Annotated in this window: 48 protein-coding genes (1 of these 48 cut by a window edge); 29 read left to right on the top strand and 19 right to left on the bottom strand. The window is 68.7% G+C overall.

Annotated features, from left to right (window positions below; translation table 11 throughout):
• Positions 1-277 (bottom strand): sodium:solute symporter family transporter (locus HAV22_RS12550; protein ID WP_443098489.1); only part of this gene is annotated, 277 nt, incomplete at its 3' end.
• A gap of 369 nt (positions 278-646) precedes the next feature.
• Between HAV22_RS12550 and HAV22_RS12545 the strand changes: the two genes are divergently transcribed.
• From HAV22_RS12545 to HAV22_RS12535, 3 genes are all read left to right on the top strand, one after another.
• Positions 647-1,201, top strand: coding sequence for a hypothetical protein (locus HAV22_RS12545; protein ID WP_166859409.1), 555 nt, complete (start codon positions 647-649; stop codon positions 1,199-1,201).
• A gap of 79 nt (positions 1,202-1,280) precedes the next feature.
• Entirely contained in the window at positions 1,281-2,102 is an 822-nt protein-coding gene (locus HAV22_RS12540) for a ferritin-like domain-containing protein (protein ID WP_166859408.1), read from the top strand.
• A gap of 3 nt (positions 2,103-2,105) precedes the next feature.
• Positions 2,106-4,493 (top strand): DNA polymerase II, encoded by a 2,388-nt coding sequence (locus HAV22_RS12535; RefSeq protein ID WP_166859407.1) that lies wholly within the window; start codon positions 2,106-2,108, stop codon positions 4,491-4,493.
• Positions 4,494-4,503: 10 nt separating this feature from the next.
• Here HAV22_RS12535 and HAV22_RS12530 read toward each other — a convergent pair whose 3' ends face one another.
• The gene (locus HAV22_RS12530) at positions 4,504-4,857 is read right to left on the bottom strand and encodes a translation initiation factor Sui1 (RefSeq protein WP_166859406.1); all 354 of its coding nucleotides are present in this window, start codon (positions 4,855-4,857) and stop codon (positions 4,504-4,506) included.
• Between the two features lie 94 nt (positions 4,858-4,951).
• Positions 4,952-5,539, bottom strand: coding sequence for a cytochrome C (locus HAV22_RS12525; protein ID WP_166859405.1), 588 nt, complete (start codon positions 5,537-5,539; stop codon positions 4,952-4,954).
• A 249-nt stretch (positions 5,540-5,788) separates the two neighbouring features.
• Between HAV22_RS12525 and HAV22_RS12520 the strand changes: the two genes are divergently transcribed.
• The 5 genes from HAV22_RS12520 (at position 5,789) to HAV22_RS12500 (ending at position 11,150) form a co-directional block, all read left to right on the top strand.
• Complete coding sequence (locus HAV22_RS12520) at positions 5,789-6,244, top strand: hypothetical protein (RefSeq protein WP_166859404.1); 456 nt, start codon at positions 5,789-5,791, stop codon at positions 6,242-6,244.
• 31 nt (positions 6,245-6,275) lie between these two features.
• Entirely contained in the window at positions 6,276-7,040 is a 765-nt protein-coding gene (locus tag HAV22_RS12515; protein ID WP_166859403.1) for a helix-turn-helix transcriptional regulator, read from the top strand.
• Complete coding sequence (locus HAV22_RS12510) at positions 7,037-7,870, top strand: arginase family protein (RefSeq protein WP_166859402.1); 834 nt, start codon at positions 7,037-7,039, stop codon at positions 7,868-7,870. The genes HAV22_RS12515 and HAV22_RS12510 overlap by 4 nt, the downstream gene beginning before the upstream one ends.
• 368 nt (positions 7,871-8,238) lie before the next feature.
• Positions 8,239-10,656 carry a dockerin gene (locus HAV22_RS12505; RefSeq protein WP_208296162.1) on the top strand — a complete coding sequence of 806 codons (2,418 nt, stop codon included), beginning with the start codon at positions 8,239-8,241 and terminating at the stop codon, positions 10,654-10,656.
• A 128-nt stretch (positions 10,657-10,784) separates the two neighbouring features.
• Positions 10,785-11,150 carry a VOC family protein gene (locus tag HAV22_RS12500; RefSeq protein WP_166859401.1) on the top strand — a complete coding sequence of 122 codons (366 nt, stop codon included), beginning with the start codon at positions 10,785-10,787 and terminating at the stop codon, positions 11,148-11,150.
• Here the strand turns inward: HAV22_RS12500 and HAV22_RS12495 are convergent, their stop codons facing one another.
• The 3 genes from HAV22_RS12495 to HAV22_RS12485 form a co-directional block, all read right to left on the bottom strand.
• Positions 11,151-11,615, bottom strand: a complete 465-nt coding sequence (locus HAV22_RS12495; RefSeq protein WP_166859400.1) for a carboxymuconolactone decarboxylase family protein — start codon at positions 11,613-11,615, stop codon at positions 11,151-11,153.
• 90 nt (positions 11,616-11,705) lie between these two features.
• A complete protein-coding gene (locus tag HAV22_RS12490) occupies positions 11,706-12,326 on the bottom strand; it encodes a DUF6058 family natural product biosynthesis protein (protein WP_166859399.1) in 621 nt (206 codons plus the stop codon).
• A 9-nt stretch (positions 12,327-12,335) separates the two neighbouring features.
• A complete protein-coding gene (locus tag HAV22_RS12485) occupies positions 12,336-12,947 on the bottom strand; it encodes a YdcF family protein (RefSeq protein WP_166859398.1) in 612 nt (203 codons plus the stop codon).
• Between the two features lie 68 nt (positions 12,948-13,015).
• Here HAV22_RS12485 and HAV22_RS12480 point away from each other — a divergent pair, with 68 nt between their 5' ends.
• The gene (locus HAV22_RS12480) at positions 13,016-13,480 is read left to right on the top strand and encodes a hypothetical protein (protein WP_166859397.1); all 465 of its coding nucleotides are present in this window, start codon (positions 13,016-13,018) and stop codon (positions 13,478-13,480) included.
• A gap of 1 nt (position 13,481) precedes the next feature.
• On the opposite strand, the gene HAV22_RS12475 is transcribed toward HAV22_RS12480, so the two are convergent.
• Complete coding sequence (locus HAV22_RS12475; protein WP_166859396.1) at positions 13,482-13,868, bottom strand: hypothetical protein; 387 nt, start codon at positions 13,866-13,868, stop codon at positions 13,482-13,484.
• 113 nt (positions 13,869-13,981) lie between these two features.
• On the opposite strand from HAV22_RS12475, the gene HAV22_RS12470 reads away from it, so the two are divergent.
• Positions 13,982-14,431, top strand: a complete 450-nt coding sequence (locus tag HAV22_RS12470; RefSeq protein WP_166859395.1) for a YybH family protein — start codon at positions 13,982-13,984, stop codon at positions 14,429-14,431.
• Here the strand turns inward: HAV22_RS12470 and alr are convergent.
• Positions 14,371-15,504, bottom strand: a complete 1,134-nt coding sequence (gene alr, locus HAV22_RS12465; RefSeq protein WP_166859394.1) for an alanine racemase — start codon at positions 15,502-15,504, stop codon at positions 14,371-14,373. The genes HAV22_RS12470 and alr overlap by 61 nt on opposite strands.
• A complete protein-coding gene (locus tag HAV22_RS12460; RefSeq protein WP_166859393.1) occupies positions 15,501-16,793 on the bottom strand; it encodes a D-amino acid dehydrogenase in 1,293 nt (430 codons plus the stop codon). The genes alr and HAV22_RS12460 overlap by 4 nt, the downstream gene beginning before the upstream one ends.
• 109 nt (positions 16,794-16,902) lie before the next feature.
• Here HAV22_RS12460 and HAV22_RS12455 point away from each other — a divergent pair, with 109 nt between their 5' ends.
• Both HAV22_RS12455 and HAV22_RS12450 read left to right on the top strand, forming a co-directional pair.
• Positions 16,903-17,388, top strand: a complete 486-nt coding sequence (locus tag HAV22_RS12455) for an Lrp/AsnC ligand binding domain-containing protein (RefSeq protein WP_166859392.1) — start codon at positions 16,903-16,905, stop codon at positions 17,386-17,388.
• Positions 17,389-17,537: 149 nt separating this feature from the next.
• Positions 17,538-19,355 carry a hypothetical protein gene (locus HAV22_RS12450; protein WP_166859391.1) on the top strand — a complete coding sequence of 606 codons (1,818 nt, stop codon included), beginning with the start codon at positions 17,538-17,540 and terminating at the stop codon, positions 19,353-19,355.
• Between the two features lie 49 nt (positions 19,356-19,404).
• Here the strand turns inward: HAV22_RS12450 and HAV22_RS12445 are convergent, their stop codons facing one another.
• The gene (locus HAV22_RS12445; protein WP_166859390.1) at positions 19,405-20,637 is read right to left on the bottom strand and encodes a cyanophycinase; all 1,233 of its coding nucleotides are present in this window, start codon (positions 20,635-20,637) and stop codon (positions 19,405-19,407) included.
• A gap of 153 nt (positions 20,638-20,790) precedes the next feature.
• On the opposite strand from HAV22_RS12445, the gene HAV22_RS12440 reads away from it, so the two are divergent.
• From HAV22_RS12440 to HAV22_RS12425, 4 genes are all read left to right on the top strand, one after another.
• Positions 20,791-21,747 (top strand): MYG1 family protein, encoded by a 957-nt coding sequence (locus tag HAV22_RS12440; protein ID WP_166859389.1) that lies wholly within the window; start codon positions 20,791-20,793, stop codon positions 21,745-21,747.
• Positions 21,748-21,900: 153 nt separating this feature from the next.
• Positions 21,901-22,860, top strand: coding sequence for a chemotaxis protein (locus HAV22_RS12435; RefSeq protein WP_166859388.1), 960 nt, complete (start codon positions 21,901-21,903; stop codon positions 22,858-22,860).
• A gap of 174 nt (positions 22,861-23,034) precedes the next feature.
• Positions 23,035-25,017 (top strand): putative bifunctional diguanylate cyclase/phosphodiesterase, encoded by a 1,983-nt coding sequence (locus HAV22_RS12430; RefSeq protein WP_166859387.1) that lies wholly within the window; start codon positions 23,035-23,037, stop codon positions 25,015-25,017.
• Positions 25,018-25,188: 171 nt separating this feature from the next.
• A complete protein-coding gene (locus HAV22_RS12425; RefSeq protein ID WP_166859386.1) occupies positions 25,189-25,824 on the top strand; it encodes a hypothetical protein in 636 nt (211 codons plus the stop codon).
• Here the strand turns inward: HAV22_RS12425 and HAV22_RS12420 are convergent.
• The gene (locus HAV22_RS12420; protein WP_208296161.1) at positions 25,818-27,188 is read right to left on the bottom strand and encodes an MFS transporter; all 1,371 of its coding nucleotides are present in this window, start codon (positions 27,186-27,188) and stop codon (positions 25,818-25,820) included. The two genes, HAV22_RS12425 and HAV22_RS12420, sit on opposite strands and share 7 nt — an antisense overlap.
• 135 nt (positions 27,189-27,323) lie before the next feature.
• Between HAV22_RS12420 and HAV22_RS12415 the strand changes: the two genes are divergently transcribed.
• A complete protein-coding gene (locus HAV22_RS12415) occupies positions 27,324-28,226 on the top strand; it encodes a LysR family transcriptional regulator (RefSeq protein ID WP_208296160.1) in 903 nt (300 codons plus the stop codon).
• A 3-nt stretch (positions 28,227-28,229) separates the two neighbouring features.
• Here the strand turns inward: HAV22_RS12415 and HAV22_RS12410 are convergent, their stop codons facing one another.
• Positions 28,230-29,597, bottom strand: coding sequence for an enolase C-terminal domain-like protein (locus tag HAV22_RS12410; protein WP_166859384.1), 1,368 nt, complete (start codon positions 29,595-29,597; stop codon positions 28,230-28,232).
• A gap of 111 nt (positions 29,598-29,708) precedes the next feature.
• Between HAV22_RS12410 and HAV22_RS12405 the strand changes: the two genes are divergently transcribed.
• Complete coding sequence (locus HAV22_RS12405; protein WP_166859383.1) at positions 29,709-30,986, top strand: SGNH/GDSL hydrolase family protein; 1,278 nt, start codon at positions 29,709-29,711, stop codon at positions 30,984-30,986.
• A complete protein-coding gene (locus HAV22_RS12400) occupies positions 30,983-33,847 on the top strand; it encodes a glycosyl hydrolase 115 family protein (protein WP_166859382.1) in 2,865 nt (954 codons plus the stop codon). The genes HAV22_RS12405 and HAV22_RS12400 overlap by 4 nt, the downstream gene beginning before the upstream one ends.
• Before the next feature lie 9 nt (positions 33,848-33,856).
• Here the strand turns inward: HAV22_RS12400 and HAV22_RS12395 are convergent, their stop codons facing one another.
• Positions 33,857-34,264, bottom strand: coding sequence for a hypothetical protein (locus tag HAV22_RS12395; RefSeq protein ID WP_166859381.1), 408 nt, complete (start codon positions 34,262-34,264; stop codon positions 33,857-33,859).
• A 186-nt stretch (positions 34,265-34,450) separates the two neighbouring features.
• Here HAV22_RS12395 and HAV22_RS12390 point away from each other — a divergent pair, with 186 nt between their 5' ends.
• The 3 genes from HAV22_RS12390 to HAV22_RS12380 all read left to right on the top strand — a co-directional run bounded on the left by HAV22_RS12390 (position 34,451) and on the right by HAV22_RS12380 (position 37,072).
• Positions 34,451-35,713 carry a cyanophycinase gene (locus tag HAV22_RS12390; protein ID WP_166859380.1) on the top strand — a complete coding sequence of 421 codons (1,263 nt, stop codon included), beginning with the start codon at positions 34,451-34,453 and terminating at the stop codon, positions 35,711-35,713.
• Between the two features lie 11 nt (positions 35,714-35,724).
• The gene (gene arfB, locus HAV22_RS12385) at positions 35,725-36,123 is read left to right on the top strand and encodes an alternative ribosome rescue aminoacyl-tRNA hydrolase ArfB (RefSeq protein WP_166859379.1); all 399 of its coding nucleotides are present in this window, start codon (positions 35,725-35,727) and stop codon (positions 36,121-36,123) included.
• 217 nt (positions 36,124-36,340) lie between these two features.
• Positions 36,341-37,072: a GH12 family glycosyl hydrolase domain-containing protein gene (locus HAV22_RS12380; protein ID WP_166859378.1), complete on the top strand. Its 732-nt coding sequence runs from the start codon at positions 36,341-36,343 to the stop codon at positions 37,070-37,072.
• Here the strand turns inward: HAV22_RS12380 and HAV22_RS12375 are convergent.
• From HAV22_RS12375 to HAV22_RS12360, 4 genes are all read right to left on the bottom strand, one after another.
• The gene (locus HAV22_RS12375; protein WP_166859377.1) at positions 37,059-38,243 is read right to left on the bottom strand and encodes a GGDEF domain-containing protein; all 1,185 of its coding nucleotides are present in this window, start codon (positions 38,241-38,243) and stop codon (positions 37,059-37,061) included. The genes HAV22_RS12380 and HAV22_RS12375 overlap by 14 nt on opposite strands.
• A 119-nt stretch (positions 38,244-38,362) precedes the next feature.
• Entirely contained in the window at positions 38,363-39,748 is a 1,386-nt protein-coding gene (locus HAV22_RS12370; protein WP_166859376.1) for a glycoside hydrolase family 27 protein, read from the bottom strand.
• A gap of 103 nt (positions 39,749-39,851) precedes the next feature.
• Positions 39,852-40,985, bottom strand: a complete 1,134-nt coding sequence (locus HAV22_RS12365; RefSeq protein ID WP_166859375.1) for an endo-1,4-beta-xylanase — start codon at positions 40,983-40,985, stop codon at positions 39,852-39,854.
• 39 nt (positions 40,986-41,024) lie between these two features.
• Positions 41,025-43,241 carry an alpha-glucuronidase family glycosyl hydrolase gene (locus HAV22_RS12360; protein ID WP_166859374.1) on the bottom strand — a complete coding sequence of 739 codons (2,217 nt, stop codon included), beginning with the start codon at positions 43,239-43,241 and terminating at the stop codon, positions 41,025-41,027.
• Positions 43,242-43,422: 181 nt separating this feature from the next.
• Here HAV22_RS12360 and HAV22_RS12355 point away from each other — a divergent pair, with 181 nt between their 5' ends.
• The 7 genes from HAV22_RS12355 (at position 43,423) to HAV22_RS12325 (ending at position 54,028) form a co-directional block, all read left to right on the top strand.
• Entirely contained in the window at positions 43,423-44,535 is a 1,113-nt protein-coding gene (locus tag HAV22_RS12355; RefSeq protein ID WP_166859373.1) for a LacI family DNA-binding transcriptional regulator, read from the top strand.
• A gap of 304 nt (positions 44,536-44,839) precedes the next feature.
• Positions 44,840-47,221, top strand: a complete 2,382-nt coding sequence (locus tag HAV22_RS12350) for a glycoside hydrolase family 3 N-terminal domain-containing protein (protein ID WP_166859372.1) — start codon at positions 44,840-44,842, stop codon at positions 47,219-47,221.
• Positions 47,222-47,237: 16 nt separating this feature from the next.
• On the top strand, positions 47,238-48,422 hold the full coding sequence (locus HAV22_RS12345; protein WP_166859371.1) for a fumarylacetoacetate hydrolase family protein: 1,185 nt from the start codon (positions 47,238-47,240) through the stop codon (positions 48,420-48,422).
• Between the two features lie 29 nt (positions 48,423-48,451).
• Positions 48,452-49,240 (top strand): D-xylose 1-dehydrogenase, encoded by a 789-nt coding sequence (gene xylB, locus HAV22_RS12340; RefSeq protein WP_166859370.1) that lies wholly within the window; start codon positions 48,452-48,454, stop codon positions 49,238-49,240.
• A gap of 1 nt (position 49,241) precedes the next feature.
• Positions 49,242-50,132, top strand: coding sequence for an SMP-30/gluconolactonase/LRE family protein (locus tag HAV22_RS12335; RefSeq protein ID WP_166859369.1), 891 nt, complete (start codon positions 49,242-49,244; stop codon positions 50,130-50,132).
• Between the two features lie 6 nt (positions 50,133-50,138).
• A complete protein-coding gene (locus HAV22_RS12330; RefSeq protein ID WP_166859368.1) occupies positions 50,139-51,923 on the top strand; it encodes an IlvD/Edd family dehydratase in 1,785 nt (594 codons plus the stop codon).
• Between the two features lie 59 nt (positions 51,924-51,982).
• Complete coding sequence (locus HAV22_RS12325; protein ID WP_166859367.1) at positions 51,983-54,028, top strand: glycoside hydrolase family 2 protein; 2,046 nt, start codon at positions 51,983-51,985, stop codon at positions 54,026-54,028.
• Between the two features lie 90 nt (positions 54,029-54,118).
• Here the strand turns inward: HAV22_RS12325 and HAV22_RS12320 are convergent, their stop codons facing one another.
• Complete coding sequence (locus HAV22_RS12320; protein WP_166859366.1) at positions 54,119-55,696, bottom strand: aldehyde dehydrogenase (NADP(+)); 1,578 nt, start codon at positions 55,694-55,696, stop codon at positions 54,119-54,121.
• A 142-nt stretch (positions 55,697-55,838) separates the two neighbouring features.
• Positions 55,839-57,334, bottom strand: partial view of a TonB-dependent receptor gene (locus HAV22_RS12315; protein ID WP_166859365.1) — the end only. It continues 1,561 nt past the right edge of the window; 1,496 of the gene's 3,057 nt are visible here — the last part of the coding sequence; its start codon lies beyond the right edge, outside the window; the stop codon is at positions 55,839-55,841.

The following is a 57,334-nucleotide window of genomic DNA, read 5'->3' as shown; positions in this document are numbered from 1 at the left end:
CGGCCATCAGTTCGTACACGGCAATCGCCATGCCGATGCGGAAGCCCGAACCGCTCATGCCGATGAACTGCTCGGCGGAGATGTTGGAGGCGATCAGCGATGCGCCGATGGCCCACCACGTGAGCGAACCTTCGGCCAGGAAGTAGTCGTGCGAGGCCGAGGTGTTCGCGCCGCTTTTGTGGAAATTTTTGCGGCGGTAGACCCACAGGCCATAGCCGGCGACGACGACGAAGTAGATCAGGAAGACGATGGAGTCGAGGCGGGAAATCAGATTCATGAGGTTTGTCTCGTCAAGCGGAAACGTAGGCGGCGTGCCGGCAACGGCGCGCAAGGGACGGCAGAGCGAAAGAAAGGTGCGTCATCGGTCTCCGGTATCGTTATTGTCAAGGCGTTATCGGCCAGTACGCCCGGATTCTAGGCAGGAAACGCCAGGGCGACCCCATCCATTTTTCGCGTCATCTATGAAATATTCGTATGGCGGCGTCCCCGATGTTGAAATCCTTGCTAATTATTTTGACAAGAGGAAAGGAACGCAGGTCATCCGCGTGCTCGCACTATACTGACAGCATACCCGTCGATTCCGGGCCGACGGGATCCCGGTTGACGCCGTCCGGCGTCGCCTTTTCTACGCTATCAGGAGGTCGAGATGAGTCAAGCATCAAGTATCCTGCGCGGCGCATGGATCGCGTGCGCGCTGTGCGCGGTCAGCGTGCCTGCGCTGGCCGGCAACCATCCGAAGGCCGCGAAAGACCCGGCCCGCTGGACCACGGGCGACACGACGAAGGCCCAGCGCATGGCCACCTTGAAGAAGGAGATCAATGCCGCCTACGCCGAGCAGCAAACGGCGTGCAAGCACAAGTCGTCCGGCAGCCGCGCCGCCTGCCTGAAACAGGCGCGCCAGATCTACCAGCACGACATGGCCCACGCGCCGCAACTGCTGGCCCACGCACCGAAAGGCGAGGTGTCGGAACGCGTCGTGTCGACGACGACCGCCGCGCCGGCCGCACCCACGCAGCCGGGCGCCACCGCCTACGGAAACTCGACGATGGGGACCACCGGCGCGGGTGCCGGCAAGGACGACGCCGTCCCGCCGAGCACGGGCCAGACGAGCGGCCTGCCGCCGCAGAACATGCACCAGCCGGACATGCAGGAGCCGAACGTCCCGCCGCAAAGCAGCCCGCCGCCCGTCCAGCAGCAATAAAGAGCCCGCCCCAGGGTTCTCGCCTCGCGCCGAGGGGCGCCGGATGGTAAACTGCCGCCTTTTGTCGCAGAGGACCACGATGGCGCTTCCCTTGGCGCTGCGCGTACGCGCGCTGGAGTGTTTGATCGAGACCGATCCCGGCGCGAAGACGCAAGGCGTGGCCGCGCTGGCCGCTGCCGCCGCTGCCGGTGCGTGCAGCTTGGACACGGCCGCCGTCCTGCACGCGGACGACGCCCTCGTGCCGGGCCGGCCCGCGCGGCCGGAACTCGTGCCGCCGCGGCTCGTCGGCCGGCGCTCGATGGCGACACCGGAAGGCCGCGCGATGCTCGTCCACGCGCTGGCCCACATCGAATTCAATGCCGTCAACCTCGCGCTGGATGCCGTCTGGCGCTTCGCCGGCATGCCCGACGCCTATTACACCGACTGGCTGCGCGTGGCGGCCGAGGAAGCCCGACATTTCGACCTGCTGGCTGCGCATCTGCGCGCGCTCGGCTGGGCGTACGGCGACTTCCCTGGCCACGACAGCTTGTGGGAGATGGTCGCGAAGACGGCCGGCGACGTCCTCGCGCGCATGGCGCTCGTGCCGCGCACGATGGAAGCGCGCGGCCTCGACGCGATTCCGCCGCTGCGCGCCAAGCTCGCGCAGGCCGGCGACGAGGCGGCCGCCCGCATCCTCGACGTGCTGCTGCGCGACGAGGTCGGCCACGTGGAGATCGGCAACCGCTGGTACTTCCACCTGTGCGCGCTGCGGGGCCTGGAGCCCGTGGCGACGTACGACGCGCTGACGGCGCAATACAAGGCGCCCGTGTTGAAAGGCCCGTTCAACGTGGCCGCCCGGCGCGCGGCCGGCTTCACCGACGCGGAGCTCGCGCGCTTCGACGCCGACCCGCTGGACGCCTGAACCATGGACACGCAGGGCTTCCTGGCGCAGGGCTTCCTGCTCACGCGCCACTGGCGCGACACGGACGCCGGCGTCGAAGTCGAGTTCTGGCTCGCCACGCCGGACGGCCCGCGCCGCGTGCGCCTCGGGCCGCAGCCGGCCGTCGCGTTCATCCCGGCGGAGCAGGGCGACACCACGAAGCTGTTGCTGGCGCGCGAGCGGGGCGTCGAGCTGCGTGAACTGTCGCTGCGCGACTTCCACCACCGCCCCGTGCTGGGCCTGTACTGTACGCAGTACCGGCACCTGCTGCGGCTGGAAAAGCGGTTGCGCGAGCACGGCATCGACGTGTACGAGGCCGACGTGCGCCCGCCCGAACGCTACCTGATGGAGCGCTTCATCACGGCACCCGTGACCTATGCCGGCACGCCCGACGGGGCCGATCCGCGCCTGCTCGTCGACGCACAGCTGAAGCCCGTGCAGGACTATCGGCCCGCGCTGTCGACCGTTTCACTCGACATCGAGACGACGATGCAGGGCGAACTGCGCTCGATCGCGCTGGAAGGCTGCGGCCAGCGCCAGGTGTACATGCTGGGGCCCGGGAACGGCGATGCGTCCGGCCTCGATTTCGACTACGAGGTGTGCGCGACGCGGCGCGACCTGCTCGACCGCCTGGAAGAGTGGTTCCGCCGCCACGACCCGGACGCCATCATCGGCTGGAACCTGGTGCAGTTCGACCTGCGCATCCTGCAGCAGCACGCGCAGCAGATGCAGCGCCCGCTGCGCCTGGGCCGCGACGGCAGCGCGATCGAATGGCGCGAGCACGGCGGCCGGCAGGAGCACTGGTTCGCGGGCGTGGCGGGCCGCCTCGTCATCGATGGCATCGAGGCGCTGCGGTCGGCCACGTGGAGCTTCCCGTCGTTCTCGCTGGAGCACGTGGCGCAAAGCCTGCTGGGCGAAGGGAAGGCGATCGACAACCCGTACGACCGCATGGCGGAAATCGACCGCATGTTCGACGAGGACAAGCCGGCGCTGGCGACCTACAACCTGCAGGACTGCGTGCTCGTCACGCGCATCTTCGAGAAGTCCGGACTGATGACCTTCCTGCTGGAGCGCGCCAGCGTGACGGGGCTCTCCGCCGACCGCAGCGGCGGGTCCGTCGCCGCGTTCGAGCATTCCTACATCCCGCTGATGCACCGGCTCGGCCGCGTGGCGCCGAACATCGGCGACGTGCCCGGTGCGGACAGCCCGGGCGGCTTCGTGATGGATTCCCGGTCCGGCCTGTACGACTCGGTGCTCGTGCTGGACTATAAAAGCCTGTACCCGTCCATCATCCGTACGTTCCTGATCGACCCCGTGGGCCTCGTCGCGGGACTCGACGAGCCGGAGCAGGACACGGTGCCAGGCTTTCGCGGCGCGCGCTTCTCGCGCACGCAGCACTGCCTGCCGGGCATCGTCACGCGCGTGTGGCAGGGCCGCGATGCCGCCAAGCGCGCGCGCAACGCGCCGCTGTCGCAGGCGCTGAAGATCATCATGAACTCGATGTACGGCGTGCTGGGCACGACGGGGTGCCGTTTCTTCGATCCGCGCCTCGCGTCGTCGATCACGATGCGCGGCCACGAGATCATGCACCGCACGCGCGAACTGATCGAGGCGCAGGGCTACCAGGTGATCTACGGCGACACGGATTCCACGTTCGTGTGGCTCGGCGGCGCGCACGCCGAGGAAGAGGCGGCGCGCATCGGCCGCGCGCTCGTCGACCGCGTGAACGGCTGGTGGCGCGCGCACCTGGCCGACACCTTGCAGCTGGAGAGCGCGCTGGAACTCGAGTACGAGACGCACTTCCGGCGCTTCCTGATGCCGACCGTGCGCGGGTCGGAAGAGGGCAGCAAGAAGCGCTACGCGGGGCTCGTGCGCGGCGCGGACGGCGGCGACGAGATCATCTTCAAGGGCCTGGAGACCGTGCGCACGGACTGGACGCCGCTGGCGCAGACGTTCCAGCAGGAGCTGTACGGCCGCATATTCCGCGGCGAACCGTACGAGGGCTATGTGCGCGACTACGTGGCGCGCACGCTGTGCGGCGAATTCGACGGGCAGCTCGTGTACCGCAAGCGCTTGCGCCGGCCGCTCGTCGAGTACGAGCGCAACGTGCCTCCGCACGTGCGCGCGGCGCGCGCGGCCGACGAATTCCACGTGCGCCAGGGCCGGCCCGCACCCTACCGCAACGGCGGGTGGATCCGCTACGTAATGACCACGTCGGGCCCGGAACCGCTGGACACGCTGGACCCGCGGCGTACGCCCATCGACTACGAGCACTACCTGACGAAGCAGCTGGAGCCCGTCGCGGACGGCATCCTGCCATTTTTGGACGACAGCTTTGCACGGCTCACGAGCCCGCAGGGCGCCCTGTTCTGACCCGTCCGGGTCACCCGCCGGCGCGCTTCGCCCGGAGGCCCTGCTTGCCGAGGACGTCCAGCACGAGGTCGCAATGGTCGCCCTGGACCTCGATCACGCCATCCTTCACGGTCCCGCCGGAGCCGCACGCGGTGCGCAGCCGCTTGCCCAGTGCGGCCAGCGCGGCCGCATCGAGCGCGAGGCCCTTGACGATGGTGACGGTCTTGCCGCCGCGGCCCTTCGATAGTCGCGATACGCGCGCGACGCCGTCGCCCGCGGGCACGGCGGCGGCCTTGCACGCACACGCCGCGACGGGCAGCCGGCAGCCGGGGCACATGCGTCCGCCGTCGGTGGAGTAAACGAGGCCGCTGCTTGCACTCTTCATGTCTGGTTCGCGTGTCGTTGATTTGTCGATCGCGCGAGTTTACCAGGCGGCCCGTCATCCAGGGCGACCACTTCGTGCACCGGCGCCGTTACCGTCACGGCCCCGGATTCGGATTGTCGGGCAGCGACGGGATCGCGCGCAGGTATTCGTAGATGGCGTACAAATCTTTCGTCGTCATCTTGCCGACGGCCGGCCACGGCATCACTTGCAGGATGTCGCCGGCCGGATCGCGCGGATCGTGGCCGGTGCGCAGCGTCTGCACGAACTGCTCGCGCGTGAGACCCGCGGGGCGGCCGGCGTGGTCCGGCGTGAGGTTCGGCGCCGTGAAGGGGCCGAACTGGCGCCCGCCGGACATGTATTGCTCGGCGTTGACCCGCTCCGGCTGGCCCTTGAACGGGTCGCCGCCGGGCGAATAGCTCGGGTGCGTATGGCAGTCGATGCAACCTGTCGTGTTGACGATGTAGCTGCCCTGCCACACGAGGTTCCTCTGCTTGCCTTTCAGGTTCAGGATCACGCCGGGCGGCACGAGCTCGCGGCCCCGCATGGTACGACTGTTCGTATCGCTCAACGCGGTGGCGAGGTCGGCGTCGGTCTCCGGGGCGGCTGCGTAGGGCGCGGCGCTGGCGGCGGCAAGGGCGAGTGCCAGCCAGGCGCGGCGGCGGGTCAGGTGGGCTGCATGCATGAGTGGTCTCCTGGTCGGGGCGTGTGACGTCGCTTCCTGCGACGCGAACGCGAGGGAAGAACGTGCGCCGAGGCAAAGCCGGCGCGTTCGCTGAGACGAATCTTCCCAGTATAGGCACCCGTCGCGCGGAAGCCAGCACGGCAGCCCTGTCCGTTCTGATAGGTTGTTCGTGACAATGCGCGCACTTTGCCCGTGGCCGCGATGGCATGATGTCACCGATTCCCTATTTACCGGCGACAAGGAGCCAGCTTGCACGATTCGACCCGGCCATGGATCGCCCTGGCCGCCGCCATCGCCGTCGTGGGGGCGCTCGTCCACGTGGCCGCCATTCCGGCCGGCCCGGCCTGGTATGCCTATTTCGGCGCGCCGCCGTCCGTCGTCGCGTCGGCCCGCGCAGGCACCTGGCTCGCGCCCGTCGGTGCCGTCGCGATCGGGCTGCTGATGGCCACGTGCGGCTGGTATGCCGGCGCGGCGCTGGGCATCGTGCGCCGTCCGCCGCTGCTGCGCACTGGCCTGGCCGCGATGGCCGCGGTCTGCCTGCCGCGCGCCCTGATGCTCGTGCCGCTGGCCGTCACGCATCCGGAGTTGCGCACCACGTTCCAGGTCGTCGCCGCCGTCCTGTGGGGACTGGCCGGCGCCGGCTTCGCGCTCGGCTGCGCGCGCGTGCACCGCCAGCGACGTGTCCCGCGCCGCGCGGCGGCCTGACGTCCGCCGGGCGGGCTATACTGGCGCCACCATGCACCTGTACCGCGAATTCCCGCCGCATCCCGCGCTGGCCGGCCACGTCGCCTGCCTGTGGACGAGCCGCGCGTTGCCGGACGGCGCGCCCGTGCGCACGCGCGTCCTGCCCGACAATTGCATCGACATCCTGTGGCAGGACGCGGCGCCGCTGGGCAAGGTGGCGGGCATGATGTCGCGCCCCCATCATGTGGCGCTGACGACTCCCGTGCTGACCGTCGCCGTGCGCTTCCTGCCCGGCGCCGCACGGGCATTCTTCGACGTGCCGCTGGGCGAACTGCAGGACGGCCATCCGGCGCTCGCCGACCTGTGGCCGCGCGCGGACGCCGAAGCGCTGGCCGCCGCGTTGTGGGAGCGCGAGCAGGCCCCGGAAGCGCAGCTTGCGATCGTCGAGCGGGCGCTCGTCGCGCGCCTGCGCGCGCATGGGTCGGTGCGGAGCGACGGACTCGCGCGGGCGGCCGTCGCGCGGATCGAGGCGAGTGGCGGCGACGTGCGCATCGACGATCTCGCGTCGGCGCTCGGCGTCACGCGCCAGCACCTGGCGCTGCTGTTTCGCGAGCGCGTGGGCCTGTCCGCGAAGACGTTCGCCATGGTGTGCCGCTTCCGCCGCGCGCACGCGGCGCTGCGCGCGCAGCCGGGTGCCGTCGACTGGGCGCGGCTTGCCGGCGAGTGCGGCTATTACGACCAGTCGCACCTGATCCACGCGTTCCGCCAGTTCGCCGACGCGACGCCCGAGTCGTTCGTGCGCCGGGTGGCCGCATGAGCGGGCGGACCGTCCAGGTCATCGCTGCGCCATCGAATCTCGGCTTGCGTCCCCTGCGGCCCGGGCATGAACCGGGCACCTGGCGCGCGCCCGACGCCCTGTTCGACGCGGGCCTGCTGGAGGCCGTCGGTGCCGGCGCGCCCATCGCGATGGCGCGGCCGGCATGGAAACCCGGCCCCGACCCGGGCACGCGGCTGCGCAACGGGATCGCGATGCGCGCGTTCAACCTGGCGCTGGCGGATCACGTGGACGCCACATGCGCGCGCGGCGCGTTCGCGCTCGTCGTCGGCGGGGATTGCTCGATCCTGCTGGGCGCGCTGGCGGGCGCGCGCCGCCATGGTCCGCTGGCGCTCGTCCACGTCGACGGCCACAGCGACTTCCGCCATCCCGGCAACCACGATCCGGCGAGCACGCTGGACGCCGTGGCCGGGATGGATCTCGCGCTGGCGACGGGGCGCGGCGAGGCATTGATGACGGACTGGCCGGACGTGAACGACACGGACATCGAACGCATCGACGTGTTCACGGCGGACGGGATCGGGCCGCACGCCGTGCTGGCCCGCGCGCGGAGCACGCTCGGCGCCGTGCCGGACCAGCATTTCCGGGTGCACCTGGACGTCGACGTGCTCGACGCCGCCGTCATGCCGGCCGTCGACAGCCCCGGTTCGCCCGGCATCGCACCGGACGACCTCGCGCTCATCCTGTCCGGCCTCCTGCCCGACCCACGGTGTGCCGGCATGACGGTCACCGTCTTCGATCCCGACCTCGATCCCGACGGGCGCTACGCGCGCCTGCTCGTCGACTTGCTGGGCCACTTGCCGTTCCACTAATCGCGCTTCCGCTGAGAAATTTCATTCAGCGGTTTAGCAGTCTTAATAATTGCCAACCCGGCGCGGGTCTCGCAGAATTGGCCTGAAGGTACGAGGTATGCATGAGACGCAACGGATTCATCCTGGCCACGTCGAGGCGGCTGCGCCTCCCGCCGGGCGCGTGAAGACGACCGCGAGGCGTGACGCCGCCGCGGGTGCGTGAAGGCCGCCCACGACGTTCCGAATGTCGACATCGGGCCGCAGCTGGACTCATCCAACAGCCGGACATCGTCACCGTCACCTCGCAAGGGCGGCGTGCGGATCGGCGCAGCCATGCCCGCCATACCGGCACATTTCAACACAACTATCCCTTTTTGGCGGAGACTTTCATGAACACGACTTACAGGAAGCGCACCATCGTCCTGGCGATCCTCGCGATGAGCCTTGCCGCAGGTTGCGGCGGCGGCGGGGGCGGCGGTTCGGGCGATGCGGGCAGCACGGCCGGCACGGGTACGCCCGCCGGCACGGGCGGCACCGGCAGCACGGGCGCCACGGGCAGCACCGGCAGCACCGGCTCGACGGGCGGCACCACCGACACGGGCACCGCGAACCCCGGCACGGACGCGAGCGGCGCATCCGCCACGTGGACGAGCGTGAAATGGGGCGGCGGCGGCTACGTCACGGGCCTGATCTATCACCCGACGTCCGCGCACGTGCTGTATGCGCGCACCGACATCGGTGGCGCCTATCGCTGGGACGACACGGCGAAGTCGTGGACGCCGATCACGGACGGCGTCGGTTTCAGCGGGCCGGAGAGCCGCTTCCACGGCATCGAAAGTATCGCGCTCGATCCGAACAACGACCAGCTGGTGTACATGATGACGGGCATGTACACGTTCGAAGGCAATGGCCGCATCTACGTCTCGGGCGACCGCGGCGCCACGTGGACGCACTACGACGTGCCGTTCGCCATGGGCGGCAACAACGGCGGCCGTCCGCTCGGCGAACGCCTGATGGTCGACCCGAACAAGCCGTCGACGCTGTTCTTCGGCTCGCGCATGGCAGGCCTGTGGAAGAGCACGGACTCGGGCAAGTCGTGGGCCCAGGTCACGTCGCTGTCGTCCGTCACGATGACGTCGGACCAGGCGCATGACGGCGGCATCGAGACGGTCCTGTTCGACACGAGCACCAAGGGCAGCGGCACGGCCACGCAGACGATCTACGTGGCCATCGCGCCCGATTACGTCAGCGCGGCCGGGCTGAGCTCGAACCTGTACAAATCGACCGACGGCGGCACGTCGTGGGCACCGGTCACGACGCCGACCTCCGGCTTCATCCCGCACATGGTGCGCGCGTCCGACGGCATGATCTACGTGCCGTTCAGCCAGGGCGGCGGCCCCTCGATCGCCGGCCCGGGCAAACTGTACAAGTTCGACGGCACGAACTGGAACCTGCTCGCCAGCTACGACAACGGCGGCTACGGCGGCTTGTCCGTCTATGGTTCCGGTTCGACGGCCCGCATCGCGCTGGGCGTTTCCAACACCTGGGCGGGCAACGGCCAGGTTGTCCAGCTGTCGGTCGACGGCGGCGCCACGTGGAAGGAAATCGAACAGGGCATGACGCATACGCCGGCCGGCGGCGCAGCCAGCGGCTGGGTGGACGACATCGAGATCGATCCGAGCAACCCCGACCACATCTCGCACGTCCATGGCGGCGGCATCGTGGAGACGCTGAACGCGTCGTCGTCCGCGCCGACCTGGAGCGGTAACGTGACGAACCTCGAGGAGACGGCCACCAACGCCATCGTCACCCCGCCGGCGGGCACGTCGTACAAGTTCCTCAACAGCGCGGGCGACATCGGCACGTGGGTCCAGACGGACCTCGCGGCGACGCCGACCAAGGCGCCGACGTCGAACTGGAGCAGCGGCAACGCGGCCGACCTGGCATGGTCCGATCCGCAGTACATCGCCGGGGCTGGTGTCGCGAACTGGGACAATGCGAGGGCCTTCGGCTTCTGGTCCGGCGACGGCGGCGCGACGTGGAAGGAATTCGCCACGCTGCCCGCGGGTGCCGCGACGAACAAGGGCGGCGCGGCGAGCCTCGTTGTCCCGTCGCGCAACAACGTGATCTGGGCACCCGCCAATTCCGTGCCGTCCTACTCGACGAACAGTGGCTCGAACTGGACCGCGACCAATCTGCCGGCCCTGCCGGCCGTCGGAACGGGCTGGGATCGGGGCTATCGTCTCGTGGCGGACCGCAAGAATGCAAGCAAGGTCTACGCCTACGACTCGGGCGGCGCGTCGTGGTCCAACTCGGCGGGCAAGGTCTACGTCTCGACCGACGGCGGCCATACGTTTACGCTGAGCGCCGGCTCGACGGCGGCGAAGTTCGCGCCGAACGCATGGGGGACCACGTCGCTGGTGGTCAACCCGAATGCCGAGGGTGACCTCTGGCTGGCCGACGGCGAAGCGCTCTTCCACTCGACCGATTCGGGCGCGACCTGGACGAAGGTGAGCGGCTTCGCGACCGTGGCCGGCGCGGGCACGACCGCGCAATCGCAGGGCACGAGCGCCATCGCCCTCGGCAAGGCCAAGTCCGGCGCGTCGTACTCGGCCGCCATCTATGTGGTGGGCACGCGGAACGGCGTGTGGGGCATCTACCGCTCCGACGACGCGGGCGCCACCTGGGCGCGCTTCAACGACGACGCCCACCAGTACGGCGGCATCGGCGCGATCGCGGGCGACTGGAATTCGTACGGCCGCATCTACTTCAGCGGTACCGGCCGGGGCATCATCTACACGAACTAAGGTCGGCCGTGAGCAAAAAGGGGCAGCTTCGGCTGCCCTTTTTTTCGTCCGCGTGGCCGCGTGTTCCATTTTTCCAATCCACGGGGGCGCCGAACGGGCATCATGTGGTTTTTCGACAGGAGACTTCCATGATCAAGGGACTGCGCACCGTGACCTATCCCGTGGCCGACCTGGGCCGCGCCAAGGCGTGGTTCGCCGACGTGTTCGGCGTCCGGCCTTACTTCGACCAGCCGTTCTACGTCGGTTTCGCCGTCGGCGGCTTCGAGCTGGGCCTCGTCCCGGACGGCACGCCCGGCACGACCGGGTCCACCGCGTTCTGGGGCGTGGACGACATCGCCGCCGACGTCGAGCGCATCGTCGGCCTGGGCGCCACCGTCCGCACGGCGATCCAGGACGTGGGCGAGGGCATCAAGGTGGCGGAATTGAACGACCCGTTCGGCAACGTCCTCGGGCTCATCGAGAACCCGCTGTTCGATCCCGCCGCCATGCGCTGATCACATGCCGGCCGGCGGCTCGACGGGAATCGGGTTGCGCAGCGACAGGTTGATCGCGTTCCAGCCACGGATGACGGCGATCGTATAGCCCAGCTCCGCGATCTCGGCGTCGCTGAAATGCTCGCGCAGCTGCGGCCAGGCGGCGTCCGTGTCGTCGCGGTGGGGCAGGCCGTTGACGGCATCGGCCCAGGCCAGCGCGGCCCGTTCGCGGTCGCTGAAGAACGGCGATTCGCGCCAGGCGGCGACGCTGTTCAGGTGGCGCGGATCGGCGCCTTGCTTGACGAGGTCGCGCCAGTGCATGTCGACGCACACGCCGCAGCCGTTCTGCTGCGACACGCGCAGGTTGACGAGTTCGACGAGGCGCGGGCCGAGGACGCCCTGCTTGACGGTCTGCGACAGGTTGACCATGGCTTTCAGCGCGGACGGGGCATTGGCGAACAGGTTGATGCGGGGAGCGTGCGACATGACGGTTCCTTTCGTATGGACGAGGGTGCGAAATGCATCCTCCTGTGCATTAGACGAAACGGCGCGCCCGTTCGTGACAGGTTCCGCGAACTATTTGAGGTCGTATTGCCGGCGCAGCGCGTCGACGTAGCGGCTGCGCGAGCTGCGCGCCCGTTCGTGCGGGGCGAACGGGCTGCCGGCACGGTCGAGCAGGTCGATCGCGGCGGCCAACCGGGCGCGCTCCGTACCGTCCAGCGGCCGGCCGTCGTCCGAAAGCAGCCGGATGACGCGGATCGCCAGCTCCTTCGCCGCGATGTCTTCCGGCCGGCCCGTGCGCGTGCACAGACCGTACGTGCCGGCGATGAAGTGGCCCCACTCCTCGCGCACGTGCGCGTCCGCCATCAGCGAGGTGATGGGCGCGGCGCGGTACAGGTCCAGCGTTTCCAGCGCCGCCCGGTAGCGCGCGGCAAAGCGCGCATACGGATCGTGTGCGCCTTCCAACAGCATCCGCAGCCACGCGACGTTGCCGCGCGCATGCCAGTCGATGGCGTGGTCTTCTTCATGCGCGCCGAAATAGGATGTGCAGTCGATCCGGACGCGCAGCCGGTACGACGGCGCAGGCATCGTGCCGGCCGCGGTGAAGGCGTCGAGGCAGGCGTCGTCGGTGGCGGAGGCCGCGAGCAGTTGCGCGCGGGTGAGGAAATGCGTGTGCAGGTAGTCGATGAGTTCCATGCGCCCATGCTAGCGCGGCGCGTGCTCCGACGATTCGGCCGCGGTCGAAGCGTCGTCGATCTCCGCCAGGAAGCCCTCGGCCAGGTAGCGCGGGATCTTGGCGAATTCGCCCAGCACGCGCGCGCGGAACTCGTCGTGCTCGTGCCAGCGTTCAAGCGGTACGCCGAAATAATTGACGGGGCAGACCGAGACGGAGAGGCCCGGCCAGTGCCGCTGCAGCGTCATCAGGTAGCGCCGCGTCGAGCACACCTTGCCGATGACGACGACGCTGCCGATCGCCGCGACGTCCATCACCTCGGCAACCCTGGCCCGGCCGAAGCGCACGTTTTCGCCCGTGTTCGTCGCGGCCGTTTCGAGGATCAGCGCGGATTCCGGTACGCCCAGGCCGACGAGACGGTCGGCGATGACGTCCGCTTCCGCGAACGGCAGGCCGCCCGTCCGGCCGCCGGAGACGAGGAGCCTGCGGAACATGCCGTCCTGCCACAGGCGGTACGCGGCGTCGCAGAATTCCGGCACGCCGTGGCGGGTGCCGAACAGGAAGCCGAGGTCCGACGGGCAGGGCGGAAACGGCGGCATGACGTAGCGGCCGATGGCGTCGATGGTGTTGGCTTGCGTGTTCATGGGCTGCCGTTCCTGCGCGAAGACGTTATCATGGTGGCCCGTCGCGCCGCGCCACTGCCACCACTGACATGACATTCGTATCCAGCCCGTGCTGCCGGGCCCCGTTGCTTGCCTTCGTCGCCGCGCTGGCCTGCGGTCCGGCCCTGGGCGCCGAGCCGCCGCTGTTCAACGGGCGCTGGCTGGCGGACGACCCGCAGCAGGCGCAAGGTCCGTACGCCGTCCTCGCGATCGACGACGCGACCTTGTCGTGGCGCCCGCCCAAACGATCGGCGCCGACGTGCACGCGGCGTTTCGAACTGCACAAGGAGCGCCCGGGCACCGTGTATGTCGACGGCCGCGGCAAGAAATTCGTCGCCGGCGTCCCCGGCAGCATCCCCACCTATCTGCTGAAGCTGGGCGACGGCACGTGCGGCAACCCGGCCGACGCGGTGCGCATCAATTTTCCGTTGATTTACGATCGGCGCCATATCGAGTTCATCGAATACGTGGGCGGGAAGCCCGTCAGCGTGCAGCGGCTGCACCGCAAGAAGTGAATCAGGACCGCGCCGCCGGCTGCGGCGCACGTGCGGACGGTGCGGCCGTGGGCTCCAGCATGCAGTTGTCCAGCGACGCGTCGACCGCATCGACGGGACCATACCATTCGTACACGCCGGCGAACCCGCCCGTGCGCAGGATCCAGACTTTCTTCGTGCTCGTATCCATCACCGCCGTGTGGCGGAAACCGTCGGCCACGTAGGCCACGTCCGGGAGCACGACGCGCACGTAGGTGCCGCCGTGCGCCGTGTCCGGCGCCGCCGCGGCCGGGGTCGCGAAACCGGAGAACGTGATGCCGTAGCGGTCCGCCAGCGATTTGGAGAGCGGGCAGGCGGATGCGTGTGAGCACAAGATGGCAACGGAAACGGCGGCGACGAGGTTCTTCATGGCGCTAGGCGTGTGGTGCGGTGGGATCGCTCGCAACGATAGCATGGCGCGGCCGCGCAAAATGCGCGGATTCTCACGCGGGCGGCCCGCCCGGCCCGGCCGAGGAGACTTACATGGCATCCCATCCCCTCGAACACGTCATCCGCGCCGCGGATGCCGCCATCACGGCGGAGGACTTCGACGCGCTGATGGATTTTTACGCGGACGACACGACGCTCGTCGTCAAACCCGGCCTGGCCGTCACCGGCAAGGACCGCGTCCGCGCGGCCTTCGTCCGCATCGCCGAGCACGTGCGGCACAGCCTCGCCGTGGAGCAGGGCCGGATGGAAGTGATCGAAGGCGGCGACACCGCGCTCGTCATCATGGAATCGACGCTCGCCTACGACGAGGCGGGCGGGCACGTGAACGTGACCCGGCGCGCAACCTATGTGTTCCGGCGCGAGGCCGGCGGGCACCGGGTGTGCACCGTCGACAAGTCGTACGGCACCGACCTGCTCGCGGATCAGCCTTCGCCGACGTGGATCCGCTCGAACCGGCCGCCCAGCCGCGTGAGTACTTCGTAGCCGATCGTGCCCGCCCCGGCCGCCACGGCATCGACGTGCTGGTTCGGTCCCAGCAGCTCGACCGTCATGCCGGGGGCGAGACGCGCGTCGGGGATCCCCGTGACGTCCAGGGTGATACTGTCCATCGACACGGTGCCGGCGATGGGGACGCGCACGCCGTCGACGTAGGCGTAGCCGCGGCCCGAGAGCGCGCGCAGCCAGCCATCCGCGTAGCCGACGCCGATCGTAGCGATGCGGCGCGGGCCGTCCGCGACGTAGCGGGCGCCATAACCGACGGCGTCCCCGGCGGCGATCGTCCGCACCTGCACGATGCGCGCGTCCAGCGATACCGCCTGGCGCAGCGGATTCGACTGGCCCGGCTGTGGATTGATGCCGTACAGCGCGGCGCCCGGCCGCACGAGGTCGTAGCGGAAGTCGGCGCCGAGGAACACCGCGGACGAATTGGCGAGGCTCGCGCGGATCGCGGGGAACGTTGCGCGGATCGCGTCGAAGCGCTCGCGCTGGCGGGCGTTGATCGGATGGTCCGGCACGTCCGCGCACGCGAGGTGGCTCATCAACAACACGGGCTCGAACGGCGCCAGCCAATCGCGCGGATCGCCCAGCGAGGCCAGGTCGGCGGGCGAAAGACCCATGCGCGACATGCCGCTGTCGACCTGCACGGCGGCGGCGAGCCGGCGGCCGAGCCGTGTGCACAAGGCACTCCATTCGCGCATCTGGCCGGGGTCGTTCAGCACCGGGATCAAGCGGTGCGCGACGAAGTCGGCGGCGGTGCCCGGCGGCGGGCCGTGCAGCACGTGGATCGTGCAGTCGGCCGGGACGATGCCGCGCAGCCGGACGCCTTCGTCGAGGTGCGCCGTGAAGAACACGCGGCAGCCCGCGCGCACGAGCGCGGGCGCGACCCGGTCCATGCCGAGACCGTACGCATCGGCTTTCATGACGCCGGCGACGACGGCACCGGCCGCGCGCGCCACGAGCAGGCGGTAGTTGGCCGCAACGGCATCCAGGTCGACCGTCAGCATGGCCCCGGCGCGCGCGGCCTGCGCCAGGTGGGTGGGATGGGCGACCGCGTTCATGCCTTGGCCAGCGCCGGACGGATCGCGGCGTGTTGCGAACCGGCGTAGCGGAACACGGCCAGGTCGTCGGCGTGGATCGCAGGGACCTTGCCGCTCACGAGGTCGGCGATGACGCTGGCCGAGCCGCACGCCATCGTCCAGCCCAGCGTGCCATGCCCCGTGTTGAGGAACAGGTTAGCCAGCGGCGTGGCGCCGACGATCGGCGTGCTGTCCGGCGTCATGGGGCGCAGGCCCGTCCAGAACGTGGCGCGCGACACGTCGCCGCCGCCGGGGAACAGGTCGTTCGCGACGAGTTCCAGGGTCTCGCGCCGGCGCGGGTTCAGCGCCTTGCTGTAGCCCGCGACCTCCGCCATGCCGCCCACGCGGATGCGGTCGTCGAAGCGGGTGACGGCGATTTTATAGGTCTCGTCGAGAATCGTGGACACGGGCGCCTTGGTGCCGTCGACGATGGGCACCGTGATCGAATAGCCCTTCAGCGGATACACCGGCACGCGGAACTGGTCCTGCAGCAGCAGGCGCGAATAGCTGCCCAGCGCCAGCACGTAGCGGTCCGCCGTGACGCGGCCTTTGTCCGTCTGGACGCCGACGACCTGGCCATGCGCGATGTCCAGGCGCTCGATCGCCGTATCGAACTGGAAGCGCACGCCCAGCTCGCGTGCCATCTGCGCGAGCCGTGTCGTGAACAGCTGGCAGTCGCCCGTCTCGTCGTTCGGCAGGCGCAGGCCGCCGACCAGCTTGTCGCGCACGTGGGCCAGCGCCGGCTCGGCGTAGGCGAGCTGCTCGCGCGTGAGCAGTTCGAACGGCACGCCGGCCTGCTTCAGCACTTCGATGTCCTTCGCGGCGCCGTCGAACTGCGCCTGCGTGCGGAACAGTTGCAACGTGCCTTGCTGCCGGCCTTCATAGTCGATGCCCGTCTCGGCGCGCAGCGCACGGATGCGGTCGCGGCTGTATTCGGCCAGCCGCACCATGCGCTCCTTGTTGACGGCATAGCGCCGGGCGTCGCAGTTCTTGACCATTTCCCACATCCACTGCAGCTGGAACAGCGAACCGTCCGGCTGGATCGCGAGCGGGGCGTGGCGCTGGAACAGCCATTTGAAGGCTTTCAGCGGAATGCCCGGCGCGGCCCAGGGCGATGCGTAGCCGGGCGAGATCTGGCCCGCGTTGGCAAAGCTGGTCTCGAGGGCCGGACCCGGCTGGCGGTCGATGACGGTGACGTCGTGGCCGGCCTTGGCCAGGTAATATGCGGTGGTCACGCCGACCACGCCGCTGCCGAGTACGATTACGCGCATCGCTGTCCCTGTGTCTCGTCGGTGTTGCAGGTTTTAGAATATGTTTTCATTGTAGTGGTGGAACTGCCATAATAGTTGCTGTTTCTAATTAGCTTTTCAGTGGAAAATAATGCGCGTACAAAAAGATTCGAACCGCGTGCTGGACCGTATCGACCTGCACATCCTGTCCATCCTCCAGGACGACGGCCGTATCGTGATGAAGGACCTGGCCGAGCGCGTCGGCCTGTCGCTGACGCCCTGCATCGAGCGGGTCAAGCGCATGGAGCGCGACGGCGTCATCGCCGGCTACCATGCGCGGGTGGCGCCGCGCGCGCTGGGGTTGCAGATCCTCGTGTTCGTGGAGATCACGCTGCACCAGAAATCGGAAGGCGCGTTCGAGCGCTTCCGCCGCGCCATGCTGGCGATTCCGGAAGTGATGGAATGTCACCTCGTGTCGGGGGATTTCGACTACCTGATCAAGGCGCGCATTCCGGAGATGACGGAATACCGCCGGCTGCTCGGCGAGATCCTGCACGTGGCCGACGGCGGCCAGTCGAAGAGTTATGTCGTGATGGAAGAGGTCAAGGAGACGTTGGCGGTGTCGATTGCGCGGTGACGGCATCGCGCGAGAAAGCGCTATCTCCGGAAAAATCGATATTGACCGATAGCAAACTTTTCGGCAAATTGCTAAACTCGCCACGTTAATCTAAATTAATATAATTAACGGAGGCGCGGATCGTGGGTTTTGGAATAAAACGGACGGCCTTGGCCGCCATCGTGGTTTCCGCACTGGCGGGTGGCGTGTGCGCCGCGCAGGAAGCCCCACCGCAGAGCATCGTCGTGACGGGCCAGCGGGGCACGTCGTCATGGACGCGGGCGGAGAGCGCCCATGTGGTCGTGGTCTCGAACGCGGCGCGCGAGGAGGTCGCAAGGCTCGTCGAACACCTCGAGCGCCTCGACGCGCTGCTGCGCATGTTCACGGCGGACTACGGCGGCGCGGCCGCGGGTCCGGAGCCGAAGCTCAACCTGATGTACCTGGACGATTCCCACCTGCTGGATCGCGTGGTGGCGGACCGGCCGTTCGCCGGCATCGGCCTGTTCCGCGACTGCGCGGGCGGCGCGCAGGGCTTCCTCGTGCACACCGAGGCATTGCCCGCGGTGGCGGACGACAGCCTGGCGACGGCAGCGCTGCACGAGGGCTTGTCGTATGTGTCGCAAGCGTATGCGCGCCATTTCCTGTACCGGCATACGGATGTCCGGAGACCATCGCTGTGGATCGAGGGCTTTGCCGATTATTTCGCGGGTGTGGCGTTCGGCACGAAGCAGATGGTGGTCGGCCGCATCCCGCCCGGCGTCCGCAGCTATCTCGATTACCACGACAAGGGGCACGAGTACTACCTCGACTATGACCGCATGCTGGGTCCGGACCCGTACAAGGGCCTGCACGAAACGAAGGGCAAGGCTGCCCGGGTGGAATACCAGGCGCGGGCGTGGATTCTCGCCCACTACGTCCTCGGCGCCGACGAGCGGCGCAAGGGCCTCGCCACATTCGTGAAAGCGGTCGACCAGGGGACCGACCCCGCCGCCGCGGTGCACGAGGCGTTCAGACTGAACATGGGCGACGCGGACAAGGTGCTGTGGCGCTACCAGCGGCAGGGGACGAACGCCATGCGTTTCGACATGCCATGGGCAGCGCGTCCCGAGACCACGTTCACGACGATGTCGGCGGCGTCGGGTGAATTCGTGCTGGCCGATAACGTCCTGCGGGCCTGCCCGACACGTGGCCAGGGCGAGGGCCTGTTGCGCACGCTTCATACGGAAGCGGCCAAGGTGCCGAACGTCGAGGCGGCCCAGCTGGCGCTGAGCCGGGCCAGGGTCGACTGGGGAGACCCCGCCGCGGCGCTGCCGTGGCTGCAGCGGGCGGCGCGCGAGGCCGACGCCAGCGCCGACGTGCTGACCCTGTTGGCCCGGGCCGACCTGAAGCTCGCGGCGCGGGTGAACGGCGATGCGCGGACCCCCTACCTCGACGAGGCGTACGCGAACCTCGCGCGCGCGCGGGCGCGCGAACCCAGGTCGGGCGCCGTCGCGCTGGCCGGCCTGGATTTTGCGCTCCTGACCGGCGACGCGCCGGGCAGCGCGCCACTGGACCGCGTGATCGCGGCCTGGCAGACCACGCGCGACTCGGGGCCGCTGGCGCGCGCCGCCGCGCTGGCGTGGAGCTACCTCGGCGACGTGCCGAAGGCCACGCACGTCCTGCGCATGCTGGCGAACGACACCCGCGATCCACCCATGGCGGCTTGGGCCGCGCAACTCCAGCGCCGTCTCGACGCCGGCCTCACGAAGGCCGCCATCCTGGACGAGATGCGCAACGGATCGGGCGACGGGCTGCTCGCGGGCGGCGCGAACGAATGGACGTTCGACATGGTTGCCCTGGTCAAGGAGGTCGAAGCCCAGGCCGCGGAGGAGTATGCCCGTGGCGCCATCCAGCGCAGGGAGCTGAAGCAGATGGCGTCGGACGCGGCGGTCTCGAGATTCACAAACGGGCCTCCTCCTCCTCCCCCGCCGCCGGACACGCGCGAATGAGCATCGGGTCCCTGCGCATGACCGCGCGATTGTCCGTCGGGCCGCCCGCTCATTCGGCCCGGTAGAGCGGCAGCGTCAGCTTTACGGGCCTCACATCCATGCGCACCCGGTACACCGAATAGGTATCGGCCCGGTTCGATTCCCAGCCTTCGGACTCCGGCGTGCGCGTGAACGTGAATTCGAAGCCCCGTTCCGGCGAGGTGCCTGCCGGGTCGCCGAACGCGATGCCGGTGGCGCGCGCCTGGTCGCTGTCGCACAGCTTCATCAACAGGTCGACGACCGCCGTGTTGCCAAGGATGTCCGGGACGAACAGCGGACCGCGGTACGACGGGTCGGCCGGGTCGACCCGTTCCTTGTCCGGGCCGGGCGTGAAGCGGCCCGTCGCGGGGTCGTAGCGGTCGCCGCTGTCGAGGTAGCTGATGCGGGCATCCGCCACGTTGAACGCGGGGCGTGCCGTGTCCACGGTGGCCTGGCCGAGATCCAGCAGCAGGGCGCCCTTGTAGCCGATGACGGCGATCGAGCGGTCCGGCCCGACGACGGCCGCCGTGTTCTCGTCGATGCCGAGGCCGAGGCGGTAGTGCTTGGCCAGCATCACGGGCAGCATGCGCGCGAAGCGGCCGCGCACGAGCAGGTGCTGGTCGACGAAGACGTCGTCGCCGATGAAGCCCAGGCCGGGCGCGATGTCGCGGCCGTCCGTGATGCCGTCGCGCAGCGTGGGCAGCGGCGCGCGGCCTTCGTAGAACATCGTCTTGCTCATGATGGCGGCGCCGGCGCTCGTGCCGGCGATGACGCCGCCGCGCCGGTACACGTCCCATACGGCATCCAGCACGGCGCTGTTGGACCCGTCCGCGTGGCGCAGGGCGGCCGTGATGCGGCCCTGGTCGCCGCCCGTGAAGAAGGCGCCGCCGGCCGCGCGCACGCTGGCGGCGAGCGCCGGGTCGTCCGCCGCCCGCTTGACGTCCGTGCCGGGCAGCAGGGCGGACAGCGGCACGACGAACGGACGGGCGCCGTAGCGCGCGAGGATCTCGGCCGTCGCGCGACCGGACCGTGCCGGATTGCCGGCCGCCGTCGGGAACACGGCGATGCGCGCGCCGCGTCCGCCGGCCAGTTCCACGATCCTGCTCCAGACCGGCGCATTATCGGCGCGCAGCGCGCCCCCGGCGATCACGAGCGACCCCTTCGCCGCGCCCGCGCCGGCGCGCGCGTCCGCGCGCGCGATGGCCGGCGCCAGACCGAACGCCAGCACGAACGCGAGGGGCAGGGCGGGCAGGCGGATCGGCATGGCGTTTCCTTGGACGGTGGATTCGGTGGACTCGGTGGACACCCGACATGATACTCGCGCCCGGCCCCGCGGCCAAAGCCGGTATCATCCTGGCATGCGGCGCACATCGGTGCGCGCGCCGGCGCTGGGCCGGCCATTCGAACTGGAGCAAGCATGTTGATCGTGACCCATGGCGGCAAATTCCACGCGGACGACGCGTGGGCGGTGGCCGTCCTGATGTTGTTGTACCCGGACGCGGAGCTCGTGCGCACGCGCGACCCGGCTATCATCGCCCAGGGCGACGTCGTCATCGACGTGGGCGGCGAGTGGAATCCGGCCGCGGGCCGCTTCGACCATCACCAGAAAGGCTTCGACGGCGCCCGCGTGAGCGGTGTGCCGTATGCCAGCGCGGGCCTCGTGTGGCGCGAATACGGCGCGCGCTGCGTGGCGCTGCTGGCCGAACGGCATGCGGGGCACAAGCTGTCGGACGACGCCGCGCAGCAGATGGCGTACGCGATCGATGCCGATGTCGTGCAATACCTCGACCTGTCCGACGTGGGTGCCGCGCGCAACGCGCCGGGCAGCTACGGCCTGTCTGCCATCGTGTCCGGCTTCAATCCGAACTGGATGGACGAGCAGCGGCTCGGGTATGGCGCGCCGGCGGAAGCGTACCGCGACGCCCAGTTCCGGCGCGTGCTGGACATGCTGTCGGACTTGATGATCAATGCCGTCAAATACCGCGTGGGCGCGTTGCTCGCCGTCGAGCAGGTGCGCCACGCCGAGCTGCTCGAGGGCGGGCGCGTGCTGTACCTGAAGAACGGCGCGCTGCCATGGACCGCGATCGTGCGCAAGGAAATGCCGAATGTGCTGTTCGTCATCAGCTACAACGTGGGCGAGCAGCGCCACATGATCCACACGGTGCCCGTCAGCGCCGAAAGCTTCGACGCGCGGGCCGACCTGCCCGCCGCCTGGGCCGGCCTGCGCGATGCCGACCTGGCCGCCGTCACGGGCGTGCCGGACGCGGGCTTTTGCCATAATGGACGGTTCATCGCGGCCGCGAAGTCGTTCGACGGCATCCTCGAGATGGCGCGGCAGGCGCTGCGCGAGGTCGACGCGGGGTCGTTGCTGTGATCCTGGGAAGATCGGCATTACGATTTCGTCAAATGTCTGTGGTTTTTTGGTACGAATTCGCCGAAAAGTTACCGAGATTCAAGTTTGCATTTACACCGACGGCCGGTTCACGTCTAGAATTTCCCAAAAGAATCAACCTTTTTAGGACGGGACATGAAATCGGTTCAGCAGGAAGTCGACGAGCGCAGCAACCTTACGGGCACGAACAAATTCGAGCTTTTGCTTTTCCGCCTGGGCGGTGACGCCGCGGGCGAGCACAGCGAGCTGTTCGGCATTAACGTCTTCAAGATCCGCGAAATCGTCGCCATGCCGACGATCACGAAGGTCGCGGGCGCGCCCGACCACGTCATCGGCGTGGTCAACCTGCGCGGCCAGATCATCCAGGTCCTCGACCTGCCGGGCATCGCGGGCGTGACGCCGAAGACGGGCCTGAACATCATGCTGGTGACGGAATTCGCCCGCACGACGCAGGCGTTCGCCGTCGAGAGCGTCGAGGAAATCGTGCGCCTCGACTGGACGCAGGTGATGTCGGCCGAGCACAGCGCCGGCAGCGGCATGGTCACGAGCATCGCGCGCCTGGAAGCGGTGGACGGCCAGCCGGCCCGCCTGGCCCAGGTGCTGGACGTCGAGACGATCCTGCGCAACCTGAGTCCGGACGCGCATACGGAGAACATCGAGCAGGCCGTCGGCGGCAAGATGAAGCTCAAGCCGGGCGCCGTGATCCTCGCCGCGGACGATTCCGTCGTCGCGCGCGCGCTGATCGAGCAAGGCCTGGACGCGATGGGCCTGCCGTTCGTGATGACGAAGAGCGGCAAGGAATGCTGGGACCAGCTGAACCACATCGCCGAGGCGGCCGAGGCCGAAGGCAAGAGCGTCCACGACAAGGTCGCGCTCGTCCTGACTGACCTCGAGATGCCGGAGATGGACGGCTTCACGCTCACCCGCAACATCAAGTCGAACGCCCGCTTCGGCAATATGCCGGTCGTGATCCACTCGTCGCTGTCGGGCACGACGAACGAGGAACACGTCAAGAACGTGCGTGCCGACGCCTACGTCGCCAAGTTCTCGGCCGAGGACTTGTCGCGCACGCTGCGCACGTTGCTGCGCCAGTAATTCCTTCCACGTCCGCGCAAAAGGCCGGGGGGCAGCGCGCCCACCGGCCTTTTTTCTGCCTGCGCCTGTCTAGTTGTAATTGGGCAACAGTTAATGCCTTATATTCGTAGGAATTTTCCTACAGCAATGCCACTCCCGCATAATGCAGGCAAGACGGTCGCCATATCAATTCACATGCAAGAGCCCACCACGTTCATCGCGAGCATCTGGACCACGAACGGCCAGGGCGTCTGCACGTCCGCCGTCGACAAGGACGCGGACCTCCCGCCTTTTCCCGCCGGGGTGTTCCTGGCGGACTGGTTGCGCACGCACGCCGTCGACGGGCACGACGCCGCCGCGCGCGTGACGGATGCGCTGGGGCGGCAGGCGGCGTTCGACGACGAGGTCGCGGTTGCGTGCGCGGACGGGCGGGTACGGCGGATCGTCGTGTCCGGCCTGCCGCGCCGTGCCGGCGACGGCACGTGCGAAGGCTTCAGCGGCGCGTTCGCGGACGTCACGGAACACCAGGAAGCACTCGACGTGCGCACGATCCTGGAAAGCATCGAGGACGGCTTCTTCACGGTGAACCGCGATTGGGAGATCACGTACGCGAACACGCTGGCCGAAGTCTTGGCCGGCGTCGCGCCGGGTACGTCGACGGGCTCGGTGTTGTGGGATGTGGCCCCGGGCCTGGAGGACACGCCGATCGCCGCGACCTACCGGCGCGCGATGGAGCGGCGTGAGAACGCGTCGTTCGAAGCATTCTACGCGCCCGCGGGTGCGTGGCTGAGCCTGCGCGTGTACGCGCGCGAGGACGGCCTGTCCGTGTTCTTCCACGACATCTCCGACCGCAAGCGCGCGGAGGCGCGCCTCGAGGAGCTGGCCACGCGCGACCACCTGACGGGCCTGCCGAATCGCGCGTGGCTCAACGGCCACCTGAAGGCGATGCTGGGCCGGACGCAGAGCCAGGCCGGGACGACAGTCATGTTCATCGACCTCAACCGCTTCAAGGAAGTCAACGATTCGCTGGGCCACGCGGCCGGCGACAACCTGTTGCAGCAGGTGGGCCAGCGGCTGCAGTCGTGCATGCGGCCCGGCGACGTGGTGGCGCGGCTGGGCGGCGACGAATTCGTCGTGGCGGCGTCGTGTACGGGCCGCGAGGCCGCGGCCGGCATCGCGCAGCGTCTGCTCAAGACGCTGACCGTCCCGTTCTACGTCGACGGCCTGGAAATGTGCGTGGGAGCGTCGATCGGCATCAGCTTGTCCGGCCAGGACGCCGCCACGCCCGACCTGCTGTTCCAGAACGCGGACACGGCGATGTACAAGGCGAAGGCGCTGGGCGAGAGCTCGTACCAGTTCTTCGAACCGGAGATGAGCGTGGAAGCGCGGCGCCGCCTCCAGATCGAGGCGGCGCTGCGGCGCGCGCTGGAGCTGGGCCAGTTCGAACTGTACTACCAGCCCCGCATCGACGTGCGCACCTTGCGCCTGCGCGGCGTGGAAGTGCTGTTGCGCTGGACGCATCCGGAGCTGGGCCGGGTCCCGCCGCTCGAGTTCATCCCGATCGCGGAAGAGCGCGGGCACATCGAGGCGATCGGCAAATGGGTGCTGCGCGAGGCGTGCCGCGTCGGCAAGCGCCTCGGCGACAAGTACGGGACGATGCTGCACGTGTCGGTGAACGTGTCGGCCCGCCAGCTGCGTTCCGCGGACCTGGTGACGGAAGTCGAGCAGGCATTGCGCGACGCCGGCTTCCCGCCGTGCGCGCTGGAACTCGAGCTGACGGAAAGCGCGCTGATCGACGACACCGAACAATCCGTCGACGTGCTGCGCCGCCTGAAGCGCCTGGGCGTGACGCTGGCGCTGGACGATTTCGGCACGGGCTATTCGAGCCTGTCGTACCTGAAGCGCTTCCCCGTCGACGTGCTGAAGCTGGACCGCTCGTTCTTCCTCGAACAGTCGCTCGATGCGAACGGCGACGAATTCGTCTCCGCCCTCGTGCACATGGCGCATGCGTTGGGCCTGAAGGTCGTCGCCGAGGGTATCGAGACGGAAGACGTGATGGAAAGCCTGCGCGCTTGCCGCTGCGACGAGGCGCAGGGCTATCTGTTTGCACGTCCCATGGCCTTGCCCGAGTTCGACAAATTCCTGCAATCCGGGGTGTCGGGCGTGCTCGCCGCCTGAACCGGCGCCGCTGTCCACTCACCGTGCAGGCAGATTGTCATCCATGCACGACGGGACGTACACTGGGCATTGGTAATCGTCCGATGTACCCGATCAGGAACCCGTATGCACAACGCTTCGCCCGTGGTACCGTGGACCGCATTGACTGCGAGGTTGATCGCGGTTTTCTTCATGCTCTCGGGACTGTGCGGCTGTGCGCTGACGGCACCACCGTACAGCTTGAACAAGCTGGGCGCGCAGCGCGTGCTCGTGGTCGAGCCGGTGCACGACGTCATGGTCCGGTTGGACTCCGGCGTCTGGAGCGTGGGACCGTCAGCCGCCGGCATCAAGGCCGACGAACACTTGTTGCGCCCCGCGTTGATCGGCTGGGACGATGACGTGCTGGGCGCCTTCACCAATGAGCTTGTGCGGGGTCTGGAAGCGCGCGGGTATGCGGTACGGCACGTGCAACAGCGCGAACTCGAAGGGGTGCTCGCGCGCCGGGACGACAATCTGCACCGGACGATCGTGGTCCGCAGCTACATCAAGGCCGGCTTCACGTATGGCACGCCGATCGACAGGTCGCTGCGACCCTTCATGAATTTCGCGCTCGGCTACGAGTTCGGCGACGGCCGCCGGATCGGCGAGCGCTCGTTCACCATCAGCGCGCGTCCGATGGGACCGGTCGTCGACCGCTTCGCGCCACTCGACGACTACAGCGTGCCGAACGTCGAAGCGCTCGAACACGACCGCGCCAGACATATCGCCGCCTTGCACGCGCTGGCGGCGCAGGCCGCCGGGCAGGTGTTGAAGGATACCTTTTACTGAGCGCGTTGGCGCCACGCCGCGCCCAGTCCCAACAGCGGCAGCAGCACCGCCAGCGCGAACGTCGCTTGCGTCGCCTCCGCGACGTCCGCCGCCGCCGCATGCGCGGGATCGGGCGCGCCCGCCGCGAACACGGCGCCAAGCAGCGCCGATCCGCCGATCAGGCCGAGCTGGCGCGCCAGGTTGAGAAGTCCCGCCGCGACGCCGCGCCGATCGATGCCGGCGGCTTCCAGCACGGCCGTGTTGTTCGCCGCCTGGAACAGCGCATAACCCGCCGTCAGCACGGCCAGCGGCGCGATCCAGCCCGTCACGCCGGCCGCGCGCGGTGCCACCGCCACGAGGCCCGCTCCCAACGCCATGGCCGCGAGGCCCGCCATGCCGGTGCGGCGCGCGCCGTGCCGGTCCACGAGTCTTCCGGACGGCACGCCCGCCAGCGCCGCCACGAGCGGGCCGACGGCCAGCGCGAGGCCAACCCCGCCGGCGCCAAGGCCCAGCGCGCGCCCGAGGTAGAACGGCCCGACGAGCATCGTCGTCATCATCAGCGCCATCGTGAGCGCGCTCGTCGCAAAGCCCGTCGCCGTCACGCGGTCGCGCAGCAGCGCGAGTGGCACGAGCGGCGTGCGTGTCCGTGCCTCGGTACGCATGAAGGCGGCGGTGCACAGTGCGGAGATGGCGTACCACCAGCGCGCACCGGTGCCGGTGGCGGCCAGGGCGAAGGCAAGCAGCGCGCCGACCAGGAGGAGCAGGCCGGTGACGTCGAACGGTCCGCCGCTGCGGACGGCGTCGTCGTCCGGCAAGCGGCGCACGAGCGCGAACGCCAGCACGGCGCCGGGCAGCATCGCCGCGAACACGGCGCGCCAGCCGGGACCCGCGAGCAGCAGGCCGCCCAGTGCGGGTCCGAGCGCCGTGCCGACGGCGGACATGCTGCCCAGCAGGCCCATCGCGCGCCCCGTGCGGCCTTGCAGCTGGCCCGCGGCCAGCGCCATGCCCAGGGCCAGCATGACGGCGGCGCCGAGGCCTTGCAGGGCGCGTGCCGCGACGAGCAGCGGCAACGTGGGAGCGACGGCACAGGCACCGGACGCGGCCGCGAACAGTGCGATCCCGGCCAGCAGCACGCGGCGCCGGCCGATCGCGTCGCCAAGGCGACCCGCACCGACGGCGGCGGCCGTCGCGGCGAGCAGGTACGCGAGCACGATCCACTGCACGGCCGCGAAGCTTGCGCCGAAGGCGCGCTGCAACGTGGGCAGGGCGACGTTGGCGCTGCTCGCGCCGAACGACGACAGCAGCACGGACAGCGCGAGGCCGGGCAGGGCGCCCGGCGCCGTCGTGCGTGCGGGCGGGGACAGCGTGGCGGGAGAATTGGTCATCGTCGTTCCAGGTCGTGTTCGAACCTGAAGCGTAGGACACGCGCGGCGCCGGCGGAAGGCGCGTGCGACGCAATGACTCCGTGCACGGGGCGCCATGCCGGGCAGGCTGTCCCACGGCTGTGCTATCGTGCGCGGATGACGATGCCCGACCTGAACCTGCTCGTGACCCTCGACGTGCTGCTGACCGAAGGCAGCGTGGCCGGCGCCGCGCGGCGGCTGAAGCTGAGCCCTTCGGCGATGAGCCGCGCGCTGGCCCGGCTGCGCGCCGCGACGGGCGATCCGCTGCTCGTGCGGGCGGGCCGCGACCTCGTCCTCACGCCCCGTGCGCTGGAAATGCGCGAGCAGGCCGGCCGCCTCGTGCTGGACGCCGGCCGCATGCTGCGTCCCGCCGAGGACGTGGACCCGGCGGGCATCGTGCGCATGTTCGCGCTGCGCGTCACGGATGGTTTCGTGGAGAACTACGGCCCCGCGCTGCTGGCGCGGCTCGAGCGCGACGCACCCGGGGTGCGGCTGCGTTTCGTGCAAAAAGTGAACAAGGACAGCGGGCCGCTGCGCGAAGGACTCATCGACCTGGAGATCGGCGTCATTGGCGAGGAGACGAGTCCGGAAATCCGCACACGCGCCCTGTTCCGCGACCGGTTCGTCGGCGCCGTGCGCGCGGACCATCCGCTGGCAGCGGGCGACGTCACGCCGGCGCGCTTCGCGGCATGCCGGCACGTGTCCGTGTCGCGCCGGGGCCGCGAACGGGGCGCCATCGATGCGGCGCTCTCCCCATTGGGCCTGGAGCGGCCCGTCGCGGTGCTCGTCGGCTCGTTCGCGACGGCGCTCGCGCTGGCGCGCGCGTCCGACCTCGTCGCCAGTGTCCCCGAGCGTCACACCGCGCGGCTGCGCGACGGCATGCACACGTTCGAGCTCCCGGTCGCGACGCCACCGCTGACGGTGTCGATGCTGTGGCACCCGCGCATGGAGGCCGATCCGGCGCACCGCTGGCTGCGGCGCTGGGTCTACGAGCTCTGTGCCGGTGCGCCCGCGGACTGACCGTCAGCGGGCGAAGCTGGGTCGTTTCGGATCGTAGGTCCAGCCGGGGATGAGGTAGCGCATCGCCATCGCATCGTCGCGCGCGGCGCCGGCGACTTTCTTGTACAGCGCGTGCGCTTCCTCGATGCGCGCCATGTCGGGCGCGATGCCGAGGCCCGGCGCGTCCGGCACGGCGACCTGGCCACCGACGATGCGCAGCGGTTCCTGCGTCAGGCGTTCGCGGCCTTCCTGCCAGATCCAGTGCGTGTCGATCGCGGTGATGTCGCCCGGCGCCGCGGCCGCGCAGTGCGTGAACATCGCGAGCGACACGTCGAAGTGGTTGTTCGAGTGCGAGCCCCACGTCAGGCCCCAGTCGTGGCACAGTTGTGCGAGGCGCACGGAACCCTGCATGGTCCAGAAGTGCGGGTCGGCGAGCGGGATATCGACGGCGCCCAGCAGGTGCGAATGGGCCATCTGGCGCCAGTCCGTCGCCACCATGTTCGTCGCCGTGCGGATGCCGGTGGCGCGCTTGAATTCGGCCATGATCTCGCGCCCCGAGTAGCCGTCTTCCGGTCCGCACGGGTCTTCCGCATACGACAGCACGTGGCCCTGGCCCTTGCACGCGGCGATCGCCTGCGCCAGCGACCACGCGCCGTTCGGGTCCAGCGTGGCGCGCGCGTCCGGGAAGCGCCGCTTGATGGCGGCCACCGCCTCGACCTCGTCTTCCGGACGCATCACGCCGCCCTTCAGCTTGAAGTCGCGGAAGCCGTACTTGTCGACGGCGGCGGACGCCAGGTCGGCGATCCGTTCGGGCGTCAGGGCTTCTTCGTCGCGCACCTTGTACCAGCCGTCCTTGGCGGCGTCGCCGTCGTAGGGCAGGTCCGTGTGCGTGCGGTCGCCGATGTAGAACAGGTAGGCGAGCATCGTCACGTGGCTGCGCTGGCGGCCGTTGCCGAGCAGGTCGCACAGCGGCACGCCCAGGTGCTGGCCCAGCAGGTCGAGCAGCGCCGCTTCCACCGCCGTCACCACGTTTTCCAGCCGCAGGTTGATCTCGTGCGGTTGTTTCATGACGGCCGCCTCCGCGTTCGTCGTCACCTGGTGGCTGGGCCCCGCGACGGCCGCGCGCAGCGCGTTCAACGTGAGGTTGTAGCGCGCCACCTCGGTCCCGGTGACGAGCGGCACCAGCCGCTCCAGCGCGCGCAGGATGCCGTTCGACCCCGGCACTTCGCCCATGCCCGTGTTGCCGGCGCTGTCCTTCAGCAGCACGAGGATGCGGGTGAAATAGGGCGCATGGGCGCCGCACAGGTTCAGCAGCATGCTGTCGCGGCCGGCCACGGGAATCACCTGCATGTCGGTGATGATCGGGCTGGCGGCGCGCTGGATGAGGGGCATAACGGTCTCCTGGTGATGACAGGCATGCGAAAAATAGATATCGCATTGCCGGTAACATTGTTCTAAACTAGAATGGTAGCGCAACCATCTGCCAAGTGTGAAGGAATAACGATGTCGCGTCAATCGATTCTGGCCGCCGGTCTCCTCTGCGCAGCCCTTGCCGGCTGTGTTTCCACCCCATCCGGCGCGGCATCCGGTCCGCCGGCCGGTGCCCACTGGGTGGCCTCCTGGGGTAGCGCACAACTCGTGCCGGAAGGGCAGAACGAATTGCCGGCCGCGCAGTGGCGGGACGCGAGCCTGCGCCAGGTCGTGCGCGTGTCGCTGGGCGGCAGCCGGCTGCGTGTACGGCTCAGCAATGCGTTCGGGACGGCGCCGCTCGTGGTCGACGCGGGCAGCATCGCGCTGGCGACCTTACCCGGCAAGCCCGACGTCGACGCCGCCAGCCTGCGCCCGCTGCGCTTCGGCGGCGCCGCAGCCGTGACGATTCCCGCCGGTGCCGAATACGTGAGCGACCCCGTCGAGCTGGCCCATGCGGCGGGCTCCGACCTCGCCATTTCGCTGCATTTCACGGACGCCCCGGCGCGCCAGACGGGCCACCCGGGCGCGCGCGCGACGAGTTTTCGCGTCGCGGGCAACCAGGTGCATGTGGCTGTCTGGCCAGGGGCCGAGGCATTCACGCGCTGGTACCAGATCGCCGGCGTCGAGGTGCTGGCGGACAGCGGCACGCACGCGGTCGTCGCGATCGGCGATTCGATCACGGACGGCTACGGCGTCCAGCCGGACACTTATGCGCGCTGGACGGACGGCCTCGCCGCGCGCCTGCGGGCGGCGGGCGTGACGGACGTCGGCGTCGTCAACGCGGGCATCGGCGGCGGACGCATGCTGCGCGACGGCCTCGGGCCGAACCTCGTGTCGCGTTTCGACCGCGACGTGCTGGCGCGCCCCGGCGTCTCGCACGCCATCGTCATGATCGGCGTGAACGACTTCGGCGTGCAGCACCGGAACAAGGAAGACAGCCCGGCCGAACGTGCGCGCCTGCTGGTCGATCTCGAAGAGGCCTACCGGCAGGTCGTCGCGCGTGCGCACGCGCAGGGCGTCTGCGTGCTGGGCGCCACGATCACGCCGTACGGCGGCAGCGGCTATTACGCGCCAGGGCCGGACAACGAGGCCGACCGCCTGGCGTACAACGCGTGGATCCGCCGTGCCGGCGTCGTCGACGGCGTCGTCGATTTCGACGCCGCGCTGCGCGACCCGGCGCGGCCCGACCATCTGCGCCAGGCACTCGACAATGACGGCCTGCATCCGTCGCCGGCCGGCTACCGCGCGATGGCGGATGCAGTCCCGCTGGACCTGCTCAAGACCTGTCATTCACCTTCAGGGAACCCATGAAAGCATTCGCCGCATCCGTCCTGCTCGCCGCCGCAGTCGCACAACCCGCCTGGGCGCTGGGAGAGCGTCCGTTCGTGACGTTCGACGGGGGCCGCAACGCCGTCGTGCTGGCGCGCGCCGGCCAGGCCGCCCGTATCGTCGTCGATCCTGCCGATTTCGCCGGCGTCCGGCGCGCCGCGGCGGACCTGCAGGGCGACGTGGAGCGCGTGTCGGGCACTCGCCCGGCGCTGCTCGCATCGAGCACGGTGCCAAGGGGATCCGACGTCGTCATCGTGGGCACGCTGGGCAAGAGCGCCTTGATCGACCGGCTGGTGCGGGCGCACAAGATCGACGCCGCCGCGCTGCGCGGCAAATGGGAAGGTTATCTCGTGCAGGCCGTGCGCAACCCGCTGCCGGGCGTCGCGCGCGCACTCGTCGTGGCGGGCAGCGACAAGCGCGGGACGATCTACGGCCTGTACACGGTGTCGGAACAGATCGGCGTCTCGCCGTGGCATTGGTGGGCCGACGTGCCGGCGCCGCACCACGACGTGCTCGCCGTGACGGCCGGCACGCGCGTCGCCGATGCGCCCGTCGTGCGCTACCGCGGCATTTTCCTGAACGACGAGGCGCCCGCGCTCTCAGGCTGGGCCAAGGAAAAATTCGGCGGGTTGAACCATCGGTTCTACGAAAAGGTGTTCCAGCTCATCCTGCGCATGCGGGGCAATTACTTGTGGCCCGCCATGTGGAACAACGCGTTCTTCGACGACGACCCGGAAAACGGCCCGCTGGCCGACGAGATGGGGATCGTCATGGGCACCTCGCACCATGAACCGATGATGCGCGCGCAGCAGGAGTGGCACCGCATCGGCATGGGACCGAAGCAGTGGAACTACGACACGAACAAGGACCGGCTGCAGCAGTTCTGGCGCGGCGGCTTCCGGCGCGCGCGCGACTGGGACAAGGTCGTCACGATGGGCATGCGCGGTGACGGCGACGAGCCGATGGCCGAGCACGCGGACCTGCACCTGCTGGAGCGCATCGTCGCCGACCAGCGCCGGATCATCGGGGAGGAAACGGGCAAGCCGCCGGCACGAACGCCGCAGTTGTGGGCGTTGTACAAGGAGGTGCAGGAGTACTACGACAAGGGCATGCGCGTGCCGGACGACGTCACCTTGCTCTGGTGCGACGACAACTGGGGCAATATCCGCCGCCTGCCGACGCCGGAGGAACGCAAGCGTGCCGGCGGCGCCGGTATCTACTACCACTTCGACTACGTGGGCGGCCCCCGTTCGTACAAATGGATCAACGTGACGCCGCTGCCGAAAGTGTGGGAGCAGATGCACCTCTCGTGGCGCTACGGGGCCGACCGCTTGTGGATCGTGAACGTCGGCGACCTGAAGCCGATGGAAGTGCCGATCGAATTTTTCCTGACCTACGCATGGAATCCGGCGGCCTGGCCGGCGCAGCGCCTGCCCGAGTACCTGACACTGTGGGCGACGCGTGAATTCGGCGCGGCCGACGCGGCGGAGATCGCGGACATCGTCGCCACGTACGCGCGCTACAACGGCCGGCGCAAACCGGAGCAGCTGGCGCCGGACACGTACAGCGCGACGCACTACCGCGAGGCCGAGCGCATCGTCGCCGGCTGGCGCGACCTGGCCGCGCGCGCGGCGCGCGTGAAGGCGCGGCTCGCACCGGCGCAGCGCGACGCCTTCTTCCAGCTCGTCGAACATCCCGTGCGCGCGGCCGGCACGCTCGGCGAACTGTATGCGACAGTGCAGGCGAACCGCATCCACGCGCAGCAAGGCCGGGCGGACACGAACGCCCTTGCGGCCCGTGCGCGCGACCTGTTCGCCGAGGACGCGGCGATCTCGCGGGAATACCACGCCATCAACGGCGGCAAGTGGAACCACATGATGGCGCAGACGCATATCGGCTACACGAGCTGGCGCGACCCCGACACGAACGTCATGCCGGACGTGCGCGAGATCGCACTGCCGGCCGCGCCCGCGCTGGGCGTGGCGGTGGAGGGCGAATCGACCGCCTGGCCCGACACCGCCGCGCCGCACCTGCCGCCGTTCGAACCGTTCGACAAATCGACGCGCTACATCGAGGTGTTCGACCGCGGCGCGGCGCCACTCGCGTGGCACGCCCGCGCGGACGCGCCGTGGATCGTGCTGAGCGAGGTTGCCGGTACGACGGCCGGGACGCAGCGCATCGAGGTCGACGTCCGTTGGGACCAGGTGCCGGCGGGTGCGCAAGCCGGCCACGTGATCGTGACGGGACCGGACGGGCAGGTGGCCACGATCGAGGTGCCGCTGCGGCACGCGCAGCAGCGCACCGCGGCCGTCACCGGCTTCGTCGAGACGGGAGGCGCCGTCGCCATCGAGGCCGAGCATTATGCGCGCGCCGTCGCGCAGGACGGCCGGTCGTGGCTGCGCGTGCCGGGCCTGGGCCGCACGCTGTCCGGCATGACGACCCTGCCCGCCGACGCGGCGGCCATGTTGCCGGCGGCTGCGCCCCGACTCGAGTACGACGTGGTTCTGTTCGAGCCGGGCAAGGTGGACGTGCAGGCGACCTTGTCGCCCACGTTGAAGTTCCGCCCGGACGCAGGCCTGCGCTATGCCGTCGCATTCGACGACGAGGCGCCGCAGATCGTCGACATCCACGCGGACGGTTCGCTGCGGCACTGGGAGAAAATCGTATCGGACGGCGTGGCGCAGTTCACGACGACGCACGCCGTGAACGCCGCTGGCCGCCATACGCTGAAGGTGTGGGCGCTCGATCCGGGCATCGTGCTGCAGCGCCTCGTGATCGATGCGGGCGGGCTGAAGCCGAGCTATCTGGGCCCGCCGGAAAGCCCGCGCATCGGGGCGAACTAAGGGAATGAGCTAGTCGGAATGCGCGATGCGCAGCCCGCCCTTGCGGTCGGGCAGCCAGACTTCGGCGAGGTCGGAGCTGACGTCGAAGAAGCCCAGTTCGTGCTTCGCCGCGAGCCTGTGCACGGCTTCCCACGCGGCGTCGATCCTGTCCCAGTCGAGGAACGACATATAGATCAGCGCGCGGCCGATCGTGTAGTCGGTACCGCTTTCCTCCTGCGGCTCCGGCACGTCGGGCGGCGCGGGCGGGAATTCGGCCGCCAGGTCGGCGTAGAACGCCTGCAGCGCGGGCGCGGCGACGGCGGGGTCGTCGTAGCCGTGGTCTTCGTCCCAGGCCGTCTGCGCGTCGTACCAGTCGAGGAAGGCGGGGCGCTTCGCGGGCGCCGCGGCGGGCGCGAACACCATCAGGTCGTAACTCATCGTGCGGTTCTTTCGGGGCGGGTCATCGTGGACCATGACGATACCCGTCGCGCGCCTGTGGCGCAAATGCCGAATGCAGGCATCCGATTGGCGATTCCGGTTCCAGCGGTGCAAAAAAGATAATATGCTGGGCCAGCCACGGTGGCGTCGCCACCTGTCCGAACGCATCGACCACACGGAGTCCGTATGAAAGCCATCCTCAAGACCTTGCTCGCCGCCGTCCCGTTCCTCGCCGCCCAGGGCGCGTGGGCCGGGTCGACCTACACGTACAGCTATGTCGGCACGCCGTCCGCGCCCGTCAGCGCGAAGCCCGTATCGTGCGTGGACACGGCGTGCACGCCGTCCGTCGTCCTGATGGGCGGCGGCTACGACGTGGGCGAGGCGTTCCGCTGGATGATCGCCCGGGCGGGCATCTCGCGCGCCGCGGGCGGCCGCTTCGTCATCCTGCGCGCCACCGGCACCGATGCGTACAACGGCTATATTTACAGCCATCTCGGCCAGGTGGACCCGACGACGCCGAAGAACTACGAGACGGTCGGCGGCGTCGACCTGGGCGTGACGTCCGTGGAAACGCTCGTGATCCCGACGCGCAAGGCCGCGGAGGACCCGTTCGTGCTGGGCGTGATCGCCAGGGCGAGCGCCATCTTCATCGCCGGCGGCGACCAGGCGGATTACTACAACTTCTGGCAGGGCACGGCGCTGGACACGGCGCTACAGAACGCGGTGAGTGCCGGCATCCCCGTCGGCGGCACGAGCGCGGGCAATGCGATGCTGGGCCAGTACGCGTTCGCGGCGCTCAACGGCAGCGTCACGTCGGACCAGGCCCTCGCCGATCCGTTCAACCGCTACATGACGATCGATCCGCTGAACACGTCGTCGAAGAAATTCGTGCAGACGGGAAGCTTCCTCGCCATCCCGTCGCTGGAAAAGACGATCACGGACGACCACTTCAACACGCGCGACCGCCTGGGCCGGCTGTTCGGCTTCGTCGCCCGCATCGGCAACGGCTGTCCCGGCGGCGCCGAGGCGTTCGATGCCGTCGTGGGCATCGGCATCGACGAAGAGACGGCGCTGCTGGTGTCCGGCCCGCGCGGCAGCGTGAAGGCGCAGCTCGTCGCCAATCCGTACAACGCGGACAACACGACGCCGCCGTACACGGCGCAGAACTCCGCCTATTTCACGAAGATCGTGCGCACGCCGTCGCAATGCGTGGCCGGCAAGCCGCTGAACGACAACGCCGGCATCCAGGTCTACCGCATGAGCGCCCAACTGGCGCAGCCGTCGCCGTATCCGGCGGCACCGCAGTACAGCTTCAAGTCGCAGGCGACGTTCAACCTGTCCGCGTGGACGCAGCAGGCCGCGCAGACCTATGCCGACGGCTCGTCGCTGAACGGACCGTATGTGTACGGCACCGCGAACGGCGCGATCCTGGGCAACCAGGTCCGCTGACCCGGCGCGGCATGACGGTTACGATCGACCCCGACGACGTCGAGTTCAGCGCCGTGCGCGCGCAGGGGCCGGGCGGCCAGAACGTGAACAAGGTGTCGAACGCCGTGCAGGCGCGCTTCGACATCGGCGCCTCGTCGCTGCCGCCGCACGTGAAAGAGCGCATGCGCGCGCTCCCGGACGCGCGCATCACGCGCGAGGGTGTCGTCGTCATCAAGGCCCAGCGTTCGCGCAGCCTCGAACGAAATCGAGAAGACGCGCTCGCGCGGCTGCAGGCGCTCGTCGACGCGGCGGCCGAGGTCCCCACCGTGCGGCGGCCGACACGTCCCACGCTTGGATCGAAGAAGCGCCGGCTCGACGCCAAGGCCCGCAGCGGGCAGGTCAAGGCGCTGCGCGGCAAAGTGCGCGTGTGACCGCGCCATATCGAAATCCGTATCTGCCATACGATATTGGCATGCCTCGGTGATAGCGGTTAACAAGTGCTGTTAGCACGATTGACGCCGCCTGCCTCCGTCTCTACGATGAAATCGGTTACATAACAATAAAAATGCGGCGTTAGCGCCCCGGATGCCGTATGCGGATACGGCGGTCGCGGTCCGCTCGAAGCGGGGCGAACATCAAGGAGACTACATGAAGAAGGCACTTCGCATCACGGCAGTGGCAATGGCATTGGCAGCGAGCTTCGCCGCCCCAGCCCACGCGGCAACCTGGTCGACGACGGCCCAATACGGATCGACGACGATGGGTGCGTACAGCTTCAACAACGATATCTGGGGCGCCGGCGCCGGGCCGCAGACCTTGTGGGCCAACTCGCCCACCGACTGGGGCGTGTGGTCGAACCAGCCGAATACCGGCGGCATCAAGTCCTACCCGCATATCGACTTCTACGTCGGCAAGGCGCTGGGCAGCCTGTCGCGCCTGACGGCCGTCGTGTCGGCCACGACGCCCGCCGGCGGTGCCTGGGAATCCACGTTCGACATCTGGGACACGAACCACGCCAACGAAATCATGGTGTGGCTGAACTACACGGGCACGGCAGCCGGCTGCGGGAACGTCAAGCCGATCTCGTACAACTGGACCGCGCAAGGCTGCGCGATCCCCGTGTACACGAACGTGAACATCGGCGGCGCCACGTGGAACGTCTACCGCGGCAATAACGGCGGCAACATGGTGTACTCGTTCCTTCGCACCGCGAAGACCAACAACACGACCGTCGACGCCCTGGCGCTCATGCGCTACCTGCAGAACCTCGGCTGGATCGGTAACGTGACGGTAGGCGACGTGCAGTACGGTTTCGAGATCACGTCGTCGTCGGGAGGAATGGATTTCGCGTCCCGTAACTTCTCGGTCACCGCGTATTGACCAGTCCCGCCAGGCGCGGTCCGGCCGCGCCGTTGCTGCAGGCGCAGCGTGCGCAAACCTGGTCGCGTCCGGCGTGCTTGGCGTCGTACATCAGCTTGTCGGCAATGGCGATCAGGTCGCGCAGCACGTGGTCCCCGGCGCCGGCCGCGAGGTCGGCGCAGGCGACGCCGAAGCTCGCGGTCGTGCACACGTGCTCCGTGCCGTCGTCAGTCATGACGCTCGTGTCGGCAAAGCGCGTGCGCAGGCGCTCGGCCAGGTGGATGCCGCCGTCGAGGTCCGTGCCGGGCAGGATCGCGAGGAATTCCTCGCCCCCATAGCGGACCACGCTGTCGACGCCGTCGCGCGTCATGCGCCGCAGCAGGTCGGCAAAGCCGCGCAGCACGGCGTCGCCGCACGCGTGCCCGAACGTGTCATTGATGCGCTTGAAATGATCGATGTCGCACAGGACCACCGTCAGCATGCCGTCCGCCCCGGACGTGCGCAGCTGGCCGGGGTGCATCAGGGTCTCGTGCAGGTAGCGCCGGTTGAAGCAGCCCGTGAGGTGGTCGCGCGCTGCCGTGTGCTGGAGCTGCAGGCGTGCCTCGTATTCCTCGCGCGTCACCCGGTTGAACCGCCGCGCCGCCAGCGCGCCGAATGCGTTCGCCAGCAGGAGCAGCATGACCATCGTGACGACGTCGGCCGACGTCATGCCTCCGAAGCGCAGCGCCAGCGCGAGGAAGGCTGCGGTGGCGCCAGATGCCAGCACCAGCGCATTGGCAAAACCGTTCGGGATGTACAGGTAGATCACGATGAGCATGATCGCGAGCGACATCGCATGCCAGTGGAATTCGCCCGGCCGGCGCACGGCGATGAACATGAAACACGCGAGCGCCACGATTTCGGCGCCGGACGCGGCGATGCGCGTGGCGGCGACGGGCAGCGGCGTGCGGTACGCGCACCAGGCACACGTGCCGGCCGTCGCCGCCACGATGCCGCGCGCGGCGCACAGCTGCAGGAAGTGCGGACCGTAGCCGAGCGCGGCGAAGTCGCTGACGGCGAACGCCGCGTAGAACACGGTGCAGAACACGAGCGTGAAGCCGAGCAGGGCCCGCGTCTGCGGCAGCTTGTGGGCCAGGAAGGCGGCTTCGTGCGCGCGTTGCGCGAACTCGCCGGTGAGCGGGTTGAATGTCATTGGGCGACGGAGGGTGACGGCCGCGCTGGTCGGCGATTGCTACAAATTCTATAGCATCCGGCCGTCCTGCGCCATGTCTGCGGCATTGCCGCCGGCCGTCAACCGCCATCGCCCGCGGATCAGGCCTTCAGGCCGTACAGGACCGAGCCGTGCGGCGGCACGGCGGCGTTGATCTTGCCGCGCGCCGTCCCCAGGTCGTGCCGCGCCCACAGGTCGCGCACGGCGACGGCACGGTTGCCGAGGTTCAGGCGCGACAGGTCGAACGCGAAGTCGACCGGTGCGTTGGACGTATTGAACAGGGCGAGGTATTGCAGGTCGTGCTGGTCGGCCGAGCGGGCGCTCCAGATGCGGGTGCCGGCGTCGGCGCGTTGCGGACGGTTCTCGCGGCTGCGCTGGTTCACGGCCAGCACCTCGGGATTCGTCAGCAATGCGAGCGTCTTCGCGTCCAGGTGGCGCAGGTCGCCGCCCATGATCAGCGGCGAACGCGCGATGCCCCACAAGGTCATCAGGGTCTGCTGCTCGTCCGGCGTGAACTTGGTGTCGCGTGCGCCGAGCGCAAGGCGGCCCAGCGGCAGCATGTCGGCGTCGGGCCAGGAGCCCGGGCCCAGCACGGGGTTCCAGTTTTCCAGGCGCTGGAATTGCTCTTCCAGCAGGCGCCACTCGTCCCAGAAGTCGTCCGAGATGCGCCACATCTGGGCGTAGTGCGGCACGTGGCGGTCCCAGCGCAGGTCCATCTCGCCCGGCGACAGCGACAGGATGATGGGACGGCCGCTGGCCGCGATGGCCTTGTGCGCCGCCTCGACCTCGGGCCAGTTGCGCTCGTACGGGCGCGACATGTCGTCCATCTTGACGAAGTCCACGCCCCACTCCGCGTACTGCTTGAAGACGGAATTGTAGTATTCCTGGGCGCCCGGTTTCGTCATGTCGACGCCGTACATGTCGCCGTTCCACTCGCAGATCGCCTTCGTGTCGGCGATGTCCTGCGCGTGCAGGTTCGTGCCAAGGATCGGGGTGTTCTTCTGCACGGCCTGGCGCGGGATGCCGCGCATCAGGTGGATGCCGAACTTCATGCCGCGCTTGTGGATCTGGTCGGCGAGCTTCTTGAACCCGGCGCCGCCGGCCGCTGACGGGAAGCGGTTCGGTGCCGGCTGCAGGCGGCCGTACTGGTCCATCGTCAGTTCCGCGTCCTTGCGGTACGTGTAGCTGTTCGCGTTCGGCTCGTACCACTGGATGTCGACCGTGAAGACGTTGTACCCGGACGGCAGCAGCTTCGCGACCATGATGTCGGCGTTTTCCAGCGCCTGCGCCTCGGTGATCGTCGGGCCGAACGAGTTCCAGCTGTTCCAGCCCATCGGCGGCGTCGGTGCCAGCACGGCGCCGGCTGCTGCTGCGGCGGCAGTCTTTTTCGGCGTGGCCGCGTTGGCGGCGGAGGAGGGCACGCCGGCCGCTGCTGCTGCTGCGCTGGCGAGGGAGGTGGCGAGGAGACGGCGGCGATTCGGGTTCATTGGGGGCGTAACCTGTAGTTGAGTTATCGCGCGAGTATAGAGTTGGTTCGGTCGACGCACTAATAACTAGTTTGCGCCGACCGATGTCCAAAACGATATCCCCTCAACCCTGGCGCTGCGGCGCGGCCTTGATGGCATCCGCGATCGCCTGGCGCATGGGCTTCGCCTTCAGTTGCGCGTCGAACGGCGTGGGGCGCATCGGCAGCTTGTCCGTGCGCGGTGCCTCGTCCCAGGTCTGCAGCCAGCTGACGTTGTCCGCGAGGCCCCAGACGAGGATGTCGCGCAGGCGCGGATACGACAAGGTGACGTCCAGGTAGTCGCGCGTGGCGGCGGCGATGCCGGCGTCGCGCTTCGCGATGTCGGCCGGCAGGCGGCGGTCGTTCACGTCCAGCTCCGTGATCAGGAGGTCGTAGCCCATGCCCGTGACCTCGTCGAGGAATTTGCGCCACTCCACCAGATCCGCGCGGCCCTTATCGGTCTCGTCCCACGAGCCGATATGGCTCTGCAGACCGAGCGCGTTCACCGGCGTGCCGCGCTTTTTGAGGTCGGCCAGCAGCGCAAGGACGCCGGCGCGGTGCTTCGCGCTGCCCGCGTCGCCGCGCATATAGTCGTTGTACACGAGCTGCGCCTGCGGCGCGTATTCGTGCGCGAGGCGGAACGCCAGGTCGATCTGCTCGAGGGCGCCCAGCGGCCGCGTCAGGGCGTTCTGGCGCAGCTTGCCGTCTGCCGGGTCGACGGCTTCGTTGACGACGTCCCAGCTCTTGATGGCCTTGCCGAAATGGCCGCACACGGTGCTCACGTGCGTGCGCATCAGCTGCTCGACGGTCTTCGCGGGCTGCGGCCCGAAGTTCTGCTTGGCGACCCATGCCGGCAGCCATTTCTCGGCCTGCCAGAACAGGTTGTGGCCGCGCACGGCGATGCCCTTGTTTTTGGCCCACGCGATCACGTCGTCGGCGGGACCGAAGTTCCCTTTGCCGGGTGCCGGTTCCAGCGCCTGCCATTTCATCTCGTTTTCCAGCACGATCAGATTGCATTCGCGCTCGACGAGCGCGCGGTATGCGGCGTCGCCGAACTGGTTGCGGCCGGCGCTGATGGCGGTACCGAAGCGCATGCCCTTGCGGGCGGCGACGTCCTTCAGCCCTTCGCCGGCGGGGGCTTGGGCGCGCGCGAATGGCGCGATGCCCGGCAGCAGGGCGGCGCCGGCAAGCGCCTGGATGATCTCTCGTCGTGTAGTCATTTTGTGTCCTTCTGTTTTGCGTGGTGGTGTGAAAGCAGGTCAGCCATGGCCGGGCGCGAATGGAAAAGCAAGCGCCCGGTAGTACTCGAGGGACTGTGCGGGCGGCCGCGCCCCGGCGGGCAGCGGCAGGCCGGACCGGTGCTGGAAATAGGCGATGCACGCGTCGCGCCACCACTGCGCCTCGCGCCGCTGCTGGGCGAGGCGCTGCGCGACGTCGGCGTAGCGGCGCGCGTCCACATACGGACGCAGGCGCTGCCACTCGGCCTGCATCGCGTCGACCTCGGCCACGCCATGGTCGTAGTGCGCAACCAGCTCGTCCCACAAGGTGCGGCCGGAAGGCATGCGGTAATCCCAGGGAAGGTGGTGGAACCACAGCAGGAGTTCGGGCGGCGTCGTGGCCGGGTCGGCGAGGCGGCGCGCGACGTCGGGCGCGTACTGGGCCACGGCATTGCTGCCCGTCGCCGTGCGGTCGAATCCGATGCCGTCCTTGCCCGCGCGGTGGTAATACACGGGGTTCCAGTCGGCGCGCCCCAGGTCGTCGACCCACGGCGCGGGGCCGTAGTGGTGGCCCGTGCCCATCATGTGGTGCAGGCCGAGGGGCGTCATGTAGTCGACCGCGGCTTCGCGCGAGCGCATCATCATGTCGACGACGGGGTCGACGACGCGCGGATCCGGCGCGAACGTCAGTCCCGCCCATTCGCGCGCGACGGCGCGGCTGTCCAGGTCAGGATTCCACGCGAAGCGGCCGAACGCGTACCAGTTGGCCTGGTCGAACGTGGAGCCCGTCCAGTTGCGGCTCGCCCCGATGTTGGCGACGCCGGCGATGCCGCCCACGCGCCCCTGCTGGGCGCCTTCGAGCACGCGCGCGACCGGCATCGGCTGGCCGCCGGCGCGCGTGTCGAACCTCAGCGTTTCCTGGAACAGCGGGCCGAGGTAGACGAGGTGCGTGGCGAAGCCCAGGTATTCCTTCGTCACCTGGAATTCCATCATCAGCGGCGTGTGCGGCATGGCGCCGAACAGCGGGTGCGCCGGTTCGCGCGGCTGGAAGTCGATGGCGCCGTTCTTCACTTGCACGAGGACGTTATCGGCGAACTTCCCGTCCAGCGGCTGGAACTGATCGTACGCCTGCGCCGCGCGGTCGCTGGCCTGCGCGGGATGGGCGGGCGGGCTGTAGACGAACGCGCGCCACATCACGATGCCGCGGTGCGGCGCGAGCGCCCGCGCCAGCATGTTGGCGCCGTCCGCGTGGTTGCGGCCGTAGTCCTGCGGACCGGGCTGGCCTTCCGAATTCGCCTTCACGAGGAAGCCGCCGAAGTCGGGGATCGTGCGGTAGATCTCGTCGGCCTTGCGTGCCCACCACGCCGCGACGGCAGGGTCGAGCGGGTCGGCCGTCTTCGTCTCCTTCAGCTCCAGCGGCGTCGACCAGCGCACGGACAGGTAGACGCGGATGCCGTACGGCCGCAGCACGTCCGCGATGGCGGCCGTCTTCGCGAGGAAGGCGGGGCTCAGCACCTCGGCCTTCGCGTTGACGTTGTTCAGCACCGCGCCGTTGATGCCCAGCGACGCGTTGGCGCGCGCGTAGTCCGTGTAGCGCGGGTCGACGATGTGCGGCAGCTCCCACCAGTTCCAGATCGACTCGCCCGCGTAGCCGCGCTCCACGGTGCGGTCCAGGTTGTCCCAGTGGTCCAGCACGCGCAGCGGCAGCGCGGGCTTGTCGAGCAAGGCGATTCCTTCCGGCGCGGCGCCCAGCTGCAGCTGGCGCAGCCATGCGAAGCCGCCGTACAGGAGGCCGATGTCCGTGTTCGCCGCGACCAGCGTGACGGGCGCGCCATTGATGCGCGTGCGTCGGACGACATAGCCTTCGGCGCCGGCCGTGGCGAGCGCGGCGCGCAACGCGTCGACGTCGGCCAGGCCAGTGGGCAGCCGTGCGGCGCGCGCGAGGACGACGGCACCGGTGCGGGGCCGGGCCGCCACGGCGATCGTATCGGGCGTGCGTCCCAGCAGGCCGGCGAGGCCGCGCTGGAGTTCGGCGACGGCGGCGCGCACGGTCGGCGTGTCGCTTGGCGCCGCGATGCCGGTGGCGGCCGCGGCCAGCGCCGCGCGCGGGGCGGCAGGCAGGGGCCGGTAGCGCAGCCACAGGTCGTAGCCGTCTTCGTCCGCCGCATGGGCAAGGTGCGTGGTGAGCAGGCCGAGGAGGGCGGTCAGCGCGAGCGCCGCCGTCAGTCGTGCGCGTGCACGCCGTATCAAATACCGCATCGTAGTCTCCGTTATCGTTATGGTGCCGGTACGGCGGCCCGCCCGGCGTTTGAATGTTAGCGCAAACTCTTGATTTGCGAAATCGATTTCTGGGTGTTTACGGCCACTTTTATGCCTATCTTTGCATGCCCCGGCAGTGATAAGATAGCGCAAACAAAAAATTGACAGGAAGCGGGAGAACATGACGAAAGCCAAAGCAGAGTCCGTCCAGGAAGAGGTGGAGCGCCGGGGCCAGCCGACGATGGCGGACGTCGCCAAGCTCGCGGGCGTATCCGCGATGACGGTGTCGCGCGTCATGAACGGCAAGGGCCTCGTGCGCGACAGCACCCGCCGCAAGGTGGCGGAAGCCGTGGCGGCGCTGAACTACACGCCGAACCAGGAGGCGCGCAACCTCGCCGGCTCCAAGCCGATCCGCGTCGGCTTCCTGTACAGTAACCCGAGCGCCGCCTACCTGAGCGAATTCCTCGTCGGCCTCCTGAGCCAGTCCGGCCTGAACAACGTCCAGCTGTTCGTCGAAAAATGCGAGGCGGGCGAGCAGGAAGCCGAGCAGACCCGGCGCCTCGTCGAGAACGGCCTGGACGGCATCATCCTGCCGCCGCCGCTGTGCGACAGCGAGGACGTGCTGTCGACGATCGCCGGTGCCGGCATCCCCGCCGTCGTCGTCGCGTGCGGCCTGCCGGACACCCGCGTGGGCGCCGTCAGCATCGACGACTTCGAGGCCGCGCACGCGATGACGCGCCACCTGATCAACCTGGGTCACCACCGCATCGGCTTCGTCGTCGGCCATCCGAACCAGACCGCCAGCGCGCGCCGGCTGGAAGGCTATCGCGCGGCGATCGCGGAGATGGGTGCGGACGCATCCGAGGAGCTGGTCGTGCAGGGCATGTTCACGTATCGCTCCGGCCTCGACGCGGCCGAGCACCTGCTGGCGCTGGAAGATCGCCCGACCGCCATCTTCGCCAGCAACGACGACATGGCGGCAGCCTGCGTCGCCGTCGCGCACCGCCTGGGCCTCGATGTGCCGGGCGACCTCACCGTCACGGGCTTCGACGACACGGCGCTCGCGACGACGATCTGGCCGGAGCTGACGACCGTCCGCCAACCGATCGCCGGCATGGCGCGCGAAGCCGTGCAGTCGCTCGTGCGCCGCGTGCGTGCGCTGCGCGAGGGCGAGGCGGCGGAACCCGAACAGGTCCGCATGGACTTCGAACTGGTGCGCCGCCAGTCCGACGCCGCGCCGCGCACCCGTCCTTCGGCGCTGCTGCCGCTCGCGGCGGCCAAGCGCGCAGGCTGATTGCCGTTCCGGCCGCGGCGCCCGCCGCGGCCGTGGTCCCCGCCGTATTTCTGTCGGTTTATGCATGGCGCATAAGCTGTTCACGCTAACATCCCATTTTTCCACTTTCCCGGCCAATTTCGACATCGCTCGGACCGCTTGCGTCGCCTTCGCCGGACATCTTCCGAATATTTGATTGACAAGGCCCAAATCCGCCGATTAGACTGGAATGGTTGCGGTAACATTTTTGTTATTGGAATGTTGGGCGCAGACCCACCGCATGCCAGGCAGGCTCACTTACAAAAACAAGTTGGAGACAAAGTCGATGGGTATCAAACGCAGGGAGTTTCTGGCCACGGTCGGGGGCGCGGCCGGCATGGCCGTCGTGCCGGGCGCGCTGGCTGCCAAGGCCGCCACGCCGGTGTACAAGAACGCGAACGCGCCCGTGGCGACGCGCGTGGACGATCTGCTCGGGCGCATGACGCTCGACGAGAAGATCGCCCAGCTGCAGTGCGTGTGGCTCACCAAGAAGGATCTGCAGAACGCGGACACGAGCTTTTCGGCGGAGAAGGCGAAGCAGGTGCACCCGAACGGCATGGGCATGTTCGCGCGCCCGTCCGACCGCCAGATCGGCGCCGACAACAACGCCGGCAACTCGGGCGCCGTCGGCAACCGCGGCCCGAAGGAGACGGCGGAATACGTGAACGCCGTGCAGAAATGGGCGCTGGAGCAGACGCGCCTGGGTATCCCTGTCTTCATGCATGAGGAATCGCTGCACGGCTATGTGGCGCCAGAGGCGACCAGCTTCCCGCAGGCGATCGGCCTCGCGTCGACGTTCGACCCGGAACTCGTCCAGCAGATATTTTCGCTCGCCGCTCAGGAGATGCGTGCGCGCGGCGCCAACCTCGCGCTGGCGCCCGTCGTCGACGTGGCGCGCGAGCCGCGCTGGGGCCGCATCGAAGAGACGTATGGCGAAGACCCGCACGTGTGCGGCACGATGGGCAAGGCCGCCGTGCTGGGCTTCTCGGGCGATTCGCTGCCGCTCGCCAAGGACAAGGTCTACGCGACCTTGAAGCACATGACGGGCCACGGCCAGCCGGAGTCCGGCACCAACATCGGCCCCGCGAACGTGGGCGAGCGCGCGCTGCGCGAAGACTTCTTCCCGCCGTTCGAGAAGATCATCAAGGAAACGAAGATCGCGGCCGTGATGCCTTCGTATAACGAGATCGACGGCATCCCGTCGCACGCGAACCGCTGGCTGCTGACGGACGTGTTGCGCAAGGAGTGGGGCTTCCAGGGCCTGACCGTGTCCGACTACATGGCGGTTGCGGAACTGGGCGGCCGCCACCACCTCGTCGGCTCCGTGAAGGAAGGCGGCCTCGCTGCGTTCAAGGCCGGCGTCGACATCGAGACGCCGGACCCCGCCGGTTACGCGGTGCTGGGTGAGCTGGTCAAGGAAGGCAAGATCACGACGAAGGAAATCGACGCCGTCGTGCGCCGCATCCTGCGCCTGAAGTTCGAGGCAGGCCTGTTCGAGAATCCGTATGCCGACGTCGCGCAGGCCGATGCCCGCACGGCCACGCCGCAAGCCATCGCCCTCGCGCGCAAGGCCGCGCAACGTACCGCCGTGCTGCTGAAAAACCACAAGGGCCTGCTGCCGCTGGCGCCGCAGAAGGTCGGCAAGCTGCTGTTGGTCGGCACGCACGCGAAGGACACGCCGATCGGCGGCTACTCCGACAAGCCGCGCCACGTCGTCTCCGTGTACGAGGCGCTGCAGGAAGAATCGAAAGCGCACGGCTTCGCGCTGGACTATGCGGAAGGTGTGCGCCTGACGGAAGGCCATGTGTGGGGCCAGGACGAGATCGTGTGGACGAAGCCGGACGTCAACGCGCGCCTCATCGCCGAGGCGGTGGAAGCGGCGAAGAAGGCCGACACGATCGTCATGGTCCTGGGCGACAACGAGCAGACGGCGCGCGAGGCCTGGGCCGACAACCACCTGGGCGACCGCACGTCGCTGGACCTCATCGGCCAGCAGAACGATCTCGCGCGCGCCATCTTCGCGTTGAACAAGCCGACCGTCGTGCTGCTGCTGAACGGCCGTCCGCTGTCCGTGAACTACCTCGCCGAGCGCGCCGACGCGCTGCTGGAATGCTGGTACATGGGGCAGGAGACGGGCCATGCGATCGCCGACCTCGTGTTCGGCCGCGTGAGCCCGGGCGGCAAGCTCCCGGTCACGATCGCGCGCGACGTCGGCCAGCTGCCGATGTTCTACAACCGCAAGCCGAGCAGCCGCCGCGGCTACATCGACGACGTGACGACCCCGCTATACCCCTTCGGCTACGGCCTGTCGTACACGCGCTTCGAGATCTCCGCGCCGCGCCTGGACAAGGACCGCATGGGAGTGTCCGGCACGACGCGCGTGCACGTCGACGTGAAGAACGTGGGCGGCGTGCGCGGCGACGAGGTCGTGCAGATGTACATCCGCGACGACGTCAGCTCCGTCACCCGTCCGCTGCTGGAACTGAAGGGCTTCCAGCGCGTCACCCTGGAGCCGGGCGAGCAGCGCACGGTGTCGTTCGACATCAAACCTTCGGACCTGTGGTTCTACAACGTCGCGATGAAGCGCGTCGTCGAGCCGGGGACGTTCACCATTTTCGCAGGACCGAACAGCGTCGACCTGAAGAAGACGACGCTCACGGTGGCATAACCCAAGAGAGAACAACATGACAGCTATCCAAGCCAATCCGCTGCCGCAGGACCTCGACCAGGCCTTGATGGTCGGCCGCGTCTGGCGTGCAGGTAACATCAACGGCCCGGCCGTCGTCGCCGTGCGTAACGGCCGCGTGGTCGACATCACGCGTCATGCGCCGACCGTGTCCGAACTGTTCGAGCGCGACGACCTCGTCGCCATCGTGCGCGACGCGGACGGCGAGGACCTGGGTGACGTCAACGCGCTGGTGGCCGCCGCGTTGCAAGGCGACGAAGGCGCGGACGTGCGCCTGCTGGCGCCGTGCGACCTGCAGGCGATCAAGGCCTGCGGCGTGACGTTCGCCGTCAGCCTGCTGGAACGCGTGATCGAGGAACAGGCGAAGGGCGATCCGGCCCGCGCGAGCGCACTGCGCCAGCAGTTGCAGGAGACCATCGGCACGAATCTGTCGGAACTGGAGCCGGGCGGCGAGGCCGCCATGCGCCTGAAGGCCGACCTGTCCGCGCGCGGCATGTGGTCGCAGTACATGGAAGTGGGCATTGGCCCGGACGCCGAAGTGTTCACGAAGTCGCAGCCGATGTCCGCCGTCGGACACGGCGCCGCCGTTGGCCTGCACCCGTCGTCGCACTGGAACAATCCTGAGCCGGAAATCGTCCTCGCCGTGAACAGCCGCGCGCAAGTCGTGGGCGCGACCTTGGGCAACGACGTCAACCTGCGCGACATCGAAGGCCGCAGCGCGCTGCTGCTGGGTAAAGCGAAGGACAACAACGGCTCCTGCGCCATCGGCCCGTTCATCCGCCTGTTCGACGGCGATTTCGACATCGACACCCTGCGCAACGCGGAAGTGCGCATGCGGATCGAAGGCGTCGACGACAAATTCGAACTCGCCGGCGCCAGCTTCATGCGCGAGATCAGCCGCGACCCGCTGGACCTCGTGCGTCAGACCTGCGGCAAGCACCACCAGTACCCGGACGGCTTCATGCTGTTCCTCGGCACGATGTTCTCGCCGATCAAGGACCGCGATGCGCAAGGCGGCGGCTTCACCCACCACGCGGGCGACCGCGTGAGCATCTCCACGCCGTCGCTGGGCACGCTGGTCAACACCGTCCAGCGCAGCGATGCGATCGCACCGTGGACCTTCGGCGTACGCGCGCTGTACGCCAACCTGGCCCAGCGTGGCCTGCTGTCCAGCGCGGCCTGACCGGCGCGCCTTTGAATATAACGAAAATCATGTCTGAACAAAACCAAGCATTCGTCTACGCGACGTTCCCCGACCTCGCAGGCAAGCGTGTCGTCATCACCGGCGGCGGCAGCGGCATCGGCGCCGAGCTGACCACGGCCTTCGCCGGCCAGGGCGCCCGCGTGTACTTCCTCGACATCGCCGAGGACGCCTCGCGCGCGCTGGAGGCCGCGCTGGCCGGCTCGCGCATCGCACCGAAGTTCATCAAGTGCGACCTGACCAATCTGGACGAGCTGAAGGCGACCTTCGCCCACATCGAAGAGGAAGCGGGCGGCGTCGACATCCTGCTGAACAATGCGGCGAACGACGACCGCCACGACATCGAGAACGTGACGCCCGCGTACTGGGAAAGCCGCATGAACGTGAACCTGCGCCACCAGTATTTCTGCGCGCAGGCCGTCATCCCCGGCATGAAAGCCCGCAAGTACGGCGTGCTGCTGAACTTCGGCTCGATCTCGTGGCACCTGCCGCACACGCAACTGGGCCTGTACATGATGGCGAAGGCCGCCATCGAAGGCATGACACGCAACATGGCGCGCGAATTCGGCCCGCACGGCATCCGTGCCGTGACGGTGGTCCCGGGCGCCGTCGTCACGCCACGCCAGAAGGCGCTGTGGCACAACCCGGACGAAGAAGCCCGCATCCTGGCCGGCCAGTGCATCCCCGAGCGCGTCCAGATGGAAGACGTGGCGGCGCTGTCGCTGTTCCTGGCGTCGGACAATGCGCGCCACATCTCCGGCCGCGAGTATTTCGTCGACGCGGGTTGGTATGGCGCATAAGATGGATACTGACTGCGCCCCGGGCACGCAACCCACGCCCTTGTGGGAAGTCGGCGCCACGCTGGGCGAGGGCGTCCTGTGGGATGCCCCGAACGGCCAGGTCTGGTTCGTCGACATCAAGGGTCGTCGCCTGCACCGCTGCGCGGCCGACGGGTCCGACCGGAAGAGCTGGGACGCGCCGGGTCAGGTCAGCTTCGTCGTGCGCGCCTCCGACGGCGGCCTCGTCGTCTCGCTGGAGGATGGCCTGTACCGCTTCGTGGAAGCGACCGGCGAATTCGTCCCGTTCGTGAAGGTCGAGGCGGACGTCAACGGCAACCGCTTCAACGACGGCCACGTCGACGCGCAGGGTCTCCTGTGGTTCGGTTCGATGGACGACGCCGAAGAGCAGCCGACGGGCGTGCTGTACCGCTTCGACGGCAAGCACGTCGTGCGCATGGACGACGGCTACATCATCACGAACGGCCCGGCCGTGAGCCCGGACGGGCGCACGCTGTATCACACCGACACGCTGGATAAACGGGTGTATGCTTTCGACCTGGCGGAAGATGGCGGCCTGTCGAACAAGCGGTTATTCGCCGAGATCACGGACGGCGGCTGGCCGGACGGGATGGCCGTCGACGCCGAAGGCCACGTGTGGATCGCCGTGTTCCGCGGCTGGCGCATCGAACGCCGCGATCCTTCCGGCGGCAAGGTGGGCGAAGTGCGCTTCCCGTGCTCGAACATCACCAAGCTGGCCTTCGCCGGCGACGACCTGCGCACCGTCTACGCGACGTCGGCACGCAAGGGCCTGTCGGCCGAGGAACTGTCTCAGCAGCCGCTCGCGGGCGCGCTGTTCACCTTCCGCGCCGAGACGGCCGGATTGCCGCACCACGTGCTGCGGCTGCAGGAGTAATACGGAATGACACAACAGAACAGCAAACCGAAGCGCTTCCGGTCGCAGGACTGGTTCGACAACGAGGAGCGCATCGACATGACGGCGCTCTACCTCGAGCGCTTCATGAACTACGGGATCACCCCGGAAGAACTCCGCTCCGGCAAGCCGATCATCGGCATCGCCCAGAGCGGCAGCGACATCTCGCCGTGCAACCGCATCCACCTGGACCTGGCCAAGCGCGTGCGCGACGGCATCCGCGACGCGGGCGGCATCCCGATGGAATTCCCGCTGCACCCGATCTTCGAGAACTGCCGCCGCCCGACCGCGGCACTGGACCGCAACCTGGCCTACCTGGGCCTCGTCGAGATCCTGCATGGCTATCCGATCGACGCCGTCGTGCTGACGACGGGCTGCGACAAGACGACGCCGGCCCAGCTGATGGCCGCCGCCACCGTCGACATCCCGGCCATCGTGCTGTCCGGCGGCCCGATGCTGGACGGCTGGTTCGAGGGTGAACTGGTTGGCTCCGGCGCCGCGATCTGGAAAGGCCGCCGCCGCCTGGCTGCCGGCGAGATCGACGAACAGAAATTCATCGACATCGCCACCGCGTCCGCGCCGTCCGCCGGCCATTGCAACACGATGGGCACGGCGTCGACGATGAACGCCGTCGCCGAGGCGCTGGGCATGTCGCTGACGGGATGCTCGGCGATCCCCGCGCCGTACCGCGAGCGCGGCCAGATGGCGTACGAGACGGGCCGCCGCATCGTCGGCATGGCGTTCGAGGACCTGCGTCCGTCGGCGGTGCTCACGCGCGACGCCTTCATCGACGCCATCGTCGTCAACGCCGCGATCGGCGGGTCCACCAACGCGCAGCCGCACATCGTGGCGATGGCACGCCATGCCGGCGTCGAGATCGCGCCGGAAGACTGGATGGAATACGGCTACGACGTGCCGCTGCTGCTGAACATGCAGCCGGCCGGCAAATACCTGGGCGAGCGTTTCCACCGTGCCGGCGGCGTGCCCGCCATCATGTGGGAACTGGAGCAGAAGGGCATGCTGCGCTCGAAGCGTCCGACCGTCACCGGCAAGACGATGGCCGAGAACCTCGTGGGCCGCGAAAGCATTGATCGCGAGATGATCTGGCCGTTCGATGCGCCGCTGAAGGACAAGGCTGGGTTCATGGTCCTGAAGGGCAATCTGTTCGACTTCGCGATCATGAAGACGAGCGTCATCTCCGATGCGTTCCGCGCGCGCTACCTGTCGGAGCCGGGCTCGGAGAACGCGTTCGCGTGCAAGGTCGTCGTGTTCGACGGTTCGGACGATTACCACCACCGCATCAACGACCCGGCGTTGAACATCGACGAGCGCACGATGCTGGTGATCCGCGGTTCCGGTCCCGTGGGCTGGCCCGGTTCGGCCGAAGTCGTCAACATGCAACCGCCCGATGCGCTGATCAAGAAGGGCATCAATGCGCTGCCGACCTTGGGCGACGGGCGCCAGTCCGGCACGTCGGACAGCCCGTCGATCCTGAACGCGTCGCCGGAAAGCGCGGCGGGCGGCAACCTGGCGCTGCTGCGCACGGGCGACGTCGTGCGCGTGGACCTGAACACGGGCCGCTGCGACGTGCAGATCTCCGACGCGGAACTGGAAGCGCGCCGCAAGGACGCGCCGCCGGCGATCCCGCCGAACCAGACGCCGTGGCAGCAGATCTACCGCGCCACCGTCGGCCAGCTGCACACGGGGGCGTGCATGGAGCTCGCGCTGCCGTACCGCGGCGTCGGTCACGACATGCCGCGCCATAATCACTGATCCTCGCGGTCGCTCCGAGGGGCCCGTTCGCGGGCCCTTTTTTTATATCGGATACATCGATGCTCGATTTCGCAATACGCTTCCGCCGTGTCCTCGCACTGACGCTGGCCTGTGCCTGGATGGCGGCCGCCCACGGGGCAGCGGCCCCGCGTACGGTCGTCGGCCTGGACGACGGCTGGGAATTCATCAAGGGCGACGGCGCCGACTCTTCCGCGCCCGCACCAGGCGCGTGGACGAAGGTCGCGCTGCCGCACACGTTCAACGCGCTTGATGCCACGACGGCGCAGCCTTACCGCGGCGCGGGCTGGTACCGCCGCACCCTCGCGGCCCCGCAGCCACGACCGGGCCGCGTCTACCTCGAATTCGACGGCGCGGCGCTGTCGACGGACGTGTGGCTGAACGGGACGCATGTGGGCCGCCACGAGGGCGGCTTCGCGCGCTTCCGCTTCGACGTCACGGACCATCTGCATGCAGGCGCCAATGCGCTCGTGGTCCGGGTCGACAACGCGCGCCAGCCCGGCGTCGCACCGCTGGGCGGCGATTACACGTTGTACGGCGGGATGTATCGCAGCGTACGGCTGGTGGCCACGCAGGAAGTCCACGTCGACATGCTGGACTTCGGCGGTCCCGGTGTGTACGTCGGCACGCCCGAGGTGACGCCGGAACGCGCGCGCCTGCACTGGCGTACTCGCGTGACGAACGAGCGCGCACAGCCCGAGCGCGTGACCGTCACGGCGCGCTTGCGCGACGCCGCGGGCAAGGTCGTGGCGACGACGCGAGGTACGGCGGTGCTGCCGGCCCGCGCGACCGTACCCGTCGACCTCGACGCCGTGCTCGCGAAGCCGCACCTGTGGCAGGGCGTCGACGACCCGTATCTGTACGCCAGCGAGGTCACGGTGGCGCGGGCTGGCGACACGGCGCCGCTCGACCGCGTGGACACCGAGGTCGGCGTGCGCACCGTGCGCCTGGATGCGGATCGCGGCCTGTTGCTGAACGATCGCCCGTACCGCGTCCACGGCGTCAACGTGCACCTGACCTGGGCGCCGGGCAAGGGCACCGCGGTCTCCGACGCGGACATCGACGCCGACTACCGCATCCTGGACGATCTCGGCGTCACGGGCCTGCGTTTCGCCCACTACCAGCACAACGAACACAGTTACGCGCTGGCCGATCGCAAAGGATTCCTCGTGTGGACGGAACTGCCGCTGACGTCGGAAGTCGACGCCAGCGCGGCGTTCACCGCGAATGCGGCGCAGCAGGCACGCGAACTGGTGCGCCAGAATTTCAATCACCCGTCCGTATTCGTCTGGGGACTGGGCAACGAGATCTACAAGGTGGACGACACGAGCGCCCATCTGCTGGACGCCATGCAGCGGCTCTTGAAAGACGAGGATCCCAGCCGTCCGACCGTGTACGCGAACTGCTGCGCGCCCATCGACGGGCCGCAGGCCATGCACACGGACGCCATCGCGTCGAACGTGTATTTCGGCTGGTACGACAAGGCGTTCGCGGACCTCGGTCCGCTCCTCGCGGCGAACCACGCGGCGCGTCCGCGCACGCCGGAAGCGCTGAGCGAGTATGGCGCCGGCGGCAGCGCGCAGCAGCAGGAGGACCCGCCGCGCCGTCCCGTGGCGCCGAGCCGCTGGCACCCGGAGCAGTACCAGGCGCTGTACCACGAGGCGGCCTGGCGCCAGGTCGAGGCGGCGCCGTGGCTGTGGGCGTCGTTCGTGTGGACGGGCTTCGATTTCGCGTCGAGCGGTCGCGACGAGGGCGATGTGCGCGGCGTCAACGACAAGGGCCTCGTCAGCATGGACCGGCAGGTGCGCAAGGATGCGTATTACTGGTACCAGGCCAATTGGGCGAAGAAGCCGATGGTGTACATCACGTCGCGGCGCGCCGTGAAGCGCACGGCGGCCGATACGGAAGTCAAGGTGTACAGCAACCAGCCGGCCGTGCGGCTGCGCGTGAACGGCGTGGACCTGGGCGAGCGCGCCGTCGATGGCCAGATCGCGCGCTGGCCGGTGCGCCTGGCACCAGGTACGAACCGGATCGAAGTGCAGGCCGGGACATTGACTGACCAAGTCGAGTGGACATTAACGCGGTAGGGTGGGCTCCCCGAGCCCACGCGTAACGCAGACTAGACGCAAGCGTCCGCGTGGGCACGGGGTGCCCACCCTACGCAATGCCGGTCGGTTTTATGCCACTCGCAGCGTCCCGTCGACCATCCGCGCCAGCCCCAGCGGATTCTCGTCGCGCAGCGCTTCCGGCAGCAGCTCCGCCGGCACGTCCTGGTAGCACACCGGCCGCAGGAAGCGCTCGATCGCGGTCGCTCCCACCGACGTCGTGCGGCTGTCCGACGTGGCCGGGAACGGCCCGCCGTGCACCATCGCGTGGCACACTTCGACGCCGGTCGGGAAGCCGTTGAACAGGATGCGGCCCGCCTTGCGTTCCAAGGTCGGCATCAGCCGGCCGGCCAGGTAGCGGTCCGCGGCCGTCGCGTGGATCGTGGCCGTCAGCTGCCCTTCGACGTGGCGCGCCACTTCCAGCAGTTCGTTCTCGTTCGCGCACGTGACGATCAGCGCCGTGGGCCCGAAGATCTCTTCTTCCAGCGCGCTGTTGGCGAGGAACGTCGCGGCGCCCGTCTGGTACAGCGCGGCCTGCGCGGCGCAGCCGCAGCCTTCCGAACCGCCCTGCGCGACGAGGTCCACGCCGGCGAGGCCCGAGCGGCGCGCCACGGCGTCCACATAGGTCTGGTGGATGCCGGCCGTGAGCATCGTGCCGGCGCCCTTGGCGGCCAGCGCCTCGGTGGCCGCGGTGCGGAACACGTCCAGTTCGGCGCCCGCGAGGCCGATCACGAGGCCGGGGTTCGTGCAGAACTGGCCGACGCCCATCGTCAACGAGTCGACGAAGCCCTGGGCCAATTTTGCGCCGCCCGCGGCGAGGGCGCCAGGCAGCAGGAAGAACGGGTTAATGCTGCTCATTTCGGCGTAGACGGGAATCGGTTCCTTGCGCGCCTGCGCCGCGTTCACGAGCGCGAGCCCGCCCGCGCGCGAGCCCGTGAAGCCGACGGCCTTGATGGCCGGATGCGACACGAGGGCCTGGCCGATCTCGAACCCGGTCCCGATCAGCATCGAGAACGTCCCATCGGGCATGCTGCAATCCTCGGCGGCCTGGCGCACGGCTTTCGCGACGAGTTCCGACGTGCCCAGGTGCGCGTTGTGCGCCTTCACGACGACGGGACAGCCGGCGGCCAGCGCGGATGCCGTGTCGCCGCCGGCGACGGAGAACGCGAGCGGAAAGTTCGAGGCGCCGAAGACGGCCACGGGGCCCAGCCCGATCTTGCGCATGCGCAGGTCCGGACGCGGCGGCGTGCGCTGGGGCAGGGCGGAGTCGAGGGTCGCGTCGAGGAAGTGCCCGTCGCGCACGACCTTGGCGAACAGGCGCAGCTGGTTGCACGTGCGTGCGCGCTCGCCTTCGAGGCGCGCGGCCGGCAGGCCCGACTCGGCCGATGCGCGCTCGATGAGCAGGGGACCGATGTCCATGATGCGGTCGGCAATCGTTTCGAGGAAGCGCGCACGCTGCTCGAGCGGCAGGCTGCGATACGGGTCGAACGCGGCCTCGGCCAGCAAGCAGGCGGCGGCCAGGTCGTCCATGCTGGCGGCGCCGAACGCGGGCTCCATCTCGGCGCGCGTGGCCGGATTGAAGGCCCGCACCGTGCCGGCACTGCCGTGCACGGCCTGCCGGCCGATGATCATGTCGCCTTGGATGTTCATAAGGGCTCCTTGTGTCAAGCGAAGTGGAAACGCCGGAAACGGCACCGCCGCCGTGGCCTCGCGGGCCGCGGCGGCGGCGGTGTCGATCAAGCGTCGATTGTAGACAATCCGACAGAATCCCGCTGGCGCGGGAACCGTGCCGTCAGAACGAGTACTGCGCGAGCACCGTGTAACGCGGCCCGCTCATGAAGACCTGGCGCGTGAAGTCGCCGGGGTGCTGCTGCATGATCTGGCGCGTGTACGAGTTGGTCAGGTTCGTGGCTTCCAGGCCGACGCGGAACTTGTCCGTGAAGTCGTAGAAGATCGAGCCGTCCAGCTGGCCGTACGGTGCCTGGTACAGCGGCAGGCCGAACGCCTGGTCGTTGTTCGTCGTCGGGATCAGGAACTTGCCGGCTGGCGCGTCCGGATTCGTGTTCAGGCCATTGTTGCCGCGGCTGCCCCACTGCGTCACACCCAGCAAGTAACGCGAGCGCCAGTTGTACGCCAGGCGCATCGACAGGCCGTGCTGCTCGTACATCACCGCCAGGTTGATCGTGTGGCGCGACAGGCCTTGCATCGGGGTGTTGCCGAACGCGCGGGCGTCGGTATCGCAGCCGTTGATGAACAGGTTGTAGTTCGACGCGGCGTCGTTACCCGAACACCATGCGGAGAACACCGGATGGTTCAGCCTCTGCTTGCTCTCGACGTACGTCCAGCTGGCCTGCGTGCCGATGCCCTTCAGCCAGTCGGGGACGAAATCGTAATACTGCTGGTGGGCGATCTCGAAACCGCGCGCGGAGCCCTTGGCGCCGTTGACCGGGCCGGTGACCACGAATGACTGCGGCTTGCCGTTGACGTCGTTCCGGACGTAGTCGTAGGACTGCGTCGTGACGATGTCCTTGATGTCCTTGCTGAACGCCGCGAACGTCAGTGAGCCGGCCTTGGCGAAGTACCACTCGGCGGTCAGGTCGAAGTTGGTCGACGTGGTCGGCTTGAGCATGGCGTTGCCGTTGCTGTTGCCGCTCAGGCTGGTGCCGTCGAAATGGACCGAAGTCGTCTTGCCGCTGGCGTCCTTGGTCGTCGTCTGCGAGTTCGTCGCATTCAACGTCGTCTGGACCTGCAGCTGGCCAAAGTCCGGACGCGAGATCGAACGGGACGCGGCGAAGCGGAACTGCAGCTGCTCGTTGTACTTCATGCGCAGGTTCAGGCTCGGCAGCCAGTTGTGGTACGTGTTCTCCGCCGACATCTTCTGCGCGAACCGGGCGATGTTGATCAGGTTTTCCTGGCCGGATACCGGGGTTCCATCCGTCGGCAGGTTCAGGTTCGGCGGCGTGAATGCGACATAGCCACTGCCGACGTCCTTCGTTTTCACGTAGCGCAGGCCGACGTTACCGTCGATCGGATGCTGCAGGTCATCCCAGCCGAAGCGGAGCTGTGCATAGGCCGCGCGGGTCTTTTCGTCCTGTGTGTTGGTTGCGGCCGGGCTGTTGAAGCTCGATGCAACCCATGGCGTGCAGCTCGATCCCTTTTCCGCGCACAGGACGTCGTGGTAGGCGTGGATCTTCGACCACTGGTCCGGGAAGCCGCGCACCGTCGCCTCGTTCGCGAACAGCATCGGGGGCAGGTTGTATTTGCCGCCGAAGAAGTTGTCGATCTGCT

The sequence above is a fragment of the Telluria antibiotica genome, from assembly GCF_011682055.1.
GTDB classification, from domain to species: domain Bacteria; phylum Pseudomonadota; class Gammaproteobacteria; order Burkholderiales; family Burkholderiaceae_D; genus Telluria; species Telluria antibiotica.
Note: the sequence above shows the minus strand (reverse complement) of the source record. Positions and strands in the feature narration are given on the sequence as shown.

Bases quoted from the DNA above. Each gene is read 5' to 3' on its own strand.
- HAV22_RS12490 (WP_166859399.1), bottom strand. From the start codon at position 12,326: ATGGAACTCATCGACTACCTGCACACGCATTTCCTCACCCGCGCGCAA.
- HAV22_RS12540 (WP_166859408.1), top strand. From the start codon at position 1,281: ATGGCGCTTCCCTTGGCGCTGCGCGTACGCGCGCTGGAGTGTTTGATC.
- HAV22_RS12380 (WP_166859378.1), top strand. From the start codon at position 36,341: ATGAAGAAGGCACTTCGCATCACGGCAGTGGCAATGGCATTGGCAGCG.
- HAV22_RS12510 (WP_166859402.1), top strand. From the start codon at position 7,037: ATGAGCGGGCGGACCGTCCAGGTCATCGCTGCGCCATCGAATCTCGGC.
- xylB (WP_166859370.1), top strand. From the start codon at position 48,452: ATGTCTGAACAAAACCAAGCATTCGTCTACGCGACGTTCCCCGACCTC.
- HAV22_RS12505 (WP_208296162.1), top strand. From the start codon at position 8,239: ATGAACACGACTTACAGGAAGCGCACCATCGTCCTGGCGATCCTCGCG.
- HAV22_RS12370 (WP_166859376.1), bottom strand. From the start codon at position 39,748: ATGAACCCGAATCGCCGCCGTCTCCTCGCCACCTCCCTCGCCAGCGCA.
- HAV22_RS12390 (WP_166859380.1), top strand. From the start codon at position 34,451: ATGAAAGCCATCCTCAAGACCTTGCTCGCCGCCGTCCCGTTCCTCGCC.
- HAV22_RS12515 (WP_166859403.1), top strand. From the start codon at position 6,276: ATGCACCTGTACCGCGAATTCCCGCCGCATCCCGCGCTGGCCGGCCAC.
- HAV22_RS12525 (WP_166859405.1), bottom strand. From the start codon at position 5,539: ATGCATGCAGCCCACCTGACCCGCCGCCGCGCCTGGCTGGCACTCGCC.
- HAV22_RS12485 (WP_166859398.1), bottom strand. From the start codon at position 12,947: ATGAACACGCAAGCCAACACCATCGACGCCATCGGCCGCTACGTCATG.
- HAV22_RS12415 (WP_208296160.1), top strand. From the start codon at position 27,324: ATGACGATGCCCGACCTGAACCTGCTCGTGACCCTCGACGTGCTGCTG.
- HAV22_RS12395 (WP_166859381.1), bottom strand. From the start codon at position 34,264: ATGAGTTACGACCTGATGGTGTTCGCGCCCGCCGCGGCGCCCGCGAAG.
- HAV22_RS12430 (WP_166859387.1), top strand. From the start codon at position 23,035: ATGCAAGAGCCCACCACGTTCATCGCGAGCATCTGGACCACGAACGGC.
- HAV22_RS12495 (WP_166859400.1), bottom strand. From the start codon at position 11,615: ATGTCGCACGCTCCCCGCATCAACCTGTTCGCCAATGCCCCGTCCGCG.
- HAV22_RS12425 (WP_166859386.1), top strand. From the start codon at position 25,189: ATGCTCTCGGGACTGTGCGGCTGTGCGCTGACGGCACCACCGTACAGC.
- HAV22_RS12475 (WP_166859396.1), bottom strand. From the start codon at position 13,868: ATGAAGAACCTCGTCGCCGCCGTTTCCGTTGCCATCTTGTGCTCACAC.
- HAV22_RS12535 (WP_166859407.1), top strand. From the start codon at position 2,106: ATGGACACGCAGGGCTTCCTGGCGCAGGGCTTCCTGCTCACGCGCCAC.
- HAV22_RS12365 (WP_166859375.1), bottom strand. From the start codon at position 40,985: ATGACTACACGACGAGAGATCATCCAGGCGCTTGCCGGCGCCGCCCTG.
- HAV22_RS12455 (WP_166859392.1), top strand. From the start codon at position 16,903: ATGCGCGTACAAAAAGATTCGAACCGCGTGCTGGACCGTATCGACCTG.
- HAV22_RS12335 (WP_166859369.1), top strand. From the start codon at position 49,242: ATGGATACTGACTGCGCCCCGGGCACGCAACCCACGCCCTTGTGGGAA.
- alr (WP_166859394.1), bottom strand. From the start codon at position 15,504: ATGAACGCGGTCGCCCATCCCACCCACCTGGCGCAGGCCGCGCGCGCC.
- HAV22_RS12470 (WP_166859395.1), top strand. From the start codon at position 13,982: ATGGCATCCCATCCCCTCGAACACGTCATCCGCGCCGCGGATGCCGCC.
- HAV22_RS12320 (WP_166859366.1), bottom strand. From the start codon at position 55,696: ATGAACATCCAAGGCGACATGATCATCGGCCGGCAGGCCGTGCACGGC.
- HAV22_RS12330 (WP_166859368.1), top strand. From the start codon at position 50,139: ATGACACAACAGAACAGCAAACCGAAGCGCTTCCGGTCGCAGGACTGG.
- HAV22_RS12500 (WP_166859401.1), top strand. From the start codon at position 10,785: ATGATCAAGGGACTGCGCACCGTGACCTATCCCGTGGCCGACCTGGGC.
- HAV22_RS12355 (WP_166859373.1), top strand. From the start codon at position 43,423: ATGACGAAAGCCAAAGCAGAGTCCGTCCAGGAAGAGGTGGAGCGCCGG.
- HAV22_RS12440 (WP_166859389.1), top strand. From the start codon at position 20,791: ATGTTGATCGTGACCCATGGCGGCAAATTCCACGCGGACGACGCGTGG.
- HAV22_RS12435 (WP_166859388.1), top strand. From the start codon at position 21,901: ATGAAATCGGTTCAGCAGGAAGTCGACGAGCGCAGCAACCTTACGGGC.
- HAV22_RS12405 (WP_166859383.1), top strand. From the start codon at position 29,709: ATGTCGCGTCAATCGATTCTGGCCGCCGGTCTCCTCTGCGCAGCCCTT.
- HAV22_RS12545 (WP_166859409.1), top strand. From the start codon at position 647: ATGAGTCAAGCATCAAGTATCCTGCGCGGCGCATGGATCGCGTGCGCG.
- HAV22_RS12350 (WP_166859372.1), top strand. From the start codon at position 44,840: ATGGGTATCAAACGCAGGGAGTTTCTGGCCACGGTCGGGGGCGCGGCC.
- HAV22_RS12345 (WP_166859371.1), top strand. From the start codon at position 47,238: ATGACAGCTATCCAAGCCAATCCGCTGCCGCAGGACCTCGACCAGGCC.
- HAV22_RS12420 (WP_208296161.1), bottom strand. From the start codon at position 27,188: ATGACCAATTCTCCCGCCACGCTGTCCCCGCCCGCACGCACGACGGCG.
- HAV22_RS12530 (WP_166859406.1), bottom strand. From the start codon at position 4,857: ATGAAGAGTGCAAGCAGCGGCCTCGTTTACTCCACCGACGGCGGACGC.
- HAV22_RS12460 (WP_166859393.1), bottom strand. From the start codon at position 16,793: ATGCGCGTAATCGTACTCGGCAGCGGCGTGGTCGGCGTGACCACCGCA.
- HAV22_RS12325 (WP_166859367.1), top strand. From the start codon at position 51,983: ATGCTCGATTTCGCAATACGCTTCCGCCGTGTCCTCGCACTGACGCTG.
- arfB (WP_166859379.1), top strand. From the start codon at position 35,725: ATGACGGTTACGATCGACCCCGACGACGTCGAGTTCAGCGCCGTGCGC.
- HAV22_RS12410 (WP_166859384.1), bottom strand. From the start codon at position 29,597: ATGCCCCTCATCCAGCGCGCCGCCAGCCCGATCATCACCGACATGCAG.
- HAV22_RS12445 (WP_166859390.1), bottom strand. From the start codon at position 20,637: ATGCCGATCCGCCTGCCCGCCCTGCCCCTCGCGTTCGTGCTGGCGTTC.
- HAV22_RS12480 (WP_166859397.1), top strand. From the start codon at position 13,016: ATGACATTCGTATCCAGCCCGTGCTGCCGGGCCCCGTTGCTTGCCTTC.
- HAV22_RS12375 (WP_166859377.1), bottom strand. From the start codon at position 38,243: ATGACATTCAACCCGCTCACCGGCGAGTTCGCGCAACGCGCGCACGAA.
- HAV22_RS12360 (WP_166859374.1), bottom strand. From the start codon at position 43,241: ATGCGGTATTTGATACGGCGTGCACGCGCACGACTGACGGCGGCGCTC.
- HAV22_RS12400 (WP_166859382.1), top strand. From the start codon at position 30,983: ATGAAAGCATTCGCCGCATCCGTCCTGCTCGCCGCCGCAGTCGCACAA.